Raw genomic sequence first — 53,661 nt, 5'->3', positions numbered from 1 at the left:
TGAAGCGTGCGCGCGCCGGCTGGCGCGGCAGGCTTCGGTCGGACAGGGTCAATGTCGCCCGGTGCCTTCGATGAGTGCGTCGACGCCGTAGGCGCGCGCGAGGCTGGCGAGCTTCGGAGGGAGATTGAGGATGTCGAGGGCTGTGCCGCGCACTTTGGCGGCACGTTGCCATGCGAGCAGCACGGCGAGCGCGGACGAGTCGAACTGCGTCAGCGCCGCGCAATCGACGGCGGTCGCGCCGGCGCCGATGCGCGCAAGACCGTCCGCGAGTGCGGACTTCGCGCTCGCGACGGTCAGCGAGGAGCCGGCTTCGAAGCCGCTCACGACGCCTGCTTGCCCGCGGCAAGTTCCTGGTTGCGCTGCGTCAGGAACTTGATCAGGCCGTCCACGCCGCTTTGCTGGATCTTCTCGTTGAACTGCTGCTGGTACGTCTGGATCAGCCATGCGCCGAGCACGTTCAGGTCATACACCTTCCAGCCGTTCGCCGTCTTGTACAGGCGGTAGTCGATCTGGACCGGCTGACCGTTGTTCAGCGCGACCGTCTTCACGACGACGTCGGTATCGGCCGGATCGGCGCGGAACGGCGGGTACTGGATCTGCTGGTCCGGCTTCAACTGCGCGAGCGCGCCCGAATACGTGCGGATCAGCAGCAGCTTGAACTGCTCCTGAACCTGCTGCTGCTGCTCGGCCGTCGCCGTGCGCCAGTTGCGGCCCATCGCGAGCTGCGTGGTGCGGCGGAAATCGGTGTACGGCAGGATGTCCTTGTTGACGATCGAGATGATGCGGTTGGTGTCGCCCTGCTTGATCGTCTGCTGCTTGACTTCGTCGAGCACCTGCTGGGTCGCCGTCTTGATCAGCGCTTGCGGGTTCGACTGGTCGACTTGCGCGTGAGCTGCGCTGCCGAACGAGAACAGCGCCGCGAAAACGGGGATCAGGAACAGTTTTTTCATCATAGTGGCCTGCATGAATGAGTCGATGCGAAGGTTGGAGCAGGTAGCTTACGCGCAAGTTCGCCTACACTACCGACTGAATCGTTTCCGGCTGTAACGAATGTAAGTCCGTCAGTGCAGCCGGATGCTCGGGAACCGGAACCCGCCCGGCGACGGCGGCGCCACCTGCATCGCCGGCACGTTCGTTTCGCTGGCCGGGTTCGGCGCTTCGGCCGTGCCCGAGGCCGGCGCAGCCACCGCCGCGCCCGATGCGGGCGCCGGCGCCGCGCCGCCCACCGCTGCCGCGCCCGCCGTTCCGGCCGCGCCGGCTGCCGCCGGTGCCGCGCCGTCTTCCGGCAGATCGTACTTCGGCAGCGCGTCGTTGCTCGACGTCGCGGCGGCCTCGCCGCGCGCGTTGCTGATCAGCATCTGGCGACGCTGCAGGTACGCGTTGCGCACGAACGAATACTTGTCGAGCGCCGCGGCATCCAGCACGTCGCCTGCGCCGAGCAGGTTCGCGCGCGTGTTGACCAGGTTCACGCCGAACAGGCCCCAGCTCAGGCCGTCCGGCTTCACGTAGGTGAGCGGGTTGCCGACGTAGTCGACGCCGAGGCCGGCCGTGTCGCGCAGCGTGCTCGGGCCGAGCAGCGGCAGCACGAGATACGGGCCCGACGGCACGCCGTAGCGGCCCATCGTGATCCCGAAGTCGGCCGTATGCTTCGGCAGCTTCGCGATCGTCGCGACGTCGAACAAGCCGCCGACGCCGAACACCGTGTTGATCACGACGCGCATGATGTCGCCGACGCCGTCCGCGATCCGCAGCTGCACGATGTTGTTCGCCGCGATGTAGACGTCGCCGATGTTCGAGAAGAAGTTTGTCACGCTGTCGCGCACCGGCTGCGGCACCACGTACTGGTAACCCTTCGCGACCGGCTTCAGCGCGTACGTATCGACCGTGTCGTTGAACTTGTACATCGACCGGTTGAAGCCTTCGAGCGGATCGCCCTTGGTCGGCGTCTGCACGGTCGCGCAGCCGCTCAACGCGGCGACTGCCGCCATCGCCAGCGCGGCGTGCCTGATGCGGATCGTGTGCATGGTCATTACCCTCTTGTTTTCTCTCGTGTGGTTATTGAGCCGCCGAGCCGGACGCGCCGGACACCGCCGACGCCGGTACCGCCACCGGTGCCGGCGCGGCCGGAACGGCCGACGCCCCCGCTGCCGGCTTCGCGCCGCCCGCATCCGCGGCCTTGCTGTACAGGAACTGGCCGATCAGGTTCTCGAGCACGATCGCCGACTGCGTCATCGTGATCGTATCGCCGGACTTCAGCATTTCGGTGTCGCCGCCCGGATCGAGGCCGATATATTGCTCGCCGAGCAGGCCCGACGTCAGGATCTTCGCCGACGAATCCTTCGGGAACGGGTACTGGCCGTCGACGTCGATCGTGACGACCGCCTGGTACGTGTTCGGGTCGAAGCCGATCGACTTCACGCGGCCGACCACGACGCCCGCGCTCTTCACGGCCGCACGCGGCTTCAGCCCGCCGATATTGTCGAATTTCATTCGCACCGAGTAGGTCGGCTGAAACGACAGCGAGCTCATGTTGCCGACCTTCAGCGCCAGGAACAGCACCGCAAGGAAGCCCACCACCACGAACAGGCCGACCCAGAAGTCGAGAGCAGTCTTTTTCATCGTCATTCCAAAATTTGGCTTGGCTGAGGCTTAGCTGAACATCAGCGCAGTCAGCAGGAAATCGAGGCCGAGTACGGCGAGCGACGCGAACACAACCGTCTTGGTGGTCGCGCGCGACACGCCTTCGGGCGTGGGCTTCGCTTCATACCCCTGGTACAGCGCAATGAAGGTCACGGCGAAGCCGAACACGATGCTCTTGATCACGCCGTTGCCGACGTCGGCCCAGACCTGGACCCCGCCCTGCATCTGCGACCAGAACGCGCCCAGATCGACGCCGATCAGCACGACGCCGACGAAGTAACCGCCGAGCACGCCGACCGCGTTGAAGATCGCGGCCAGGAGCGGCATCGCGATGATGCCCGCCCACATGCGCGGCGCGATCACGTTCTTGATCGGGTCGACCGCCATCATCTCGAGCGCGGTGAGCTGCTCGCCGGCCTTCATCAGGCCGATCTCGGCCGTGAGCGACGTGCCCGCGCGGCCCGCGAACAGCAGCGCGGTGACGACCGGCCCCAGCTCGCGCACGAGCGACAGCGCGACCAGCAGGCCGAGCGCCTGCTCGGAACCATAGCGATTCAGCGTGTAATAGCCCTGCAGGCCGAGCACGAAGCCGACGAACAGCCCCGACACGGCAATGATCACGAACGAATAGTTGCCGAGGAAATGGATCTGCTTCGTGACCAGCCGCGGCCGGCGCAGCAGCGGAAAGAATTCCAGCACGAGGCGCACGAACAGGCGCGTGCCGTAGCCCGCGCGCTCGAGGCCGCCGATGACGTAACGTCCGATCGCGCTGATCATGCGCGCCCTCCGCCGAGCCCGAAATCCGCTGCGAGCGGCGGGCTCGTGTAATGAAATTTGAACGGGCCGTCCGGCGCGCCGTCGATGAACTGCCGCACGCTCGGATCGGTCGACGCGCGCAGCTCGTCGGGCGTGCCCTGCGCGAGCACGCCGCCATTGGCCAGAAAATACACGTAGTCGGCGATCGCGAACGATTCCGGCACGTCGTGCGTGACGAGGATCGACGTCGCGCCGAGCGCCTGGTTCAGCGTGCGGATCAGGTTCGCGGTGATGCCGAGCGAGATCGGATCGAGGCCCGCGAACGGCTCGTCGTACATGATGAGCTGCGGATCGAGCGCGATCGCACGCGCCAGCGCGATGCGGCGCGCCATCCCGCCCGATACTTCGGACGGCATCAGGTCGCGCGCGCCGCGCAGCCCGACCGCGTTGAGCTTCATCAGCACGAGGTCGCGGATCAGGTCTTCGGGCAGGTCGGTATGCTCGCGCAGCGCGAACGCGACGTTCTCGAACACCGACATGTCGGTAAACAGCGCGCCGAACTGGAACAGCATGCCCATCTTGCGGCGCAGCGCGTACAGGCCGTCGCGCGTTTGCGCGCCGACATCGGCGCCATCGAACAGCACCTGGCCGCGGCGCGCACGCACGAGGCCGCCGATCAGGCGCAGCACGGTGGTCTTGCCGCAACCCGAGCCGCCCATGACCGCGACGACCTGCCCGCGCCCGAAGCGCAGGTTCAGGTTGGACAGGACGAGGCGGTCGCCGTAGCCAAAGTCGACGTCGCGAAGTTCCAGCAGGGTCTCGGTAGGAGTGGGGCTCACGGAGCTGACAGTCCTTTTACGCAGAACGCCGAATTATAGGGCCTGCATTGGAATGATGTCGTGACGCCGTTCCGGGCCCTGCGGTCAATGATTGTCAAATTGTCCGGTAAAGCACTGCTGCAGTGCAATAAGCGCCGTCCGATAGTCGGCCGCGCCCGTGACCGCGCTGACCACCGCGACGCTGCCCACGCCCGTCGCCAGCACCGCCGGCAGCGTGTCGAGCCCCACCCCGCCGATCGCGACGAGCGGCGCGCGCGCGCCGGCGAAGCGCGCGTAGCGGGCAATCCGCACGAGCCCCTGTGGCGGCGCGGCAACGGCCTTGGTGGCGGTCGCGTACACGGGGCCGAGCGCGAGGTAGCTCGGCCGCTCGTGCAGCGCCCGCAACATCTCGTAATAGCCGTGACTCGAAAGTCCGAGCCGCAGGCCCGCGCGCGCGATCGCGGCCAGATCGGCCGTTTCGAGGTCCTCCTGACCGAGATGTACGCCGTACGCACCTGCTTCTGCGGCGATCTCCCAGTGATCGTTGATGAACACACGCGCATCGGGATAGCGGCGTCCGGCCGCGACCGCACGCGCGATTTCTTGACGCAGTGTGTCCGGCGGCGCGTCTTTCACGCGCAATTGGACGGTTCGCGCGCCGCCGTCGAGCACGCGCTCGACCCATTCGGCGCTCGGCACGACCGGATAAAGGCCGAGCCGCGCGGGGCACGGCGCGAACGCCGGTTCCGGCGCGGGCGGCAGCCCGGCCACCCGCGGGAATCGCGCGGCATCGACCGGCCATGCGTCGGCGGCGCGCGTCTCGTCGCCGTCGCGCCACGCCAGCGCGAGCACCAGCGCGTCGACCGGCGCGAAGCCGCAATCGAGGAACGCGGCGAGCGCGGCGATCCAGTCGTCCGCGAGCGGATGCGCGGCGTCGAGCGCGTAACGCACGCCCGCCGCATGCAGCACGGCGCCCTGCTCGTCGAATTCGATCGCCACCGCATCGGGCGACGCAGGCCGCGACACGGCCGATGCGCGCGCCTGCGCGGCACGGTCGCCTGCCGACACGATCAGCACGTCGCCGTCGGCCGGCACGTCGGGCGCCGCCACGCAGAGCCGCCACGGCGCCGCGCCGTCGGGCCAGTCGCCGAGCCGCGCGCGAATCCGCTCGGCCGCTTCGGCCAGCTCGTCGGCCGGCGGCCAGAACGCATCGGCGAAGCGCGCCGCGCTCATGCGCCGCCTCCGTCCTGGTGCCAGAACGGCATCCCGACCACCGGCGTACTCGCATGCGCGGTGTCGCGCGCGTCCATCGGACCGGCGAGATACGCGGCGCGGCCGGCCTCGACGCCCTGCGCGAACGCCTTTGCCATGATTTCCGGGTGCGTGGCCTGCGACACCGCCGTATTCAGCAGCACGCCGTCGAAGCCCCACTCCATCACCTGGCACGCATGCGACGGCACGCCGAGCCCCGCGTCGACGATCAGCGGCACGTCCGGCAGCCGTTCGCGCAGCACGCGCAGCCCGTACGGATTCACGACGCCCTTGCCGGTGCCGATCGGCGCGCCCCACGGCATCAGCGCCTCGCAGCCGGCGTCGAGCAGGCGCCGGCCGATCACGAGATCCTCGGTGCAATACGGCAGCACCTTGAAGCCGTCCTTGACCAGCTGCGCGGCGGCTTCGATCAGCCCGACCGGGTCAGGCTGCAGCGTGTAGTCGTCGCCGATCAGTTCGAGCTTGATCCAGTCGGTGTCGAAGACCTCGCGCGCCATGTGCGCGGTCGTCACGGCTTCGGCGACGGTCTGGCAACCGGCCGTATTCGGCAGCAGCGGCACCGCGTGGCGCTTAAGCAGGTCGAAGAAGCCGGCTTCGGCCGTGCCGCCCGTCATCTGCCGGCGCAGCGCGACCGTCACCATCCCGGGGCGCGACGCGGCAATCGAATCGGACAGCGATTGCAGCGACGGATAGCGTGACGTGCCGAGCAGCACGCGGCTTGCGAAGGTTTCGCCGTACAGCGTCAGCGCGTCGGCGGAGGGGTGGGACGTCATGTCGTTTTCCTGGAAGAGCGGGGACGAACCGGCGGCGCTCAGCCGCCCGCGACGGGGTGCACGACGTCGAGCCGGTCGCCCGCCGCGAGCGCGCGCGCCGCATGCTGCGTGCGCGCGACGAAGTTACCGTTCAGCGCCACCGCGTACGGCGGACGCGCGCCATACGCGGCCAGCGCGTCGGCCACGGTCGCGTCATCGGGCAACGTCAGGGTCTGTTGATTGATCTGGATATCCATGAGGCTCGGTCGGATTCGGTCGGCTACGCGCGTCAGGCCGGCTGGCGCGCGTCGTTGCGGTGATGAAGCAGCGTCGGCCAGCGGGCGGCGTCGCGCCATGCGGCGAACGCGTCGGCATCGCCGAATGCGCCGCCGAGCGCGGCCTGCGCGAACACGACGGCCGCCTGCGCGACTTCCGGCGCGATCATGAAGCCGTGCCGGTACAGACCGTTGACCGCGAGCGTCGACGCGCCGTCCCAGATCACCGCCGGACGATGATCGGGCAGCGTCGGCCGGCACTGCGCGTTGAGTTCGAGGATGCGCGCCTCGCCGAACGCCGGATGCACGGAGAACGCCGCGCTCAGCAGTTCGAGCGCGGAGCGCACGCTGACGGGCGACATGTCCTCGCCCTCCACCTCGGTCGCGCCGATCACATAGAGATCGTCCTGTTTCGGCGCGATATACAGCGGGTAGCGCGGATGCAGCAGCCGCACGGGCCGGGTGAGCCCGATACCGGGCGCATGCACGCGCGCGACTTCGCCGCGGATGCCGCGCAGCGCGGGCAGCGCGGATTTCGCGCCGAGCCCGCGGCAATCGATCGTGAAATGCGCGGCCGGCAGATTCGCGTCGTCGACCGCCGCGTGCCAGTGCCGCGCGACGCCTCGTTCGGCCAGGCCCGCCGCGAGCGCGCGCAGCGCCTGGCGGTTGTCGAGCTGCCCTTCGCGCGGCAGCATCAGCCCGCGCGCGAAGCGGCCCGCGAGCACGGGTTCTGCGGCGTCGACCTGCGCACCGGCGAGCGTCACGAAGCCGCCGTCGAGCAGCTCGGCCGGCGCGTTCGCGCGCACGCGCCGCTCGAACAGCGGCGCCTCCGCGCGATCCGCGTGATGCCAGACGACGAGCGTGCCGTGCTGCTGGAAGAAGACGGGTTCGGGCAGTTCCGCGAGCCACTGCGGCCAACGCGCGAGCGACGCGGCGCCCAGCTCGGTGATCAGCAGTTCCGCGCTGGCCGCTTCCGCGAGCGGCGCGAGCATCGCGGCCGCGACCCACGCGGCCGACTGCTCGCCGTCCGGGCCGCCGCGCTCGTAGAGCGCGACGCGATGCCCGTCGCCCGCGAGCCGCCACGCGATCAGGCGGCCGACGAGGCCGCCGCCGAGCACCGCGAAATCGGGTCGTGTATCCCGGACGTTCATCGCGCGCCCTCCGCGCGGTCACGCGCGACGAATGTCGACGCACACGCGCCGCCGCCTGCGAACGCACGCGACGTCGGGGCGGAAGCCCTGCAAAAGACTGAAGATTGTGCGGCCATCATTCCTTCCGTAACGCGCAATGCGCGTACCCAAAAGGACGAAACCGGCAGCAAAGGCCGGCCGGGCGGGACTCGGGCGCTGACCATGTGGGATGGCGGCCAGCGCGGCCCGGCGGGATCAGAAACTTCCCTCGCCGGTATTACCCGGATCGGGTGCGAAGGGTCTTTCTCAGCCTCGCCGCGCTGCCCGGAACATCTGCCGGCCGCGCCACGAAGCACCCCTGTTTCGTCGTCGGCCATTAGACCATAAAAGCGGAAAGCGCCGCAAACTGTCCCCCTAGCGGCAAATTCGCCGGCGTGCCGCGCCGCTCTGGCACAATGCCCGCAGGCCGGCCGCGCAAGCGGCCGGTTGCCGCGTCACCGCCGGTTTTTAAGTGCCGTTTAAGACGCACGGGCGACCATCCGGACGCCCGCCGTCAGTCGGCGCCGCGCCCCGGCATGCCGTATCGCGGCGCGCGCCCGGTTTCGCCCGGCCCGCGCGCCGGCTCATCATCAGGAAGCACATGACCCAATCGATCGATCCCGTCCGCTCCGCCTCCGACGCGCCGCAGGACGAGCGCCCGGTATCCGCATGGAGCCTCATCAAGCCCTACTGGGTATCGTCCGAATGGAAAATCGCGTGGGGCCTGCTGGTCACGATCATCGCGATCAACCTCTGCGTGGTCTGGATCAACGTCCGGCTGAACAAGTGGAACGCGCAGTTCTACAACGCGCTGCAGTCGAAGGATGTCCACGACTTCCCGAACCTGCTGATGCAGTTCTCCGCGCTCGCCTTCGCGTTCATCATCCTCGCCGTGTACGGCCGCTACCTGCGCCAGATGCTCGGCTTTCGCTGGCGCCAGTGGCTCACCGACCGCTTCCTCGGTCAGTGGCTCGGCGATCGCGCGTTCTACCGGATCGAACGTGACCGTCTCGCCGACAACCCCGACCAGCGGATCACCGACGACCTCCAGTCGTTCGCGACCACGACGCTCGCGCTGTCGCTCGACCTGCTGTCGACGGTCGTCACGCTCGTGTCGTTCATCACGATCCTGTGGTCGCTCGCCGGCGCGCTGACGTTCACGCTCGGCGCGACGCCGATCGCGATTCCCGGCTACATGGTGTGGGCGGCCGCGCTGTACGCGGTGGTCGGCTCGCTGATCATCCAGAAGGTCGGCCATCCGCTCGTGTCGATCAACTACCAGCAGCAGCGCGTCGAGGCCGATTTCCGCTTCGGCTTGATCCGCGTGCGCGAGAACGCCGAGCAGATCGCGTTCTACGACGGCGAGAAGACCGAGGCCGGCAACGCGCAGACCCTCTTCACGCGCATCCGCGACAACTGGTGGCGCGTGATGAAGTACACGAAGCGGCTCACGTTCGTGCTGAGCTTCTACGGGCAGATCGCGATCATCTTCCCGCTCGTCGTCGCGGCGCCGCGCTACTTTGCCGGTGCGTTCTCGTTCGGCGTGCTGATGCAGATCTCGTCCGCGTTCGGCACCGTCAGCGACTCGTTCTCGTGGTTCATCAACAGCTACTCGACCCTCGTCGAATGGCGCGCCACCGTCAACCGTCTGCGCGAATTCAAGCGTGTGATGGGCACGTCGCACCTGAAGGAAAGCCTGTCGCCCGCGACCGAGCACGGCGGCATCAACCTGCACTACATCGACGCCGCGAAGCTGTCGACGTCGTCGCTCAAGCTCGCGCTGCCGAACGGCAACGCGCTCGCGAACATCGGCGACGTCACGATCGAGCCCGGCTCGCGCTGGCTCGTGATCGGCAAGTCGGGTTCCGGCAAGAGCACGTTCATGCGCGCGCTCGCGGGCCTCTGGCCGTTCGGCGACGGCGCGATCGACGCGCCGGTCGGCGCGCGGATGATGTTCGTGCCGCAAACCAGCTATTTGCCGATCGGCACGCTGAAGGCCGCGCTCACCTACCCGGCGACGCCCGACACCTTCAGCGACGAAGCGTGCCGCGATGCGCTGCGCGCGTGCCGCCTCGAGGATTACGTCGAGCGCCTCGACGAAACCGCGCACTGGACCCGCGTGCTGTCGCCGGGCGAACAGCAACGCCTGGCCGGCGCGCGCGTGCTGCTGCACAAGCCCGACTTCCTGTTCCTCGACGAAGCCACCAGCGCGCTCGACGCCGACAACGAAGCCCGCCTCTATCACCTGTTCGCCGAACGGCTGCCGAAGGCCGCGATCGTCAGCATCGCGCACCGCGAGTCGCTGGCCGCGTTCCACGTCGGCACGATCAACGTCGAGCGCGTGAGCAGCGACGACAAGGTCGCCGCGTGAACGCACGCGCCGCGCACCTCGAACGCATCGCGCTGATCACCGGCGCAGGCTCGGGGATCGGCGCGGCGCTCGCGCGGCGGCTCGCGGCGCCCGGCGTCGCGCTGGCGCTGCATGCGCGCGGCGCGGACGAGGCGGCACGATCGCGGCTCGCCGACGTCGCCCATGCGTGCACGACGGCCGGCGCCGAGTGCATCACGCTGACCGGCGATCTCGGCGAACCGGGTATCGCCGCCGCACTGGTCGATAGCACCGCGACGCGCTTCGGCGGGCTCGACCAGCTCGTCGCGAACGCCGGCTTCGCCGCGCGGCAATCCTTTTCCGAGCTCTCCGCGAACGCACTCGCGTCCGCCTTCGCGACGATGCCCGGGGCGTTCTCCGCGCTCGCGGGCCGCGCGCGGCCGCTGCTCGAAACGTCGGCCACGCCGCGGATCGTCGCGGTCAGTTCGTTCGTCGCGCACCGCTACCGCGCCGATGCACCGTTCGCGACGACCGCCGCCGCGAAGGCCGCGCTCGAATCGCTGGTGCGTAGCGCGGCCGCCGAATTCGCCGCGCACGGCATCACCGTCAATGCGGTCGCGCCGGGCTTCACGCGCAAGGACCACGGGCCGAGCGCCGGCAACGCCGCCGCGTGGGCGCAGGCCGAACAGGCGACGCCGCTCGGCCGCATCGCGGAACCCGACGACGTCGCCGCGCTGATCGCGTTCCTGCTGTCGGACGCGGCACGGCAGATCACCGGCCAGGTCATCCACGTCGACGGCGGCCTGACGCTCTGACGCGTCCTCCCTCCTGCCTGCTTTTCAGCACGAACCTGCATCCGCCTTTTTGGCATGCCGGAGCGCGCCCGTAAAATAACCGCGACGCGGTAGCGCGGGACGAGACAAGACGAGAGGGGGCGGCAAGCATGCAGGCATTCCAGTGGTTCAACGAATTGTCGACGCGCGAGCGCCGGACGCTGTACGCCGGATTCGGCGGCTATGCGGTCGATGCGTTCGACTTCATGATCTATTCGTTCCTGATCCCGACGCTGATCGCCACCTGGGGCATGACGAAGAGCGAGGCCGGGATGATCGCGACCAGTTCGCTGATCTCGTCGGCGATCGGCGGCTGGGTCGCCGGCATCCTCGCCGACCGCTATGGCCGCGTGCGCGTGTTGCAGTGGACGATCGCGACGTTCGCGCTGTTCACGTGCCTGTCCGGCTTCACGCATTCGTTCTGGCAGCTCCTTGCGACGCGCACGCTGCAGGGTTTCGGCTTCGGCGGCGAATGGTCGGTCGTGACGATCATGATGGCCGAGACGATCCGCTCGCCCGAGCATCGCGCGAAGGCCGTCGGCACCGTGCAGAGCAGCTGGTCGTTCGGCTGGGGCGCGGCCGCGATCCTCTACTGGGCGTTCTTCGCGCTGCTGCCGGAGCAGGTCGCGTGGCGCGCGTGCTTCTGGATCGGCATCGTGCCCGCCCTGTGGATTCTCTATATCCGCCGCAACGTCAGCGATCCGGACATCTATACGGCCACGCGCCGCGCCCGCGACGAAGGCCGCGTGTCGGGCCACTTCCTCGAGATCTTCTCGCCGCCGCACCTGCGCGCGACGCTGTTCGGCAGCGCGCTGTGCACCGGCATGCTCGGCGGCTACTACGCGATCACGACGTGGCTGCCCACCTATCTCAAGACTGTGCGCCACCTGTCGGTGTTCAACACGAGCGGCTATCTGGTCGTGCTGATCGTCGGCTCGTTCGTCGGCTACGTGGTCGGCGCGATCCTGTCCGACCGGCTCGGCCGCCGCGCGTCCTTCATCCTGTTCGCGGTCGGCTCGTTCTCGCTTGGCATGGCGTACACGATGCTGCCTATCACCGATACCGCGATGCTGCTGCTCGGCTTTCCGCTCGGCATCGTCGTGCAGGGCATCTTCGCGGGCGTCGGCGCGTATCTGTCGGAGCTGTATCCGGGCGCGATCCGCGGCTCGGGCCAGGGCTTCTGCTACAACCTCGGCCGCGGGCTCGGTTCGTTCTTTCCGATCCTCGTCGGCGCGCTGTCGCAATCGATGTCGCTCGTGAAGGCGATCGGCCTCGTCGCGGGCGGCGGCTATCTGCTGGTGATCGTCGCGGCGCTCGTGCTGCCGGAAACGCGTGGCAAGTCGCTCGCGGACGATCCGGCCGTCGCGTCGTGAGCCACCGCTTCGTACCAGATACCCCATGCACGTGATCGTTCTCGGCGCCGGCGTGATCGGCGTCACCACCGCCTGGCACCTGCGCGAAGCAGGCTGCGACGTCACCGTGATCGAACGCGAGGCCGATGTCGCGCAGGCGACGAGCCTCGGCAACGCAGGCGTGATCGCGCCGGGCTACGTGACGCCGTGGGCCGCGCCCGGGATGCCCGGCAAGATCCTCAAATACCTGTTCAAGCCCGCGTCGCCGCTGATCTTCCGGCCGACGCTCGACGCCGCGCAGTGGCGCTGGATCGCGCGCTGGCTGCGCGAATGCGAATTCGAGCGGTTTCGCGTGAACAAGCAGCGGATGCAGCGCATCGCGTATTACAGCCGCGCGTGCCTGCATGCGTTTCGCGAGCGTTATTCCTTCGACTACGGCGCGAGCCGCGGCTATCTGCAACTGCTGCGCGGCGCGTTCGACGTCGACATGGTGCAGCCCGCGCTGAAGGTGCTGCGCGATGCCGGCATCGCGTTTCGCGAACTCGACGCGGCCGGCTGCACCGCGATCGAACCGGGCCTGCGCTGGGCGCGGCAGGCGCCCGTCGGCGGCATCTACCTGCCCGACGACGAAGCCGGCGACTGCGCGCGCTTCACCCGCGAACTGCGGGCACTGTGCGAAGCGAACGGCGTGGCATTCCGCTTCAACACCGAACTGCGCGCACTCGATGTCGCGGGCGGAAAAGCGCGCGGCGTCCACGTCGTCGCCGTGGGCGGAAACCACGAAGGCAACGGTAGCGGCGGCGCGCGACACGGCACGACACTCGCCGCCGACGCGATCGTCGTCGCGCTCGGCGTCGACAGCGCCGGCCTGTTGCGACCGTACGGCATCGACGTGCCGCTGTATCCGGTGAAAGGCTACTCGGCCACGCTCGCGGTCGTCGACGACGAAAAGGCGCCCTGCGCCGCGCTGATGGACGAATCGCTGAAGACCGCGATCACGCGCTTCGGCCCGACGCTGCGCGTCGCCGGCACCGCGGAGCTCGGCAATCGCCACGCGGCGTTGCGGCAACAGGCGCTCGACACGCTGATGAAGGTGCTCGACGACTGGTTCCCGCACGCGGCCGATCGCACGTCGGCGCGCTTCTGGGTCGGCCGCCGGCCGATGACGCCAGACGGGCCGCCGCTGCTCGGCGCGAGCGGGATCGACGGCCTCTGGCTCAACGTCGGCCACGGCTCGACGGGCTGGGCGATGTCGATGGGTTCGGGAAAGGTGGTCGCGGATCTCGTCACCGGACGCACGCCGGAGATCGATCTGGCGGGGCTGACGCTCGCGCGGTACGGCAGGTAGGCATGTTCGCGCCAATCACGACGAGCGACGCCGCCATGCGGGCGGGAAGGCACGTTGCACTAGCTGGAAAAATTCATTCGTGGGGCCGCTCCTCAGCGCCGACGCTGTCGTCCGCGCGTGCAATCGGCGCCGATACGATCGGCCGATGCGACACGCCCTCCTGCGACAGCCGGCTTTCGAACAGCGTCAGCGCTTCGACGCGCACCTCGACGGGCCGCCCCGGCGCGCCGCCGTGCGCGGGCTGGCCGATCGCATCGTGCGGCAGCCGCGCGAGCGTCACGTGCGGCCGGAACGGCCGCCGGTCGGCCGGCACGCCGAGTTCGCGCAACAGCGCCGCCAGCCCCGCATTCAGCGCGACGCAAGCGGCATCGGCCGCGAGCTCCGCGACGATCAGCCGCGCACGCGGCAGGCTCGGCCACCACGCGATCCGCTCGACCGGCAACGACGGCAACGCATGCGCGGCCGCGAGCGCGGGCAGGTGCGCGGCCAGCGCGTCGCACCGCTCCCGCTCGATTGCGCCGATGAACGCGAGCGTCATGTGCAGTTGCGCGGGCAGCGTACGCCGCGCCCCGCGGGTAACCGGCAACGCGTGCAGCGCGTCGCGCGATGCCGCATCGGGCATCAGCGCGACGAACGCACGGAGCCGGTCGCCGTTCATGATTCGCTCGCGGCGGCCCGCGGCGCGTTCGATGCGCCAGCGGAAGCAACCGGACGCTGCGGCAGCGGGCCATGCTCGCCCCACACGTCGGCCGGCAGCACGCGTGCGAGTTCGGGGATCGTGTTGCGCGTGAACACCGGATCGGCGACGCCGGCCGCGCGCTGGCGGCGATAATCGGCCCAGGCGGCGTGCGCGTACTTGCCGAGCGCGAGGATCGCGATCAGGTTGATGATCGCCATCAGGCCCATGCTCGTATCGGCCATCGCCCACACGAGCGGCAGTTGCCCGACGCTGCCGAACATCACCATGCCGAGCACGGCGATGCGGAACAGCGGCAGCACGCCGCGCCGCTTCGTGATGAATTCGACGTTGCCTTCCGCATACGCGTAGTTGCCGATCACCGACGAGAACGCGAGGAAGAAGATCGCGACGGCCATGTAGATGCCGCCCCAGTCGCCGACGTGGCTCGAAATCGCGCGCTGCGTGAGCGCCGCGCCCTCCATCCCGGTGCCGAGTTCGTACTGGCCCGACAGCAGGATCACGAACGCGGTCGCACTGCAGATCACGATCGTGTCGACGAACACGCCGAGCATCTGGATCAGCCCCTGCGTGACGGGGTGGCGCGTGCTGGCGGTCGCGGCCGCGTTCGGCGCGCTGCCCATCCCCGCCTCGTTCGAGAACAGCCCGCGCTTCACGCCGATCGCGATCGCCTGGCTGACCGCATAGCCGGTCAGGCCGCCGGCCGCCTGCTCGAGGCCGAACGCGCTCTTCACGATCAACGCGATCACGCCGGGCACCAGCGTGATGTGCGTCGCGACCGCGTAGACCGCGAGCGCGAGGTAGCCGATCGCCATCAGCGGCACGATCACCTGCGCGACCGTCGCGATGCGGCGGATGCCGCCGAAGATGATCGGCGCGGAAAGCAGCACGAGACCGAGGCCGACCGTCTCGCGACGCCAGCCGAACGACGTATGGAACGCATCGGCGATCGCGTTGGCCTGCACCGCGTTGAACACGAAGCCGAACGCGAGGATCAGCGACAGCGAGAACAGCACGCCGAAGCCGCACGAGCGCAGCCCCGTCTGGATGTAGTACGCGGGGCCGCCGCGATAGCTGCCGTCCGGGTGCGACACCTTGAAGATCTGCGCGAGCGTCGCCTCGACGAACGCGGACGACATCCCGACGAGCGCGGTCATCCACATCCAGAAGATCGCGCCCGGGCCGCCGACCGTCAGCGCCACCGCGACGCCGGCGATGTTGCCGGTGCCGACGCGGCTCGCGAGCCCGGTCGCGAACGCCTGGAACGACGAGATGCTGCCCGGCTCGCCCTTGCTGCCGACCAGCTTCATGCTGAGGAACAGCGCCTTCAGCTGGATCATCCGGAACCGCAACGTGAACCACGCGCCGGCGCCCAGCAGCAGCGCGATCAGCACGTAGTTCCACAGCACGCCGTTGACGGCTTCGATCAGCCCTTGCACGAATGCTTCCATCCAGAGTCCTTGTAAATTACGTCAGTCATGTGCGGCGACCGCGAACGCGGCCCGAGGGGCGACATGATATGACAGTTCTCAAGGATTATTACAAAACGAAAGGATTTGAGATGACGAGAAATCGGAGCCGGATGTCATCAGGTTAGACGACGCTTCGCGAAAATGCGGCATGGAGACGCGACGTCCTCCACTCAGGGCTACCGGCTCGCGCGCGTCCGGGGTGAAAATCCGGTGGCCGAAATACCCGCCCGGATTACCCCTCACGTTGCTCATCCCACCTCGAGCGCACCATGATTTCCAGAGTCATACGCGGATCGCTCCAGCTGGTTCTCTGGCTAGTGATCGCAACGATCTGCACTTACGCATTGCTGTTCATCGTCGTCGCGACATCCCGATATGAGCGGACCGAAGGCAGTTGCCCCGACATGTCTGTCGACGCGCTACGAAAAAATGTCCAGGCCCGTCTTCTCGAAGAGCATGGAATACCGCCGGACAGCATCCGGTTCGACGGCGCGCCGCAGTATCACGCATGGAAGCTGGGTGTGTGGGAATTCCCGCTGCGCGTCGACGAAACCCGATACACCGCGATGATTGATTGCAACGGGCAGCTTGCAAGCTACGGGCAAACCATCGATCCGTTGGGCGCCGCAACCGAACAAGCTCGCGCTCGCTCGCAGCCTCAAAAATAAAAAACCGGGCGCCCTTTCGGACGCCCGGCTTCCATCGAAACCCGCTCGCGCGCTTCAGCTCAGCGCGGCAGTTCCGAATGCCCCATCAGGTACGCGTCGACCGAGCGCGCGCACTGGCGGCCTTCGCGGATCGCCCACACCACGAGCGACTGGCCGCGACGCATGTCGCCTGCCGCGAACACCTTGTCGACCGACGTGTAGTACGAACGATCGCCTTCGGTCGCCGCACGCGCATTGCCGCGCGCATCCTTCGCGACGCCGAACGCGTCGAGCACCGGCGCGGCCGGCTGCGTGAAGCCCATCGCGAGCAGCACGAGATCGGCCTTCATCTCGAACTCGGAACCCGGCACTTCCTGCATCTTGCCGTCCTTCCACTCGACGCGCACCGCGATCAGCTTCTCGACCTTGCCGTTCTTGCCTTCGAGACGCTTCGTCGCGACCGCCCAGTCACGCTCGCAACCCTCGTCGTGCGACGACGACGTGCGCAGCTTGATCGGCCAGTACGGCCACACGAGCGGCTTGTTTTCCTCTTCCGGCGGCTGCGGCAGCAGCTCGAACTGCGTGACGTGCTTCGCGCCGTGACGGTTCGACGTGCCGACGCAGTCCGAACCCGTATCGCCGCCACCGATCACGATCACGTGCTTGCCCTTCGCGAGCAGCTGGTCGGTCAGCTTGTCGCCCGCGTTCACGCGGTTCTGCTGCGGCAGGAAGTCCATCGCGAAATGGACGCCCGCGAGTTCGCGGCCCGGCACCGGCAGGTCGCGCGGCGTTTCCGAACCACCGGCGATCACGACCGCGTCGAATTCTTCCTTCAGCGTGTCCGGCGAAATGGTTTCCTTCGCGAGGCTGCCGATCGACTCGGGCAGCGGCTCCTTGCCGATGAACACGCTGGTGCGGAACGTCACGCCTTCCGCTTCCATCTGGCGCATGCGGCGGTCGATCAGCCACTTCTCGAGCTTGAAGTCGGGAATCCCGTAACGCAGCAGGCCGCCGATGCGGTCGTTCTTCTCGAACACCGTCACGTCGTGGCCCGCGCGCGCGAGCTGCTGCGCGGCGGCGAGGCCCGCGGGGCCCGAACCGACGACCGCGACCTTCTTGCCCGTCTTGTGTTCGGCCGGCAGCGGCTTGACCCAGCCTTCGCCCCAAGCCTTGTCGATGATCGCGTGCTCGATCGACTTGATGCCGACCGGATCGTCGTTGATCCCGAGCGTGCACGCCGCTTCGCACGGCGCCGGGCAGATGCGGCCCGTGAATTCCGGGAAGTTGTTGGTCGAGTGCAGGACTTCGATCGCCTGCTGCCAGTCCTGGCGGTAAACGAGATCGTTGAAGTCCGGGATGATGTTGTTGACCGGGCAGCCGTTGTTGCAGAACGGGATGCCGCAATCCATGCAGCGCGCGCCCTGGATCTTCGCGTCCGCGTCGGTCAGTGCCGCGACGAATTCCTTGTAGTGCTTCACGCGCGTGAGCGGTGCTTCGTACGCCTCGTGGCGGCGTTCGAACTCCAGAAAACCGGTTGCCTTGCCCATAAGGTGCTCTTCTGTTCGGTGTATCGGGTGGGGGAGCCGCGCGCGGCCGTCAGGCGCGCGCGGCATTCGCTATGTCGTTCGTCGCTCAGGCGGCCAGCACTTCCTTCGCCGCCTTCTTCGCACCGATCTCGCCCAGCGCGCGCTTGTATTCGTGCGGGAACACCTTCACGAACTGGCGGCGCGCCGCGTCCCAGTTTTCCAGCAGCGACTTCGCGCGCGGCGAACCCGTGAACTGGAAATGACGCTCGACGAGCCCCTTGAGCAGCGCTTCGTCCGTCGTGCCTTCGTGCCAGAGCGCGCGGTCGACCGTGCGTTCCTGCTCGGCCTGCTGCAGCACCGGCTCGAGCGCGACCATCGACTTGTTGCACTTCGCCGCGAACGTGCCTTCCGGATCGTAGATGTACGCGAGGCCGCCCGACATGCCGGCCGCGAAGTTGCGCCCCGTCTCGCCGAGCACGACGACCGTGCCGCCCGTCATGTATTCGCAGCCGTGGTCGCCCGTGCCTTCGACGACCGCCGTCGCGCCCGAGTTGCGCACGCAGAAGCGCTCGCCGGCCACGCCGCGGAAGAACGCTTCGCCTTCGATCGCGCCGTACATCACCGTGTTGCCGCAGATGATGTTTTCCTCGGACTTGCCGCGGAAGTCGTTGGTCGGACGGATAATGATCCGGCCGCCCGACAGGCCCTTGCCGACGTAGTCGTTGCCGTCGCCGACGAGGTCGAGCGTCACGCCCTTCGCGAGGAACGCGCCGAAGCTCTGGCCGGCCGTGCCCTTCAGCTGGATGTGCACCGCGTCGTCGGCCAGGCCGTCGTGGCCGTGCTTCTTCGCGATCACGCCCGACAGCATCGCGCCGACCGTCCGGTTCACGTTGCGCACCGGCTGGATGAACGACACATGCTCGCCGTTCTCGATCGCGGCCTTCGCCTTCTCGATCAGCACGTGGTCGAGCGCGCGCTCGAGGCCGTGATCCTGCACGTCGACGTGGCGCGGCGCGACGTCCTCGCACTCTTCCGGCTGGTAGAACACGCGCGAGAAGTCGAGGCCCTTCGCCTTCCAGTGCTCGATGCCCTTGCGCGTATCGAGCAGGTCGGCGCGGCCGATCAGGTCGTCGAACTTCGCGACGCCGAGCTGCGCCATGATCTCGCGCACTTCCTCGGCGACGAAGAAGAAGTAGTTCACGACGTGCTCGGGCTGGCCCTTGAACTTCGCACGCAGCACCGGGTCCTGCGTCGCGACGCCGACCGGGCACGTGTTCAGGTGGCACTTGCGCATCATGATGCAGCCCTCGACGACGAGCGGCGCCGTCGCGAAGCCGAATTCGTCCGCGCCGAGCAGCGCGCCGATCACGACGTCGCGGCCCGTCTTCATCTGGCCGTCGGCCTGCACGCGAATGCGGCCGCGCAGGCGGTTCAGCACCAGCGTCTGCTGCGTTTCGGCCAGGCCAAGCTCCCACGGCGTGCCGGCATGCTTGACCGACGACAGCGGCGACGCGCCCGTGCCGCCGTCATGGCCGGCGATCACGACGTGATCGGCCTTCGCCTTCGCGACACCGGCCGCAACCGTGCCCACGCCCACTTCCGACACGAGCTTCACGGAGATGCTCGCGCTCGGGTTCACGTTCTTCAGGTCGTGGATCAGCTGCGCCAGATCCTCGATCGAGTAGATGTCGTGGTGCGGCGGCGGCGAGATCAGGCCGACGCCCGGCACCGAGTAACGCAGCTTGCCGATGTATTCCGACACCTTGTGGCCCGGCAGCTGGCCGCCTTCGCCCGGCTTCGCGCCCTGCGCCATCTTGATCTGGATCTGGTCGGCCGACGCCAGGTACTCGGCGGTGACGCCGAAGCGGCCCGATGCGACCTGCTTGATCTTCGAGCGCAGCGAATCGCCGTCCTTCAGCGGAATGTCGCTGACGATCTCGTCGCCGATCACCGACTTCAGCGTCTCGCCCGCCTTGATCGGAATGCCGCGCAGTTCGTTGCGATAGCGCTTCTGGTCCTCGCCGCCTTCGCCGGTGTTCGACTTGCCGCCGATCCGGTTCATCGCGACCGCGAGCGTCGCGTGCGCTTCGGTGCTGATCGAACCGAGCGACATCGCGCCGGTCGCGAAGCGCTTGACGATCTCCTTCGCCGGCTCGACGTCGTCGATCGGGATCGCCTTGGTCGGCTCGACCTTGAACTCGAACAGGCCGCGGAACGTCATGTGACGCTTGGTCTGGTCGTTGATCAGGTGCGCGTATTCCTTGTACGTCTGGTACGAGTTGCTGCGCGTCGCGTGCTGCAGCTTCGCGATCGAATCCGGCGTCCACATGTGGTCTTCGCCGCGCACGCGGTACGCGTACTCGCCGCCCGCGTCGAGCATGTCGCGCAGGACCGGGCTGTCGCCGAACGCATCGCGGTGCAGACGGATCGCCTCTTCCGCGACTTCGAACAGGCCGATGCCGCCGACCTTCGACGCCGTGCCCTTGAAGTACTTCTCGACGAGGTCGCTCGACAGGCCGAGCGCTTCGAAGATCTGCGCGCCCGTGTACGACATGTACGTCGAGATGCCCATCTTCGACATCACCTTCTGCAGGCCCTTGCCGACCGCCTTCGTGAAGTTGTAGACGGCCTTCTCCGGCGACAGGTCGCCCGGCAGGCCTTCGGCCATCTTCGCGAGCGTTTCCATCGCGAGGTACGGGTGCACGGCTTCCGCGCCGTAGCCCGCGAGCAGCGCGAAGTGGTGCGTTTCACGCGCGGAGCCCGTCTCGACGACGAGGCCCGTGCTCGTGCGCAGCCCTTGCTGGACGAGGTGCGTGTGGATCGCCGACGTGGCGAGCAGCGCCGGAATCGCGACGTGCTCGGCGTCGGTCTTGCGGTCCGACACGATCAGCATGTTGTAGCCCGACTTCACCGCGTCGACGGCTTCCGCGCACAGCGACGCGAGGCGCGCCTCGATGCCTTCCTTGCCCCACGCGACCGGGTAGCAGATGTTCAGCTCGTACGCGCTGAACTTGCCGCCCGTGTACTGGTCGATCGCGCGGATCTTCGCGATGTCCTTGAAGTCGAGCACCGGCTGCGACACTTCGAGCCGCATCGGCGGGTTGATGTTGTTCGTGTCGAGCAGGTTCGGCTTCGGGCCGATGAACGACACGAGCGACATCACCATGTTCTCGCGGATCGGGTCGATCGGCGGGTTCGTGACCTGCGCGAACAGCTGCTTGAAGTAGTGATAGAGCGTCTTGTTCTTGTTCGACATCACCGCGAGCGGCGAGTCGTTGCCCATCGAACCGACGGCTTCCTCGCCCTGCTGCGCCATCGGCGCCATCAGGAACTTCAGGTCTTCCTGCGTGTAGCCGAACGCCTGCTGGCGGTCGAGCAGCGCGGCGCCCTGCGTGCGGCCGGCCGCGACTTCCTCGGCCTTCGGCTCGATCTCGTCGAGCTTGATGCGCACCGCGTCGATCCAGCTCTTGTACGGCTTCGCGTTCGCGAGGTTGTCCTTCAGTTCCTTGTCGTCGATGATGCGGCCGTGTTCCATGTCGATCAGGAACATCTTGCCCGGCTGCAGGCGCCACTTCTTGACGATCTTCGATTCGGGGATCGGCAGCGTGCCGGCTTCCGACGCCATGATGACGAGGTCGTCGTCGGTCACGATGTAGCGCGCCGGGCGCAGGCCGTTACGGTCGAGCGTCGCGCCGATCTGGCGACCGTCGGTGAACGCGATCGCGGCCGGGCCGTCCCACGGTTCCATCATCGCGGCGTGGTATTCGTAGAACGCGCGGCGGTTCTCGTCCATCAGCGTGTGCTGTTCCCATGCTTCCGGGATCATCATCATCACCGCATGCACGAGCGGGTAGCCGGCCATCACCAGCAGTTCGAGACAGTTGTCGAACGATGCGGTATCCGACTGGCCCGGATAGATCAGCGGCCACAGCTTCGGCAGGTCGTCGGCGAGCACGTGCGATGCGATCGCGCCGGTACGTGCGTTCAGCCAGTTCACGTTGCCCTTCACGGTGTTGATCTCGCCGTTGTGCGCGATCATCCGGTACGGGTGAGCCAGCTCCCACGCCGGGAACGTGTTGGTCGAGAAGCGCTGGTGCACGAGCGCGAGCGCCGACACGACGCGCGGGTCCTGCAGGTCGCGGTAGTACACGCCGACCTGGCCCGCCAGCAGCAGTCCCTTGTAGACGATCGTGCGCGCCGACATCGACGGCACGAAGTATTCCTTGCCGTGCTTGAGCTTCAGCGCCTGGATGCGGTGGCTCGCCGTCTTGCGGATCACGTACAGCTTCCGCTCGAGCGCGTCCGTCACCATGATGTCCTTGCCGCGGCCGATGAAGATCTGGCGGATCAGCGGCTCGCTCGCCTTGACCGTCGGCGAGATCGGCATCGCATGGTCGACCGGCACGTCGCGCCAGCCCAGCACGACCTGGCCTTCGGCCTTCACCGTACGCTCGAGCTCCTGCTCGCACGCGAGACGCGATGCGTTTTCCTTCGGCAGGAAGATCATCCCCACCCCGTACTCGCCGGCCGGCGGCAGGTCCACGCCCTGCTTCGCCATTTCCTCGCGATAGAACGCGTCCGGAATCTGGATCAGGATGCCCGCGCCGTCGCCCATCAGCGGATCGGCGCCAACCGCGCCGCGGTGATCGAGGTTCTCGAGGATCTTCAGGCCTTGCTGAATGATCTCGTGGCTCTTCTTGCCCTTGATGTGAGCGACGAAGCCGACGCCGCAGGCGTCGTGTTCGTTTTGCGGGTCGTACAGACCTTGTGCGGCGGGCACCGCGGCGAGCGGCTGCTGGTGGTCGTTCATGGGGACACCGTCGTAAAGGGGGCCTGGAGGCCGTTGAACCGTTTTCTTGTTGCCGTCGAGCCCGCTCCCGACGGGAGACGGCACGGCCGACAGTGGTTGGGCAGGCTTCGCCCGGACCACCGGAATTCGGAATATACGCGACGAATCAAGGGAATAGCAACAAAAACCGTTTGATCGAACCCCAATTAACCAGATTCCTTGATCTGGTGCCGTTTTATTGGGGCCTTATCGTTTTGGTGCAAAAAGAAGCGGCGCCCGCAGCGCCGCTTCTGGCCCGCCTTTCCGGCATTACTGCTGGATCGGCGGCGTGTTCTCGCGCACCTTTCTGGGGCGTCCGCGCGGCAGCGGCGAAACGCGCCGGTTCGCGGTGCGCGCCGCCCACTCGCGGTAATTCTCGCCGCCGAGCACCCAGCCCTTCAGCGTCGCCTGCTGCAGCTGGTCGGCCTGCCGCTCGTCGAGCGGCTGCTCGCACAGCTCCTTGTACGCACGCTGGCGGTCAAACGGCGTGTTGCCGAGCGCCCAGTAGAGCGGATGGTCGGTGATCAGGCTGTCGACGGTGAGCCCGACGTGATGCCGGTAGCTCGACCAGCGATAGGCCTCGGGCGTCGCGACGAGCTGCGCACGCACCGGGCTCATCTCGACCACGCGGCTCGCGAGCAGGAAATAGCGCTCGCCTTCGATCACCGTCGCGCGATAGCGGCCTTCCCACAGCGTGCCGCGGCGCGAATAGCGCCGGTTGAAATGCGCGACGTAGCGACGGCCGACGGCCTGCATCGCCTTCGGCAGGCTGGCCTCGTCGCTGGGCGTCACGAGCAGTTGCACCTGGCGCGGCAGCAGCACGTAGGCATGCACCGACAGGTGATGATCGCGTGCGGCGGCCTTCAGGCAATCGATGAAGAGTTCGTAGTCCTGGTCGTCGACGAACGCGGGTTGCTGATCCAGGCCGCGCAGTATCACGTGCTGCGGCTGGTCGGGAACGTAGAGTCGTGCTAACCGTGCCATGCTGAATGTCCGTTTGAACGCGTTAGGAAATACCCGGAGGTCCGAAAGTGCGCACCTGCGTAGAATGCCTGTCCCTGCGGCGCGCGTAAGCGTACGGTCGTGCGAATCCTAGGGAGAAAACTCTAACTTACGAGCTTGTTTGGTTTTAAACGCAGTCGTCATAATGAGCACGCCTTTGATCGGAGGAGACACAATGAAACGAAAACTGGCCATTACGGGGGCCGCAGCGCTCGCATTCACGTTCGCGGGCGGTACGGCACATGCACAATCCGCAGGTGATTTCTACGTCAGCACCGGCTGGCTGCACCTTTCGCCGCAGGACAGCAGTGACCCGCTGTTCGTCTACCGCGTAGGCGGCACGCCCATCAATCAATCGATTCCCAACACCGGCGCCGGCATCAACGACGCCGACACGCTGGGGCTCGCAGCAGGCTACTTCGTCACCGACCATATCTCCACCGAGCTCGTGATGGGGATCCCGCCGAAGTTCGACATCACCGGCAAGGGTCAGTTCGACAGATTCGGCGTACTCGGCCGTGCATACCAGTGGAGCCCTGCCGTCCTGCTTCGCTACCACTTCAACGACGCCAATGCGAAGTTCCGTCCGTATGTCGGCGTCGGTGCGACGTACGTCTGGTTCACCGGCGCCAAGATCACCAACAGCGCGTTCGAGAACGGCGTGCTCGGCGGCCCGACCAGCGCGACGACCAGCAACCAGTGGGCGCCCGTGCTCAACGCCGGCTTCACGTACAACTTCACGAAACACTGGTTCGCAGGCCTGTCACTGTCGTACATCCCGGTCAGCGTGACCGCGACGTTCACGACGGCCCGCCGGACGCCGGTCGGGACGCTGACGGAAACGTCGAAGGCCCACATCTCGCTGAACCCGATCGTCACGTACCTGAACCTCGGCTACCGCTTCTAAGCGTAGTCGAATATTTGGGGAATGGTTAATCCTGCTGCAATTTGTAGCGGATTTTTCCTGGCGTAACGTCTCCACGATGCAAAACGCCCCGGCGCTCAGCGCGCCGGGGCGTCGTTTTTTCGCGTCAGGCACGGTCCGGGCGACGGTTTTTTACCGGACGCGGACGCGGCCATCGCCGCTAGACGACGTCGATGTCGTCCAGCGCGTCGGGTGCGATCAGGTCGATGCGGTCCGTGCAGACGGCATCGACACCCCAGCGCGCGAGTTCGCGTGCCCGTTCGAGGTCGTTCACCGTGTAAACCAGGATGCGCAAGCCGGCCGCCTTGATCGCGCGCACCAGCGATTCGTCGAGCCGAGTGTGGTCTGCATGCAACGATACGCAGTCGAGCGCATCGATGACCTGCGCATGCCAGTCGTCCGGCACGACTTCGTAGAGCATCCCGCGCGGCAACGCCGGCACCGTCGCACGCGCCTGTTGCAGCGCCTCGAACGAGAACGACGACAGCAACGGCGCAACGGCGGCATCGCGCCAGTACGCAGCCGCGTCGGCCGCCACGCGCTGCCCGGTTTCGCGCTCGCGCCCCGGGCACGGCTTGATCTCGACGTTCGCGGCCAGCCCGTGCGCGAGGCAGCGCGCCGCCGCCGCCTCGAGCGTCGGCATCCGTTCGCCCGCGAAGCGCGCATCGCGCCACGCGCCCGCGTCGAGCGCGGCCAGCGCCGCATAACGCATGCCCGCCGCCGCTCCGTGGCCGTTCGAGGTCCGGTCGACCGTATCGTCATGCAGCAGGAACGTCACGTCGTCGGCCGACAGTTTCGCGTCGAATTCGACCATCCGGTGCCCGCGCCGCGCGCCCTCGTCGAGCGCGGCCAGCGTGTTCTCCGGTGCGAGCGTGCCGCCGCCGCGATGGGCGACGACACGCGGATAGGGCCAGTCGATACGGGTGATCATCGTCGGTCTCTCGGCGAATGCAGCGGTTTCAGCCGGCGCGCTTGCCGGATTCGGGATCGAAGAAATGCAGCCGGTGCGCGGGCAGCGCGGCCGCCAGCGCCGTACCGCGCGCGGGGCGGTCCGCGTGCGGCAGGCGCACCGCGATGTCGTGATCGCCCCAGCGGCCGTGCGCGAGATTGTCCGCGCCGAGCAGCTCGCACGAATCGACCGGCAGCGTCGCCTGCGCGACGCCCGGCTGCGGCGTCATGTGTTCGGGACGCACGCCGAGCACCCAGTCGCGCCCGGTGGCGATCTCGCGGCCGATGCCCGGCGCGCCGGCCACCGGCAGCGCGGGGCCGCCGCCGGCGACCGTGAAGCTCGCGCCGTCTTCCGACAGCCGGCCGTGCATCAGGTTCATCGCCGGCGAGCCGATGAAGCCCGCGACGAACACCGTCGCCGGCTTCTCGTACACGTCGACCGGCGCACCGATCTGCTCCGCGTAGCCGCGATTCATCACGATCACCCGTTGCGCGAGCGTCATCGCTTCGATCTGGTCGTGCGTCACGTACACGCTGGTCGTCGCGAGCCGCGCATGCAGCCGCTGGATCTCGAGCCGCATCTGCACGCGCAGCTTCGCGTCGAGGTTCGACAACGGCTCGTCGAACAGGAACACCGACGGCTCGCGCACGATCGCGCGCCCCATCGCGACGCGCTGCCGCTGGCCGCCCGACAGTTCACGCGGGCGCCGCGCGAGCAGCGGCTCGAGCTCGAGGATCTTCGCGGCCGCGGCCACCCTTGAATCGATCGTCGCGCGCTCGATCCCGCGGATCTTCAGCCCGTAACCCATGTTCTGCGCGACCGTCATGTGCGGGTACAGCGCATAGTTCTGGAACACCATCGCGATGTCGCGATCCTTCGGCTCCAGCGTGTTGACGACCCGGTCGCCGATCGCGATCTCGCCGTCCGTCACGCTCTCGAGCCCCGCGATCATCCGTAGCAACGTCGACTTGCCGCAGCCCGACGGGCCGACCAGCACGATGAATTCGCCGTCGGCGATCTCCACGTCGATGCCATGCAGCACGTGCTGCTTGCCGTCGTAGGATTTCCTGACGCCCTTCAAGCTCAGCGCAGCCATACCTGGTCCTTCTCCCGGTTACCGTGGGGGTTATTTTTCGGAATCGACGAGGCCGCGCACGAACCAGCGCTGCATCGCCAGCACGACGACGAGCGGCGGAATCATCGCCAGCAGCAGCGCCGCCATCACGTATTGCCATTCGGTCGCGGCGTCGCCGCTCGCGATCATCGTCTTGATGCCCACCACCGCCGTCGACAGCGACGCTTCCGTCGTGATCAGGATCGGCCACAGATACTGGTTCCAGCCGTAGATGAAGGTGATCACGAACAGCGCGGCGATGCTCGTCTTCGACAGCGGCAGCACGACGTCCCAGAAGAAGCGCAGCGGCCCCGCGCCGTCGATGCGCGCGGCATCCATCAGTTCGTCGGGCAGCGTCATGAAGAACTGGCGGAACAGGAACGTCGCGGTGGCCGACGCGATCAGCGGCAGCGAGAGCCCGGCGTAGGTGTTCGTCAGGTGCAGCGTCGACACGACCTGCACGGTCGGGAAGATCCGCACTTCCACCGGCAGCATCAGCGTGATGAAGATCAGCCAGAACGCCGTGTTGCGAAACGGGAAGCGGAAATAGACGATCGCGTATGCGGACAGGATCGACACCGCGATCTTGCCGACCGCGATGCCGAGCGCCATCGCGAAGCTGTTCACGAGCAAACGGCCGAACGGCGCCGTCGTGCCGCCGCTGCCGTGCCCCCAGATGTACGCGACGTTCTCGAACAGGTGCGTGCTCGGCACGAGCGACAGCGGCACCGTCAACACTTCCTGCGCGTTCATCGTCGCCGCGCAGAACGCGACGTAGACAGGGAACACGATCAGCACCACGCCCGCGATCAGCACCGCGTGGCAGAACAGGTCGAAGCCCTTGCGATTTTCGATCATGCGTATTGCACCCTGCGTTCGACGAAGCGGAACTGGATCACCGTGAGCGCGACGACGATGATCATCAGCACGACCGACTGCGCGCCCGAGCTGCCGATGTCGAGCCCCTGGAAGCCCTCCGCGAAGATCTTGTAGATCAGCGTCCTGGTGCTCTGCGCCGGGCCGCCGCCGGTGGCCGCGTCGATCACCGGGAAGGTGTCGAAGAATGCGTAGACGAGGTTCACGACCAGCAGGAAGAAACTCGTCGGCGACAGCAGCGGCAGCACGATGTTGAAGAAGCGCCGCACCGGCCCCGCACCGTCGATCGCCGCCGCCTCGATCAGCGAGCGCGGAATCGCCTGCAGCCCCGCGTAGAAGAACAGGAAGTTGTAGCTCACCTGCTTCCACACCGACGCCAGCACGACGAGGAACATCGCCTGCTCGCCGTTCAGCGCATGGTTCCACACGATGCCGCCCTTCGCGAGCGCATATGTGATCAGGCCGATGCTCGGGTTGAACAGGAATGCCCACAGCACGGCCGCGATCGTCGGTGCGACCGCGTACGGCCAGATCAGCAGCGTGCGGTACACGCGCGCGCCGCGGATCACGCGGTCGGCGCACGCGGCGAGCAGCAGCGACACGACGAGCCCGCTCACCGTGACCAGCGAACTGAACACGAGCGTCGTGCGCATCGAATCGAGATACAGCGGATCGGCGAACAGGTGCGTGAAGTTCGCGAGGCCGACGAATTCGCTCGACGTGCCGAACGCGTCCTGCGTCTGCGTGGACTGCCACAGCGCGACGCCGGCCGGCCACAGGAAGAACACGGCGGTGATCGCGAGCTGCGGCGCGATCAGCAGGTACGGCACCGGGCTCGTACCGAAACGGGAACGGGATTGCATCGCGGATATCCGGTCAGGCGAAACGGAAAGGAAACCGCGCCGCCGGACGGCATGCGCTGACGCGCGATACCGCCGGCGGCACGAGGCGATGCGTGCTCAGCCGCCCGACTTCTCGAAGCGGCGCAGCAGTTCGTCGCCGCGCGACGCAGCCGAATCGAGCGCGTCCTTCGGCGACTTCTTCTGCGCCCAGACCTGTTCGAACTCCTCGTCGACCACCGTGCGGATCTGCGGCATGTTGCCCAGGCGCAGCCCCTTCGTGTACGGCAGCGGCGGCTTGTTCAGCATCTGCTTGATCGCGGTTTCGGCGCTCGGGTTCTTCGCGTAGAAGCCCTGCTGGCGCGTCAGGTCGTACGCGGCGGTCGTGACCGGCAGGTAGCCGGTGTCCTGGTGCCACTTCGCGGCGACCGCGGGCGAAGCCAGGTAAGAGAGGAATTTCGCGACGCCCTTGTAGGTCGCCGGGTCCTTGCCGGCCAGCACCCACAGGCTCGCGCCGCCGATGATCGCGTTCTGCGGCGCGCCCTTCACGTTCGCGTCGTACGGCAGCATGCCCGTGCCGTAGCTGAACTTCGCGAATTTCTGCACGTTCGCGAGCGCGCCCGACGACGTCGTGAGGATCCCGCAGTCGCCGCTGTAGAACTTCGCCGACGCTTCGTCCTTGCGGCCCGCGTACGTGAACGTGCCGTCCTTCGCCATCTGCTGGAGGAAGGAGATGTGTTCGATCTGCTGCGGCTTGTTGAACTCGAGCACGGCGTCGGTACCGTCGAAGCCGTTGTTGCGGCTCGCGAACGGCAGCCCGTGCCACGCGCTGTAGTTTTCGAGCTGGATCCAGCCTTGCCAGCCGGTCGTGAAGCCGCACGCCATCCCCGACTTGCGCAGCTTCTCGGCATCCGCCTTCACGTCGGCCCACGTCTTCGGCGGCTGGTTCGGATCGAGGCCCGCCTTCTTGAACGCGTCCTTGTTGTAGTACAGCACCGGCGTCGAGCTGTTGAACGGCATCGACACGAGGTGGCCCGTCTTCGCGTCGCTGTAGTAACTCGCAATGGTCGGCACGAACGCCTTTTCGTCGAGCGTCACGCCGGCCTGCTTGAACACGTCGTAGACCGGCACGACCGCCTTCTTCGCCTGCATCATCGTCGCCGTGCCGACTTCATAGACCTGGAGGATCGCCGGCGCGTTGCCGCTGCGATAGGCCGCGATGCCCGCTGCGAGCGCCTGGTCGTAAGTGCCCTTGAAGACCGGCACGATCTTGTAGTCGCTTTGCGACGCGTTGAACTGGTCGGCGATCGCATTGACCCGCTCGCCGAGCGCGGCCTCCATCGCATGCCAGAACTGGATTTCCGTCGCGGCGAGCGCCACGTGCTGTGCCCCGAACATCAGCGCGCCGCCGAGCGCGATCGAACGAACCAGTGTCCCCGCAGGCTTCTTCTTCATCGACCTCTCCTATGAAAACGTTACCAACAGCGTGTGCAACATTCCCGTCGCCATTGAACCGGCGAAGTCTAGTGATCGTTTGTGACAGTCAGTTGTCGTTGATGACGAACAGGCGCTGATATTCCTTCAGCGCGAAGCGGTCGGTCATGCCGGCGATGTAGTGCGCGACGAGACGCGGCTGCTGCGCCGCGTCGTCGGACTGGTACGGCGGCGGCAGCAGGCGCGGATCGTCGATGAACGCGTCGAACAACCCGGTGACGACGCGTTGCGCCTTGCTCGCCATGCGCATCACCTTGTAGTGGCGATACAGGTTCTTGAAGAGGAAGCGCTTGAGGGCCGCCGCCTGCGCGGCGACCTCGGGGCTGTGCGCGACGAGCGGCGGCGCGGCGCGCACGTCGTCGAGCGACGCGGGCGCGACGCGGGCGAGATTGCGCGTCGTCTCGTCGATCAGGTCGACGATCAGCGTGTTGATGATGCGGCGCACCGTCTCGTGCACGAGACGGCGGCCTTCGAGGTGCGGGAATTCGGCGAGCGCCGCTTCGTAGTGGCGCTGCCACAGCTCGACTTCGGCGAGCTGCTCGATCGTGATCAGGCCGGAGCGCAGGCCGTCGTCGACGTCGTGGTTGTTGTAGGCGATTTCATCGGCGATGTTCGCGAGCTGCGCTTCGAGCGACGGCTGGCGACCCTGCAGAAAGCGCTCGCCGAGCGCGCCGAGCTTGCGCGCATTCTCGCGCGAGCAGTGCTTCAGGATGCCTTCGCGCGTCTCGAAACACAGGTTCAGCCCGTTGAACGCGCCGTAGTGCTCCTCGAGCTCGTCGACCACCGCGAGGCTCTGCAGGTTGTGCTCGAAGCCGCCGTGCTCGCGCATGCACGCATTCAGCGCGTCCTGCCCGGCATGGCCGAACGGCGTATGGCCGAGATCGTGCGCGAGCGAGATCGCTTCGACGAGGTCCTCGTTCAGGCGCAGGTTGCGTGCGACCGAGCGCGCGATCTGCGCGACTTCGAGGCTGTGCGTGAGGCGGGTGCGGAACAGGTCGCCTTCGTGATTGACGAAGACCTGCGTCTTGTATTCGAGCCGGCGAAACGCGGTCGAATGGACGATGCGGTCGCGATCGCGCTGGAATTCGGTGCGCGCCGCCGGCGGCGTTTCAGGATGGCGGCGGCCGCGCGACTGCGACGCGTGCGCGGCATACGGAGCGAGATGGGCTTCCAGCGCCGCCAGCGTCGGCGGCTCGGCCACCGGCGCAGCGGATGCGCGGCTGGCTTCGGGCAGTGTGCTGCTGGATGTCTCGCTCACGTCTCCTCCATGTCAGGGGCGCCGGCGAATCCGGGCCGCCGTTAGCGCGTCGTCTTCGCCAGTGTAGCGAATACCGCTTCGTCCGGCGCCTGCGTGATCAGCGTATCGCCGAATCGCTTCAGCAGGATGAACTTGATCGCGCCGGCCTCGGCCTTCTTGTCGACGCGCATCAGGTCCATGTAGCGCGCGTCGCCGAGCGCGGGCCCGCGGGTCGGCAGATGCGCGGCCGCGATCACCGCATCGAGGCGTTGCCGCGACGCTTCATCGAGGAGGCCGAGCCGCACCGACAGGTCGCCCGCCATCACCATCCCGCAGCCGACCGCCTCGCCGTGCAGCCATTCGCCATAGCCGAGCCCGGCCTCGATCGCATGGCCGAACGTGTGGCCGAAGTTCAGGATCGCGCGCAGGCCGCCTTCGCGTTCGTCGGCCGCGACGACGCTCGCCTTGATCTCGCACGAACGCTTCACCGCATGCGCGAGCGCTGCCGGCTCGCGACGGTTCAGCGCCTCGACGTTCGCCTCGATCCAGTCGAAGAACCCGGCATCGGCGATCACGCCCGTCTTGATGACTTCGGCCACGCCCGCCGCCAGCTCGCGATCGGGCAGCGTCGTCAACGCGCCGATGTCCGCGATCACGGCCTGCGGCTGGTAGAACGCGCCGATCATGTTCTTGCCGAGCGGGTGGTTGATGCCCGTCTTGCCGCCGACCGACGAATCGACCTGCGACAGCAGCGTCGTCGGTACCTGGATGAACGGCACGCCGCGCATGTAGCACGCGGCGGCAAAGCCGGTCATGTCGCCGACCACGCCGCCGCCGAGCGCGACGAGCGTCGTCTTGCGATCGGCGTGATCCGTCAGCAGGCCGTCGAAGATCAGGTTCAGCGTTTCCCAGTTCTTGTACGCCTCGCCGTCCGGCAGCACGACCGTCGACACGCGCTTGCCGAGCGGCGCGAGCGCCGCGCGCAGCGCGTCGCCATAGAGCGGATCGACCGTCGTGTTCGTGACGATCGTGACGGACGAACCCTTGATGTGGGGCGCGAACAGCTCGGTGCGGCCGATCAGGCCGGCGCCAATATGAATCGGATAGGCGCGGTCGCCCAGATCGACGTTGACAGTAATCATGCTTGTAGCGGCTTGGCGATGACGCCGGCCAGTTCGAGTTGCATCAGCACCATGTTGACGAGACCGTTGACCGACGGACGGCCGGTCTCGATGACGAAATCCGCGCATTCGCGGTACAGCGGGTCGCGCGCTTCGTACAGCGCTTCGAGACGCCCCTTCGGATCTTCCGTCTGCAACAGCGGGCGGTTCTTGTCCTTGCGCGTGCGCAGCCACAGATCGTGCGGATTGGCGCGCAGGTAGACGACGATGCCGTTGGCTTTCAGGCTGTCGCGATTTTCCGGGCGCAGCACCGCGCCGCCGCCCGTCGCGAGCACGATGTTCTCGCGCTGCGCGAGATCGGCGATCACCTGCGTTTCGCGATCGCGAAACCCGGCCTCGCCCTCCAGCTCGAAGATCACCGGAATGCGCGCGCCCGTGCGGGCCTCGATTTCGTGGTCGGAGTCGAAGAACGTCCTGTCGAGACGACGCGCGACCGCACGGCCCACGGTGGTCTTACCCGCTCCCATAAGGCCGACGAAAAATACGTTTGCATGTGGGTCCCGCGCTTGCAACGGCTTCCTCTGCTTCAATCTTGCTGGTGTGTGGCGCAGCTTACTGGCAAAGCGGCTGCCTTGTCGAGCCTGCGCCGGCGGCTTCCGGCCCCGTTTCCTCGGCATCCGCGTCGCCCGCGCCCGGTGCGCCGCAACGCGCATCGACGACGGTCGGCGTGATGAAAACGACCAGTTCGTTGCGCTGGTCGCGCTGCGCGCGGTGCCGGAAAAGCGCGCCCAGAATCGGTATTTTGCCCAAGAGCGGCACCCGCGTCACATCGTTCCGGTTCAGTTGCTCATAGATGCCGCCGATCGCGACCGTCCCGCCATTCTCGACCTCGACACGCGTTTGCACATGCTTCGTATGGATGGCGGGGCCGGCTCCGGTCGGCTCGCCGACGCTGTCCTTCGTCACGTCGAGATCGAGCACCACGCGCCCGTCCGGCGTGATCTGTGGCTCGACTTCGAGCTTGAGCGTCGCGCGGCGGAACTGCACACCGCTCATGCCGTTGCCGACCTTCGCCTGGTACGGCAGCTCGGAACCCTGTTCGACGATGGCCTTGACGCGATCGGCCGTCACCACCCGCGGACGCGAAACGATCTGGCCCCGTCCCTGCGCCTCGAGCGCGCTCAGTTCGATGTCGAGTACGCGGCTGAGTGGCGCGGCGAACAGCGTGAAACCGGCGGTCGCCGCGTCGAACCCGCCCAGCGGCCGCGCGGCAAGGTCGAGCGCGTTGCGTGCGTTCGCCGTGAAGGACGCGCCTTCGGCCGCTGGCGGCCGCCCCTGCGCACGCAGCGCGACGCGGGCCCCGAGGTTGCGCGAGAAACCCTGCTCGCCTTCGACGATGCGGGCCTCGATCCGGACCTGCCGCGACGGCCGGTCGATCGCATCGATCAGGCCCGCGATCTGCGTGATGCGCGGCGCGAGATCGGTGACGAACAGCAGGTTCGTGCGGGGATCGGCCGCAGCAGCACCGCGCTTCGACAGCAGACGCTGGCCGGTCGCGCCGGCCAGCAGCCGTTGCACGTCCTGCGCGCGCGGATAGTGCAGCACGAACGTACGGCTAGCGAGTGGCTCCAGATCGGCGGCCCGCGCATGCATTTCGAAGCGCTCGCGTTCGCGCGCGGCCAGCTCGGCCGCCGGTGTCACCCAGATCACGTTGCCGCGCCGGGACATCGCGAGCCCGTGCGTGTCGAGCAGCGTGTCGAACGCCTCGCGCCAGCGGACATTATTCAGACGTAACGTCACCGTGCCGCGCACCTGCTCGCCGACGACGATATTGAGCCCCGTGAACCGCGCGATCGCGTCGAATGCGGCCGCGAGCCCGACACCCTGCAGATTCAGCGAGATCCGCCGCGCGTCGTCCGCATCGCCCGGTTGCCGGGCCGCCGCGTCGCTCATCCGGGCCGGCGGCGCCAACGGGATCGGCGGCCCCTCCAGCGTGGGGGTCGTTGCGGCGGTTTCCGTCGGCAGTGCCGTGCGCGCCGCCTGATCGAATGGCGGCGGGCCGGCGTCCTGCGCTACCGCACCGTCCCCGCCGTCGGCCACGCGCAGCGGCTGCGGCAAGTCCGGCACCGACACATCCGTCGCCCCGGCGGGCCAGACCGCGGGCAGCGGCGGCAACGACGCGCCGGCGTCGGCCGCCGTCACGCCGGCCCAGATGGCAAATAGCCAACAGCCGTGTTTCGTCATGGCCGGCCTCCGTCGTCCAGGACGAGCCGCTGCGCTCCGTCCGCCGTCGCAAGCGTCACGGCCGCGCGCTCGACGCGCACCACGCGCGCGGCCCCGAGCAGGTCGCCAGGCGCGACGGCGGTGAACGCGCCATCGCCGTCGTCGAACAACGCGAGACCGGCGCGCGCGTCGCGAATCGTGCCGGCAAGGCGCGCCGTGTGCCCCGCCGCTTCGGCCGGGCCAGCCTCGCCGAACGGATCTGCGTCGGGCGCCGCCGCGCGAACCGGCGTGTTGTCCGGAGCAGCCGTTGTCGCCGGCAGCGCCGGAAACACGTCGACGGACATGTCCACCCGCGCCGCCGCCATGCCACGCTCGATACGCAGCGCCGTCGGTACCGCCAGCACCGGGAAGCGCGCGAGCCCGCCAACCATGTGCAGCAGCGCGCGAAAACCGCCATCCGCGGCGATGTGCACGGTGCGCCGGCCATCCGGTTCCGCGCCATCGGCGCGCTGCGGTTCGATCGATACGCCGCGCAGCCCGCTCGACGCGGCGAGATCGGCCAGTTCCAGCATCAGTGCCGCCCATTCCGGCGCATGCGGCGAATGATCGTCGCGCGTCGACGCACGATGTCCGTCGCGTCGTTGTCCCGCGGCAGCGAGCATACGCTGCGCGTCGGCCGCGCGCGCCTGCGCTGCGGCGAGCAACGCGCGACTATGGGTCAGCCCGCTCCAGTCGGCGGCATTCGCCAGATGAATGCCGCCAGCCAGCACGGCCACGAATGCCAGTACACACCCCGTGGCATGCACGGCCGCCGGCGACACGCGCGGCAGGCCGCCCGACCCGGCGCCTCCGCGCAGCGCCGGCCGATGCACGAGCGCGGTCATGCGCCACCTCCCGATACCGTCCGCGACGACATCGCGTCGTGCCAGCGCAACTGCACCGAGAACCGGAACGGCATCCAGGCCGTGGCAGCCGGCGCGTCCGAGGCAGGCTTCAACGTCTCTATATCGATCCGCCAGTCGCGCTGCTCGCGCGCCATCGCGGCGAGCCACCGCGCAGCTGCCCGGTAACTCGCGGCACGTGCATCGAGCACGGCGCCGGTCGACGTCATGCGCAGCGCGTCGAGCCGGATATGATCGGCACGCACCTGCATGAGGGTCGCGAGCAACCCTGCCACGCGCCGGTAGGGCGCGGCCAGCGCAGCCGCTTGCGCGTCGCGCTGCGCGACGGCGGCAGCGGCATTGGCGGCGCGTGTCGCAGCCGCCACCTGGGGCTGCAACTGCCGCAGCCGCGTCTCCACGCTGGCACGCTCGGCGTCCACCCGCCACCGCGACAACCCGGCAGCGCCCGTCCACAGGCCGGCGCCGAGCACGCCGAGCAGGATCGCGACACCGCACTGCGCGACCCGGCGACGCCGCAACGCCTGCGCCAATCGCTCGCGGTACGGCAGCAGGTTGAAGTCGCCGAGTACCGCCTGCCCGGGCGCAACCGCCGCGGCCCCGCTCGCCGCCACGTGACCGGCCATCATTCCCACACCCCGCGCAACGCCAGCCCGAATGCGACGGCAAACGCCGGGCCGCCCGGCATGCCGGCGCGCGCGCACGGCTGGCCGTCCCACCCCGTGCAGTCGAACGGCACCACCGCCGTGCCGAGCACATCGCCAATCTCGGCGACGGACGTGTCGAAGCGGGCGATACATCGCTCGTCCCCGGCGACGAATACGCAACCCACGGCTCCGAGCACGCGCCGGCGCAATGCATCGGGAAGCGCTTCCGGCAACGTACCGGACAGGGTGAGCACCGAGACAGCCGACCGGCCCTCGATGCGCCAGCCGCGCACGCCCGCGTCACAGAACCACAGCACGGCGTAGGCACCCTGCGCGTCGAGTTCGAACTGCGCGGCATAGTGCAGCGCGCGCAGCACGGCAACCGACTCGCCGTCGATCACCGTCAGGTCGATACCGGCCTGGGCGGCCACGTCGATCCGCCGTTCGAGCAGCGCCAGCGGCGCCACCGCCACCGCGATCTCGCCGGACCGCACGCCGCCGTAATGCCGCCAGTCGAACGCCAGACTATCCGGCGCCAGCCCCGAAATGCGTTCGGCCGCTTGCCGCGCGGCGTCCGGGATGTCGCCGCGCCCGGCCAGATCGAGCGTCGCGGTACGCATCTCGTCATCGTGCAGCGCCATCACGCCGCGCACGTCGCACTGCACATCAGACGCCGATAGCCGTGACACGGCGGCCGCCAGCGACCGCGCGACGGCTGCCCAACGCGCGTCTTCCGGCCCGCCCGCCAACCCGACCGGCTCCCGCTCGAGCCCCTCGACGCGCACGTTCGCGCACTTGCCGCGCCGGCTCACCACGGCCACCCTCACCTCGTGCGCACCGACGTCGATTCCCGTCGACCGGTACCTGCCCTGTGCAAACCGTGCCACCCATCGTCCTGCCATCCCAGCCTCCCGAGATCGTCGCGGCCCACGCCGCGTTTCCGAGACCTGATTCTGCAAAGCGATGCGTGCGGCCGACAGTCGGCCAAACGGCCAGCATCTGCTCGCGGCGGCCGCGCACGGACTTATGCTGACGGCACGCCGACCGCGGCTTTCCGACGGGCGGCCCCCGCGTCAGGACCGGTCTTACCGGGCAGCTATAATCGCGGGACTGTTTTCCGGTATGCCTATGCAATCCACGACTCCTACGTCCCCGCCTCCCGCCCCGGAGCCGAAGAAGCGGCCCTGGTGGCAAAAAGTCCTGCTCGGCTTCGCCGCGATGTGCGTGGCCCTCGTCGTGGCCGGCGGCCTCGTGCTCGGCTACGCGCTCGTCGTGGCCTGGCCGAACATGCCGTCGCTCGACGCGCTGACCGACTACCGCCCGAAGGTGCCGCTGCGCATCTATACGTCCGATCATGTGCTGATCGGCGAATTCGGCGAGGAGCGCCGCGACGTCGTCCATTTCAAGGACGTGCCCGACTCGCTGAAGAAGGCGATCCTCGCGATCGAGGACGCACGCTTCTACGATCACGGCGGCGTCGACCTCACCGGCATCATCCGCGCCGGCTTCGTCGCGCTGACGAACGGCCACGCGTCGCAGGGCGCGAGCACGATCACGATGCAGGTCGCGCGCAACTTCTTCCTGTCGAGCGAGAAGACCTACACGCGCAAGATCTACGAGATGCTGCTCGCGTACCGGATCGAGCGCGCGCTGACGAAGGATCAGATTCTCGAGGTCTACATGAATCAGATCTATCTCGGCCAGCGCGCGTACGGCTTCGCGAGCGCCGCGCGGGTCTATTTCGGCAAGGACCTGAAGGACATCACGCTCGCGGAAGCCGCGATGCTCGCGGGGCTGCCGAAGGCGCCGTCCGCGTATAACCCGGTCGTCAACCCGAAGCGCGCGAAGGTGCGCCAGGAATACATCCTGCAGCGGATGCTCGAGCTGAACTTCATCACGCGCGAGCAGTACGACGAAGCCGCCGCGCAGCCGCTCGTCGTCAAGGGGCCGGGCCGCGATTTCAGCGTGCACGCCGAGTACGTCGCGGAAATGGTCAGACAGATGATGTATGCGCAGTATCGCGAGGAAACCTACACGCGCGGCTTCAACGTCGTCACGACGATCGATTCCGCGGACCAGCAGGTCGCGTACACCGCGCTGCGCAAGGGCATCATGGATTACGAGCGCCGCCACGGCTATCGCGGGCCGGAAGGCTTCATCGAGCTGCCGGCCGGCGCCGACGATCGCGAACAGGCGATCGACGACGCGCTGCTCGAGCATCCCGACAACGGCGAGCTGATCGCCGCGGTCGTGACGGCCGCGAGCCCGCGCCAGATCACGGTGGCGTTCATCGACGGCAGCACGGCGACGATCGAGGGCGACAACCTGCGCTTCGCGTCGGGCGCGCTGTCGACCAACGCGCAGCCGAACCGCCGCATCCGCCCCGGAGCGATCGTCCGCGTCGTGAAGAACGACGCCGGCAAATGGTCGATCACGCAGTTGCCGCAGGTCGAAGGCGCGTTCCTGTCGATCGTCCCGCAGGACGGGGCGATCCGCTCCCTCGTCGGCGGCTTCGACTACAACAAGAACAAGTTCAACCACGTCACGCAGGCGTGGCGGCAACCGGGTTCGTCGTTCAAGCCGTTCATCTACTCGGCGTCGCTCGACAAGGGCCTCGGGCCGGCGACCGTGATCAACGACGGCCCGCTGTATTTCAGCGCCGCGGAAACGGGCGGCCAGCCGTGGGAGCCGAAGAACTACGGCGGCGGCTTCGAGGGCCCGATGTCGATGCGCACCGCGCTGCAGCGCTCGCGCAACCTCGTGTCGATCCGGATTCTCAACAATATCGGCACGAAATACGCGCAGCAATACATCACGCGCTTCGGCTTCGACGCCGATCGCCATCCGGCCTACCTGCCGATGGCGCTCGGCGCCGGCCAGGTCACGCCGCTGCAGATGGCCGGCGCGTACTCGGTCTTCGCGAACGGCGGCTATCGCGTCAATCCGTACCTGATCGCCGAGGTCACCGATCCGAACGGCGCGATCGTCGCGCGCGCGCAGCCGCTCGTCGCGGAGCAGAACGCGCCGCGCGCGATCGACGCACGCAACGCCTACGTGATGAACAGCCTGCTGCAGAGCGTCGCGCAGCGCGGCACGGGCGCACGGACCAACGTGCTCAAGCGCACCGACCTCGCGGGCAAGACCGGCACGACGAACGACTCGCACGACGCGTGGTTCGCCGGCTACCAGCACACGCTCGCCGCAATCGCGTGGATCGGCTACGACAATCCGCGCAGCCTCGGCGATCGCGAAACCGGCGGCGGCCTGTCGCTGCCGGTCTGGATCGAGTACATGGGTGCGGCGCTGAAGGGCGTGCCCGAGTTCAAGCCGACGGTGCCGGACGGTGTCGAATCGCTCGGCGGCGAGCTGTACTTCACCGAGTTCACGCCGGGGCACGGCTTCGTGTCGACGGTCGGCGTGCCGCAGGCGCCGGCCGCGCAGAACGTCGACGAGGCCGTGCCGCACGTCGACGAGCAGGAAAAGCAGGACATCATGAACCTGTTCCGCGGCCACTGACGCCCGGCCCGGCCATGAAAAAAGCGCCCCGCGGGGCGCTTTTTCTTTGGGCACGACGCGCGGAGCGCCGCGCCCCGGCCGTCACGCGCTGAACGTGATCGGCAGGCCAGCCTGCTGGGTCGCGTACTCGGTGAGCGCCGAGAAGAACTCGGTACCAGTGCGCGTATCGCGCCATTCGCCGTCGATGAAACGGTAGTGGAATCCGCCTGCCTTCGCGGCGATCCACACTTCCTTCATCGGCGGCTGCAGGTTGACGATGATCTTCGAGCCGTTCTCGAACGTCAGCGTCAGCACGCTGCCGTTGCGCTCCAGATCGATGTCGTGATCGCCGTCGTTCGCGACGTCCACGGTACGCTCGACGGCCGCCAGCACGGCCTCGGCACGGGCCAGGTATTCAGTATCGGACATGCTAAACTCTATCGGTTAAATTGTTCAGGGACGATCATGCGAGTCGTTTTCCGGATGAGCGCGATTGTAGCGGCTTTGGCGATTCTTGCCGGCTGCGGTCAAAGCGGCGCGCTCTATCTGCCCACCGTGCCTCCGATGCCCAAGCCGATCCAGCCGCAGAACACGCCGCCATCGGATGTGAAACCGACCGACGAAAACGCGTCGTCCGACGAGACGCCCGATACGTCCGGCTCGCCGCTCATGCTGTCGCCCGAGCTGTCGAGCAGCGCCTCGACCCTGCCCGCTCCGGCATCGGGCCCGACCGCCACGAAGTAACGACGCGAGGCCGCCCGCGCGGCGCGCGAAACGAGGCGATGACTTCCCGGTCATCGCCTTTTGTTTTTCCAGGGCGTTTTTCCGGGCCGCGCCGTCACGCGCGCACGCGCCGCCATCCCCACGCAACCAGCCGCCAGCCGAGCAGCACGGCGACGATCGCCGCGTAGAACTTCGGCTGCGCGACGTTGTGCTTGCCGGCGCGCATCCACCAGAAGTGCAGCACGCCGAATAGCGCGATCGCATAGATCGCGCTGTGCAGCGTCGCCCAGTGGCGGCCGAGCCTGCGCACCATCGCGCGCGGCGACGTCGCGGCAAGCGGGATCAGCAGCACGAACGCAGCGAAGCCGACCGTGATGAACGGGCGCTTGCCGACGTCCTTCAGGATCGCGACGACGTCGAACCACTTGTCGAACCACAGATAGGTCGTGAAATGCAGCGTCGCGTAAAAGAACGCGAACAGCCCGATCATCCGGCGAAAGCGCAACAGCGGCGCGAAACCCGTCATGCGCCTGACCGGCGTGACGGCAAGCGTGACGCACAACAGGACGAGCGTCCACAGGCCCGTCGAGCGCGTGATGAACTCGATCGGATTCGCGCCGAGCCGGTCGGTCAGCCCGAACAGCACGAGGCGCGCGAGCGGATAGAGGCCGGCCGCGAACACCAGCGCCTTGGCCGGTACGAGCCAGCGCGGCGCGGCGGGACGGCTCCCACCCGCGCGCGCGCCTCGCGCGGCCGGCCCGGTGCTGGCGGCGCGCGCACGCGTGAGCGTCGAAGGCGGCATGTCGTTTCTCACGGTCGCCCTCAGAAATTCTTCTTCAGGTCCATGCCCTGATACATCGACGCGACCAGATCGCCGTAGCCGTTGAACATCAGCGTCTTGCGCTTCGGCGTGAAGAAGCCGTCCTCGCCGATGCGCCGCTCGGTGGCCTGGCTCCAGCGCGGATGATCGACGTTCGGGTTCACGTTCGAATAAAAACCGTACTCGTTCGCCGCATACGTGTTCCAGCTCGTCTTCGGCTGCTTGTCGACGAAGCGGATCTTCACGAGCGACTTCGCACTCTTGAAGCCGTACTTCCACGGCACGACGATCCGCACCGGCGCGCCATTCTGGTTCGGCAGCACCTGCCCGTAGACGCCCATCGTCAGCAGCGTCAGCGGATTCATCGCCTCGTCCATCCGCAGCCCTTCCGAATACGGCCAGTCGAGCACCGGCGTCGACAGGCCGGGCATCTGCGACGGATCGGCCAGCGTGATGAACTGCACGTATTTCGCGTTGCCGGTCGGCTGCACGCGCTTGATCAGCTCGGACAGCGGCACGCCGATCCACGGGATCACCATCGACCAGCCCTCGACGCAGCGCAGCCGGTACACGCGCTCCTCGAGCGGCGCGAGCTTCAGCAGCTCGTCGAGATCGAACACCTTCGGGTGCTGCACCTCGCCCTCGACGCTCACCCGCCACGGGCGCGACCGCAGCGTGCCGGCGTTCTGCGCCGGGTCGCTCTTGTCGGTGCCGAATTCGTAGAAGTTGTTGTAGGACGTGATGTCCTTGAACGGCGTCACCTTGTCGATGGCGACGAATTTCGGATTGGTTTTTGCCGCGAGCTTCGCCGCCCGCGGGTCGGGTGACGCATACGCGGCGAGCGCCGCGCCGCTGGTGCCGAACAGGCCACCCGCGGCCGCGAGGCCGGCTGCCTGCAACACGCGCCGCCGGTTCTCGAATACCGCGCGCGGCGTGATCTCGCTCGACGCGATATCCGCGCCGGTCAGTACGTTACGCAAAGGGCGTTTGATCCACATCGTGCAGCTCCTCCCGCATGCGCGGCGCGCATGCTTCATCAGCGTTCGACCCGGCCCGTCACGCGCCGTTCGACGCCCGGTTCGCCCGCCCGTTACAAAACAAAACCGCCGGGCATGCAGTGCACCGGCGGTCTGATAGTCGGACGAGCAACGGAAATCTTACAGCTTGCCGTAGCTGTGCAGCCCGGACAGGAACATGTTGACACCGAGGAACGCGAACGTCGTGACCAGCAGGCCGGTGAGCGCCCACCATGCGGCCACCGCGCCGCGCAGGCCCTTCATCAACCGCATGTGCAGCCACGCCGCGTAGTTCAGCCACACGATCAGCGCCCAGGTTTCCTTCGGGTCCCAGCTCCAGTAGCCGCCCCACGCTTCGGCCGCCCACAGCGCGCCGAGGATCGTCGCGATCGTGAAGAACGCGAAACCGACCGCGATCGACTTGTACATCACGTCGTCGAGCACTTCCAGCGTCGGCAGGCGATCGGCGAGGATGCCCCGTTCCTTCATCAGGTACGCGACCGACACCATCGCCGACAGCGCGAAGCTGCCGTAGCCGATGAAGTTCGCCGGCACGTGGATCTTCATCCACCAGCTTTGCAGCGCCGGCACGAGCGGCTGGATCTGCTGCGCATCGCGCGCGACCGAGTACCACATCAGGAAGCCGACCGCCGCGCTGATGACCAGCAACACGAACGCGCCGAGCGAACGCGTGCCGTAGTGGCCTTCGTAATACAGATAAAGCAGCGCGGTGATCAGGCTGAACAGGACGAACACTTCATAGAGGTTCGACACGGGGATATGCCCGACGTCCGCACCGATCAGGTAGGACTCGTACCAGCGCACCATCAGCCCCGTGAAGCCCATCAGCACGGCAACCCACGTGAGCTTCTGGCCGATCGCGGCGCCCGTTTCGGAGCGCGCGAGCAGGCCGATCCAGTAGAAGATCGTCGCGAGCACGAACAACGCGCTCATCCACAGGATCGCCGACTGGCTCGACAGGAAGTACTTGAGGAAGAACGCCGAATCGGCGCGGGCGAGATCGCCCTGGTAGATCTGGATCGACAGCAGCGACAGCACGGCGATCGACGCCATCATCAGCCGCGCCGGCTTCCAGCGCCAGCCGAGCGCGACGAGCGCAGGCACGGTGCCGATCATCACCGCCTTGTCGTAGTAATCCATGTGCGCGTTGTAGTGCACGAGCGCATAGCCCGCGCCCGCCACCAGCGCCAGTGCGAACAGCCAGTCGAACAGCGACAGGCGCGCGAGGAACGGCCGCTCGTCGAACAACGGCGACGATGACGGCGCCGGAGCCGACGCCGTACGGGAAGAGGAAACTTGCGTGAGATCCATGATGTTACCGGGTGGAATTCTCGGAATCGGAACCGCCGCCGGCAGGCGGGCGGGCCGTCGAAGCCGCACCGGCGGGCGCGGCGTCGCGAGGTGCGGCGCGCAAGGCGGCGCCGGCCGCGTCGCGCGTCTGCACGAATTCTTTCTCGAAATCGAAGGTCTTGCGGGCCGTGGACATTGCCATCACCACATCGACGCCCGAACCGGCGTCCTTCAGCCAGAACCAGAGTCGCCGCTCGCGCACGTAGAACATCGAGAAGATGCCGGCGACCAGCAGCAGGCTGCCAAGATACACCAGATTCTTGCCGGGTGCGCGCGTCAACTGAAATACCGAAGCTTGCACCTGCTTGAATGAGTCAAGCTGCAAATAGACCGGCGATCCATACAAGAAGCTGTCGGATAGCGCGTTGATCGCGTTCTGCACGAAGCGGATCGTGTCGGTGCCCTGCTGCGCGGCCGGCTCGCCGGCACGCTCGCGCGCGATCTGCCAGACCTCCCACATCGAGCCCTCGAGCATCCGCAGCAGCAGGCTCGCGGCCTTCTCCTGCTCGCCCTTCGGCACCGAGCGGTCGATGAAGGTCGCCACCGCCTGGAAACCACCGACCGGCTGCCCGTCCGCCCCGCGGCCGACGCTGTCGTCGCTCGCCGCAAAGAGGGTCAGCACCTTCGACGCGCTGTCCTGCAAACGGCCGCGCAGCGACGCGTCGCCCGGCAGCGAGCGCTGCGCGAAGCGCGCGGCGGCTTCGGTACGCACCGCCGGGTCCTCGAGCGCGGCGCGCAGGCGCATCCATTCGCCGATCGAATCCTGGCTGTCGGCCGGAATCCGCATGTAGCGGAACGGATCGTTCGGGCTCGCGCGCACGCCGGCGAGGAACACGCGCTCGCCATTCATGTCGACGGGCAGCATGTAGTTGTTGAATTCGCGTGCCTGGCCGTCCTTGCCGCGAATCTTGTACTGCACCGACGGGCCAATGTTGTGGAGCTGCGTCGGCTTCGACGTCTTCGCGCCCGAGCCGAGCCGCTCGTCGAACACTTCCTTCAGCGAACTGGTCGTCGCGACGCCGCGTACGTCCGGCTTGCCTTTCGCGTCGGCCATGTTCTCGACGTTGATCGCACGGAAGTCGGAGAACTCGATCGTGTCACCGTCGGCGCCCGGAACCTGCAGCGGTGCCGAGCTGCCGATCGTGCCCTTCACCGGGACGGTCGCCGCCTGGCTGCCGGTCATCGGATAGGCCGTCATCTGCATCTGCGAGCCGCCGTCCTGGAAGCTCGACTGGTAAATCGACACGCCCTTGTACGTGAACGGCTTGTTGACCTCGACCCGTGCCGGGATCTTCCGGCCGGTCTCGCGATCGATCACGACGATGTCGCTCGCGAACAGCTTCGGCATGCCCGTCGTGTAGTAATCGACGATGAACTTGTCGAGCTGGATCGAGAACGGCAGATCCTGGATCAGCGAGCCGCTCGGCTGGTTCAGGATCGCGGTCGACACGAACTGGCCCTCCGGCACCCACGCATAGCCGCGGAACGTCGGGTTCGACGCGGACAGGCGATGGTCGGGCGAAATCTCGCTGATCGTCGCGCTCGTGTTGACCGGGCTCTTGCCGAATATCCACATCTGGAATTTGATCGGCAGGTTGCTGTCGAGCAGGCCGCCGATACAGATCACGACGATCGCGAGGTGTGCCGAGATATAGCCCCACTTGGTCATCGCGCCGCGCTTCGCGGAAATCAGCGTCGCGCCGTTGGTTTCACGCACGACGTGCTTGTAGCCGGCCTTCGTGACGAAGCTGGCGAGCGTCGCCGCGACGCTCGCGCGCGTGCCGGATGCCGTGTACTCGGCCTTGTGGTGGAATGCGCGCAGGCTGCCTTCGCGGACCTTGTCCTTCCAGCTCTTCGCATCGGCGAGCATCTTCGGCGCGTTGCGGATCACGCACAGCGAGATCGACACGACGAGGAAGATCAGGATCAGCATGAACCACCACGCGCTGTACACGGTGTACAGGCTGAGCGAGCGGAAGATGTCCGCCCAGAACGGCCCGAACTGGTTCACGTAGTTCGGATACGGATCGTCCTGGGTCAGGACCGTGCCGATGATGCTCGCGATCGACAACACCACCAGCAACGCGATCGCGAAACGCATCGAGCTCAGCAGCTCGACCGCACGTTTCGACGCACCCTGACCCGACTTCGACTGCAACCCCGACGTGGTAACGCTCATTCAAACTCCGACTAAGGGGAAACAGCCCCCACGCTCACTATGTTCGGCTCGGGAGGCGCAGCCCCCCCCAATCGCCCGCAAGCCGCGCCATCCCGGCTCGGCTCGGCGCGTGCCGACAAAAAAGAAGGGCGAGGCAACCGCAACGACGCGGCGCCCCACCCTTTTCTTGTTCTGACTCCGGCCGCCCTTCGGGCGCCCGGTCATTCCATTCGCGGCTGACCGCTCAACGCAGGCCCGCGATGTAATCCGCGACGGCCTTGATCTCGGTATCCGACAGCCGCGACGCGATCTGATGCATCGCCTCGTTGTTGTTGCGCGCGCCGGCACCCTGCTGGAACGCGGTCAACTGCGCGACCGTGTAATCGGCCCATTGCCCCGACAAACGCGGATACTGGACCGGGATCCCCTGCCCCGTCGGCCCGTGGCAGCTCGCGCAGGCGGGTACGCCCTTCTCCGCGATGCCGCCGCGATAGATCTTCTGGCCGACCGGCACGGTCGCCGCATCGCGAGCGGTACCGAGCTTCGTCGTCTGCGACCCGTAGTACGCGGCGACGTTGCGCATGTCGTCCGCGCTCAACGCGCTCGCGAATCCGACCATCACCGCGTTGTTACGCACCGGCCCCTTCGCGCCCGGCTGCGTCTTGAAGTCGTTCAACTGCTTGACCAGATATTCGGGATGCTGGCCGGCGAGCTTCGGGAAACTGCCCGACGCGCTGTTGCCGTCGGCGCCGTGACACGACGCGCAGACCTGCCCGGCAATCGCCTTGCCGCGGTCCAGATCCGGCTTGGCCGCATCTGCCGCATTTGCCTCCGCTACGAAACCTACGAACCCTGCTGCAACCTGAAGCACCATCAGAGACTTGCACAGTCGATTCATTCGCACACCCTGTTTCGTCTTGTGGGAATTTGAGGTTCTGCAAAAAACGACGGCGTTCAGTCTACCGCAGAAGCCACATAAAAGTGCGAGGCAGGCGCCCGGTGGACTTCGGTAAAACCGCCGTATTGTACAATATCGTGCTGAAAGCCCCCGCGCCTATCGGGGCTACCCCGCCTCCACCAAGCGGCTCGCGCCGCCCGTCCTTCCGGTTCCCATGGCCTTTCTGCTCCATCAAGCCCGCTTCTACACGACCGTCAACCATCTGCGCGACCTGCCGCCGACGGTTCAGCCGGAAATCGCGTTCGCGGGCCGCTCGAATGCCGGCAAGTCGACGGCGATCAACGTGCTGTGCAACCAGAAGCGGCTGGCCTTCGCGTCGAAGACGCCCGGCCGCACGCAGCATATCAACTACTTCTCCGTCGGCCCGGCCGCCGAGCCCGTCGCGAACCTCGTCGACCTGCCCGGCTACGGCTACGCGGAAGTGCCCGGTGCCGCCAAGGCGCACTGGGAAATGCTGCTGTCGTCCTATCTCGCCACGCGCTCGCAGCTCTGCGGCCTGATCCTGATGATGGATTCGCGCCGTCCGCTGACCGATCTCGATCGACGGATGATCGAGTGGTTCGCGCCGACCGGCAAGCCGATCCACACGCTGCTGACGAAGTGCGACAAATTGACGCGCCAGGAAAGCATCAATGCGCTGCGCAACACGCAGAAGGGGCTCGACGCGTATCGCGACCAGGGCGTGAAGGGCAAGCTGACGGTCCAGCTGTTCTCGGCGCTGAAGCGTACGGGGCTCGACGAGGCCCATGAACTGATCGAGAGCTGGCTGCGGCCGTCCGTCGCCGACGAAAAAAGCGAGCCTGTAGCACAATGAGCGGGCAACGCGCGGCTGGGATCGGCTGTGCGCACCTGACGGCACCTGCGGATTCGGCCGGCTCATAAAAAAACCCGCCGTTGAACGGCGGGTCAAACAGCCTAATCGAAAAACGACAGGCACCCGCTCAGGGAGGAGAAGCGGGGAGCTGCACGCAACGCGTGCCGCTCGATCGCTATCATATACCAACGATCTCGAAAATGACCTAAGGGTTCCGTAAGGTCTTCTTGCCCTGATTTCTGCCAAATCGCCATGAGCTTCCATCCGCTTCATCGTCCGCGCCGGATGCGCCGCGACGACTTCTCCCGCCGCCTGATGCGCGAAAACCGCCTGACCACCGACGACCTGATCTACCCGGTGTTCGTCGTCGAAGGCACCCAGCAACGCCAGCCCATCCCGTCGATGCCCGGCGTCGAGCGCGTGTCGGTCGACCTGCTGATGCACGTCGCCGAGCAGTGCGTCGAACTGGGCGTGCCCGTGCTGTCGCTGTTCCCGGCCATCGATCCGTCGGTGAAAACGCCCGACGGCCGCGAGGCGGCCAATCCGGAAGGCCTGATTCCGCGCGCCGTGCGTGAGCTGAAAAAGCGCTTCCCCGAGCTCGGCGTGCTGACCGACGTCGCGCTCGATCCGTACACGAGCCACGGCCAGGACGGCGTGCTCGACGAGCACGGCTACGTGATCAACGACGATACGATCGAAATCCTGATCGAACAGGCGCGTGCGCAGGCCGAAGCCGGCGTCGACATCGTCGCGCCGTCGGACATGATGGACGGGCGCATCGGCGCGATCCGCGAGATGCTGGAAAGCGACGGTCATATCCATACGCGGATCATGGCCTATTCGGCGAAGTTCGCGTCGGCGTTCTACGGCCCGTTCCGCGATGCGGTCGGTTCGGCATCCAACCTGGGCAAGGGCAACAAGATGACCTACCAGATGGATCCGGCGAACAGCGACGAAGCGCTGCGTGAAGTGCGCCTCGACATCGACGAAGGCGCCGACATGGTGATGGTCAAGCCCGGCATGCCGTATCTCGACATCGTGCGCCGCGTGAAGGACGAGTTCCGCTTCCCGACCTACGTGTACCAGGTGAGCGGCGAATACGCGATGCTGAAGGCGGCCGCGATGAACGGCTGGCTCGACCACGACAAGGTCGTGCTCGAATCGCTGCTCGCGTTCAAGCGGGCAGGCGCCGACGGCGTGCTCACGTACTTCGCGCTCGATGCCGCGCGTCTGCTGAAAGCGCAGCGCTGATCGCGCGTCGGCACGCACCTGCAAAAACGGCGGAGCACCTCGGTGTTCCGCCGTTTTTTTGTTTACCGTCGATCGAGACTGTCAGCCGGCCCGAATCGTCCGTCGCCGGTTCGCCCTGGCGGCCACCGTCATACCGTCGGCACGGCTGCCCGATCGAGGCTGCGCAGGAACGTATCGGCCGCCTGATAGCCGACCACGCGGCCGATCTCGTTGCCGTTGCGATCGAAGAAGATGATGCCCGGCGGCCCGAACAGGTTGAAGCGTTTGAGCAGCGCCTGATCGTCCGGGTTGTTCGCGGTGACGTCCGCGCGCACCAGGTGAAGCTTCGCGAGCCGCGCCTGCACGCGCGCGTCGGTGAACGTCAGATGCTCCATCTCCTTGCAGCTCACGCACCAATCGGCGTAGAAGTCGAGCATCACGGGCTGGCCCGACGTCTTCAGCAGCGCGTCGAGTTCGCCGCTCGAGCGCACCGATGCGAACGCGGGACCGTCTTGCGCGGCCGTTGCGCCGCCCGTCGCCGCGCCGCCGGACGCTACCGTACGCGCCGCCAGCACGGCCAGCGGCTTGACGGGATCGGTCGAGCCCGCAGCCAGGCCGACGAGCAGCGTCGCGGCCCAGATCGCGAGCGCGGCGCCCACGCCGCGGCCCAGGCGGCGCCAGATCGACGCGGCACCGGCATTCGGCGTGAACAGCCCGAGCGCCGCGGCCGCGATCAGCAGCCACAACGCCGCGAGCACCATCTTCAGCGCGCCCGCCAGCACCGGCCAGACGATCCACAACGCGGCCGCGAGCAGCACGATGCCGAAGAACACCTTGACGCCGTCCATCCATGCACCCGCGCGCGGCAGCACCGTCCCGGCTCCGACGCCGACGACCAGCAGCGGCACGCCGAGCCCCAGCCCCATCGCGAACAGCGCCGCGCCGCCGAGCAACGCATTGCCGGTGTGCGCGATGAAAGCGAGCACGGCGAACAGCGGCGCCGTCATGCACGCGCCGACGACCAGCGCCGACAACGCGCCCATCGCCGCGACCGCGACGAAGTGGCCGCCCTGGCGCGCACTCGATGCCTCGGCCGCGCCGTTCTGCCAGCGCTCCGGCAATGCGATGTCCTTGCCCGAGATCAGCGATATCGCGAACGCGGTCAGCAGCACGGCGAACGCGCCGAGCACCCACGGGTTCTGCAACCATGCGCCGAGGCTCTGGCCGACCAGCGCGGCGGCGATCCCGAGTACCGTGTAGACCAGCGCCATGCCGACCACGTAGGTCAGCGACAGCGCGAAGCCGCGTGCATGCGTCACGCGCGTGCCCTGGCCGATGATGATCGCGGACACGATCGGAATCATCGGGTATGAACACGGCAGCAGGCTCAGCACGACACCCGCGACGAAATAGAGCGCGACGATCGTGAAGAAGCCGTGGCCTTCGAGCAGCGACTGCGCGAAATCGGCGCTCGTGACCTTGTCGAACCAGCTACCCGCGGCAGCCGTGTCACCAGACGACGCGGCGGCGCCGAGCGCTGCGCCATCGACCTTCATCACGTGCTCGGCCGGTGGATAGCAGATCCCTTCGTCCGCACACCCTTGCGACGTCACCGCGAGCTCGAACGGCCCGGCCGCCTGCTTTACCGGCACGCGAACGACGACTTCATCGCGATAGGTCTCGACGTTCTTCTGGAACGTCTGGTCGAACTTCACGTGGCCGGCCGGGTATTGCGGCTCGCCGAGCGTGGCCTGACCGCTCTTCACCGCGAACGCGAACCGCTCTCGATACATGTAATAGCCGTTGGCGATCTTGAAGCGGACATCCACCTGTCCCGGCGATTCGCTCGCGCTGAACTTGAATGCAACCGACGGATCGAGGAAATCGTCGGCCGCGCGCGCGGCGGACAATCCGCCCAGCACGAGCACGAACGACAACAGGACCGCAAGAAACCGCAGCGCGCGCACGCGCACCGAAAGCGCCATACCGTTAAACATGAAATAGACGTTGAGTTTCGCTGGTCACCCACTGGCCATACGCGGCGGATGCCGTCGTCTGCCACGAGACGATTTCGGGCGTCTCGTAAGGATGATGCGCGAGAATGAACCGCTCCAGTTCGAGTGCCCGGACCGGGCTCGTCTTGAACAGCAACTGGATCTCGTCGGTCGTTTCGACCTTGCCCTGCCAGTGATAGCGCGACTTGATCGTGCCGAGCTCGGACACGCACGCGGCCAGCCGCCCACCGAGCGCGCCGTCGGCGAGCGCCGCAGCCGTCGCCGCATCGGGTACCGTCGTCAGCATCAGCACCACTATCATCCGCGCCCTCCTAACGAGTCTGCCGGCGCCGGTTACACGTTCAAGGACCGCACCGGTTGCCCCGTATCGTAGCGCAGCCCGCGCAACGCTGCCGGTACCGGCCTGCGACAATCGATCGCAGCCGGCATCTCAAAAACAAAAAGGGCCAAGCAATTGCTCGGCCCCTTTCAGATACTGCTGCGTACCGGAAGCTTACTCAGCTTCTTGCACGTTTTCCGTTTCGTCGACTTCCGGACGATCGAGCAGTTCGACCAGTGCCATCGGTGCGTTGTCGCCCACGCGGAAGCCGAACTTCAGCACGCGCAGGTAGCCGCCCGGACGGTTCGCGAAACGCGGACCGAGCACGTCGAACAGCTTCGCCACCGAGTCACGATCGCGCAGGCGGTTGAACGCCAGGCGACGGTTTGCCAGCGACGGCTTCTTGCCGAGCGTGATCAGCGGCTCGACGACCTTACGGAGTTCCTTCGCCTTCGGCAGCGTCGTCTTGATGACTTCGTGCTCGATCAGCGAGTTGGACATGTTACGGAGCATAGCCAGACGGTGGCTGCTCGTGCGGTTCAGTTTCCGCAGACCATGACGATGGCGCATTTCAGTTTCCTTGATTCAAAGTTTTGGTCCAGCTCTTCTATCGCACCTCGGAGGGTGCACGGGCCGGTAACGAGAAAAAGCAAGATGCGGATTTTAAAGGAAAATCCGCATCTTTGCCAACTACAGCTATAGCCAGACTACAACCGGGCTTACTTGTCGAGACCAGCCGGCGGCCAGTTCTCGAGCTTCATGCCCAGCGTGAGACCGCGCGAAGCGAGCACTTCCTTGATCTCGTTGAGCGACTTGCGACCGAGGTTCGGCGTCTTCAGCAGCTCGTTTTCCGTGCGCTGGATCAGATCGCCGATGTAGTAGATGTTCTCGGCCTTCAGGCAGTTCGCCGAACGAACCGTCAGCTCGAGATCGTCCACCGGACGCAGCAGGATCGGATCGATCTGCGGTGCACGCGACGGCGCTTCGGCTGCCGTTTCCGTGCCTTCCAGCGCCGCGAACACGGACAGCTGGTCGACCAGGATGCGCGCCGACTGGCGGATCGCTTCTTCCGGCGTGATCACGCCGCTCGTCTCGATGTTCATCACGAGCTTGTCGAGGTCGGTACGCTGCTCGACACGTGCGCTTTCAACCGCATAGCTCACGCGGCGAACCGGCGAGAACGATGCGTCGAGGACGATGCGGCCGATGATCTTGGCCGTGTCTTCGCCATAGCGACGGACGTTGCCGGGCACATAGCCGCGACCCTTTTCGATCTTGATCTGAACGTCGAGCTTGCCGCCCTTCGACAGGTGCGCAATCACGTGATTCGGATTGATGACTTCGCAATCGTGAGCCAGCTCGATATCGCCGGCGGTCACGACGCCTTCGCCTTCCTTGCGCAGCGTAACCGTCACTTCGTCACGGTTATGCAGCTTGAACACCACGCCCTTCAGGTTCAGCAGCAGGTTGACGACGTCTTCCTGCACGCCATCCAGCGTCGAGTACTCGTGCACCACGCCTGCGATCGTGACTTCGGTCGGCGCGTAGCCCACCATCGACGACAGCAGCACGCGGCGAAGCGCATTGCCCAAGGTGTGGCCGTAACCGCGTTCGAACGGTTCCATGACCACCCTCGCGTGGTTCTCGCCCAGCGATTCCACGGCGATGATCTTGGGTTTCAGCAAACTGGTTTGCATGGGCTTTCCTTTTCAATACCCTCGGCTCGTTACACCGATAAGGCTGACCGGTAACAACCAGAAAATAAACAGCCGAGGCCCCTCCTTGCGCAACGCAATCGGGGTACCTCGGCCGTCAATCGGATTAACGCGAATACAATTCGACGATCAGGCTTTCGTTGATGTCGCCTGCGATTTCAGCGCGTTCCGGCATTTGCTTGAACGTGCCTTCGAACTTCTTCGCATCGACTGCAACCCAGCTCGGCATGCCGCCTTGCTCGGCCAGCGACAGCGCTTCGACGATACGCGCCTGCTTCTTCGCCTTTTCGCGGATCGCGACGACGTCACCCGCCTTCACTTGCTGCGACGGGACGTTTGCGACGACGCCGTTCACGGTGATCGACTTGTGGCTCACCAGCTGACGCGCTTCAGCGCGGGTCGAGCCGAAGCCCATGCGATACACGACGTTGTCGAGGCGCGACTCGAGCAGTTGCAGCAGGTTTTCACCCGTGTTGCCCTTGCGACGATCGGCTTCAGCGAAGTAGCGACGGAACTGACGCTCCAGCACGCCGTAGATACGCTTGACCTTCTGCTTTTCGCGCAGCTGCGTACCGTAGTCGGACGTACGTGCGCCCGAGGTACGGCCGTGCTGACCCGGCTTGCTGTCGAGCTTGCACTTGTCGGCGAGCGAACGGCGTGCGCTCTTCAGGAACAGGTCGGTGCCTTCACGGCGGGACAGCTTGGCTTTGGGGCCGATATAACGTGCCACTTTGCATTCCTTTATCAATCAGTCACGCGGATCGAAATCCGCGCTAGTCCGCTCCCTTTGGGGCGAACGGTGGGCTTAGTCAATCAAAAAAGCAACGCCCGTCGACGCTGAGCGGCGACAGGCAATGCGCTAGCACGAACGTGCCAGCACATCCTTAGATACGACGACGCTTCGGCGGGCGGCAGCCGTTGTGCGGAATCGGGGTGACGTCCGAAATCGCGGTGATCTTGATGCCGAGGCCGTGCAGTGCGCGCACT

The 53,661-nt window shown here is 67.0% G+C and carries 49 protein-coding genes and 1 riboswitch; of the genes, 10 read left to right on the top strand and 39 right to left on the bottom strand.

Annotation, left to right across the window (positions count from 1 at the left end; genetic code table 11):
* Nucleotides 1-48: 48 nt before the first annotated feature.
* The 10 genes from AP428_RS15225 to AP428_RS15180 form a co-directional block, all read right to left on the bottom strand.
* A complete protein-coding gene (locus tag AP428_RS15225) occupies nt 49-324 on the bottom strand; it encodes a lipid asymmetry maintenance protein MlaB (protein ID WP_054928296.1) in 276 nt (91 codons plus the stop codon).
* Nucleotides 321-950 (bottom strand): phospholipid-binding protein MlaC, encoded by a 630-nt coding sequence (locus AP428_RS15220; protein ID WP_027809257.1) that lies wholly within the window; start codon nt 948-950, stop codon nt 321-323. Before AP428_RS15220 ends, AP428_RS15225 begins: the two co-directional genes overlap by 4 nt.
* 111 nt (nt 951-1,061) lie before the next feature.
* Nucleotides 1,062-2,024: a VacJ family lipoprotein gene (locus AP428_RS15215; protein WP_011546612.1), complete on the bottom strand. Its 963-nt coding sequence runs from the start codon at nt 2,022-2,024 to the stop codon at nt 1,062-1,064.
* A gap of 31 nt (nt 2,025-2,055) precedes the next feature.
* Entirely contained in the window at nt 2,056-2,625 is a 570-nt protein-coding gene (gene mlaD, locus AP428_RS15210; protein WP_006477136.1) for an outer membrane lipid asymmetry maintenance protein MlaD, read from the bottom strand.
* A 24-nt stretch (nt 2,626-2,649) separates the two neighbouring features.
* Nucleotides 2,650-3,417, bottom strand: a complete 768-nt coding sequence (mlaE, locus tag AP428_RS15205) for a lipid asymmetry maintenance ABC transporter permease subunit MlaE (protein ID WP_054928295.1) — start codon at nt 3,415-3,417, stop codon at nt 2,650-2,652.
* Entirely contained in the window at nt 3,414-4,235 is an 822-nt protein-coding gene (locus AP428_RS15200) for an ABC transporter ATP-binding protein (RefSeq protein WP_006477138.1), read from the bottom strand. Before AP428_RS15200 ends, mlaE begins: the two co-directional genes overlap by 4 nt.
* Nucleotides 4,236-4,319: 84 nt before the next feature.
* Nucleotides 4,320-5,447 carry a thiamine phosphate synthase gene (thiE, locus tag AP428_RS34355; protein WP_063934016.1) on the bottom strand — a complete coding sequence of 376 codons (1,128 nt, stop codon included), beginning with the start codon at nt 5,445-5,447 and terminating at the stop codon, nt 4,320-4,322.
* Nucleotides 5,444-6,259, bottom strand: coding sequence for a thiazole synthase (locus AP428_RS15190; protein ID WP_054928294.1), 816 nt, complete (start codon nt 6,257-6,259; stop codon nt 5,444-5,446). The genes thiE and AP428_RS15190 overlap by 4 nt, the downstream gene beginning before the upstream one ends.
* A 38-nt stretch (nt 6,260-6,297) precedes the next feature.
* Nucleotides 6,298-6,495, bottom strand: a complete 198-nt coding sequence (gene thiS / locus AP428_RS15185; RefSeq protein ID WP_027809254.1) for a sulfur carrier protein ThiS — start codon at nt 6,493-6,495, stop codon at nt 6,298-6,300.
* 32 nt (nt 6,496-6,527) lie between these two features.
* On the bottom strand, nt 6,528-7,664 hold the full coding sequence (locus tag AP428_RS15180; RefSeq protein ID WP_054928293.1) for an FAD-dependent oxidoreductase: 1,137 nt from the start codon (nt 7,662-7,664) through the stop codon (nt 6,528-6,530).
* A gap of 225 nt (nt 7,665-7,889) precedes the next feature.
* A riboswitch (TPP riboswitch) is annotated at nt 7,890-8,013 on the bottom strand.
* 270 nt (nt 8,014-8,283) lie between these two features.
* Between AP428_RS15180 and AP428_RS15175 the strand changes: the two genes are divergently transcribed.
* The 4 genes from AP428_RS15175 (at nt 8,284) to AP428_RS15160 (ending at nt 13,544) form a co-directional block, all read left to right on the top strand.
* Complete coding sequence (locus AP428_RS15175; protein ID WP_027809252.1) at nt 8,284-10,053, top strand: ABC transporter ATP-binding protein/permease; 1,770 nt, start codon at nt 8,284-8,286, stop codon at nt 10,051-10,053.
* On the top strand, nt 10,050-10,826 hold the full coding sequence (locus AP428_RS15170) for an SDR family NAD(P)-dependent oxidoreductase (RefSeq protein WP_054928292.1): 777 nt from the start codon (nt 10,050-10,052) through the stop codon (nt 10,824-10,826). The genes AP428_RS15175 and AP428_RS15170 overlap by 4 nt, the downstream gene beginning before the upstream one ends.
* 128 nt (nt 10,827-10,954) lie before the next feature.
* Nucleotides 10,955-12,217 carry an MFS transporter gene (locus tag AP428_RS15165; protein ID WP_054928291.1) on the top strand — a complete coding sequence of 421 codons (1,263 nt, stop codon included), beginning with the start codon at nt 10,955-10,957 and terminating at the stop codon, nt 12,215-12,217.
* Between the two features lie 25 nt (nt 12,218-12,242).
* Complete coding sequence (locus AP428_RS15160) at nt 12,243-13,544, top strand: D-amino acid dehydrogenase (protein WP_011546619.1); 1,302 nt, start codon at nt 12,243-12,245, stop codon at nt 13,542-13,544.
* A gap of 73 nt (nt 13,545-13,617) precedes the next feature.
* Here the strand turns inward: AP428_RS15160 and thpR are convergent, their stop codons facing one another.
* The gene (gene thpR, locus AP428_RS15155; RefSeq protein ID WP_011546620.1) at nt 13,618-14,202 is read right to left on the bottom strand and encodes an RNA 2',3'-cyclic phosphodiesterase; all 585 of its coding nucleotides are present in this window, start codon (nt 14,200-14,202) and stop codon (nt 13,618-13,620) included.
* Complete coding sequence (locus AP428_RS15150) at nt 14,199-15,692, bottom strand: sodium:alanine symporter family protein (RefSeq protein WP_011546621.1); 1,494 nt, start codon at nt 15,690-15,692, stop codon at nt 14,199-14,201. Before AP428_RS15150 ends, thpR begins: the two co-directional genes overlap by 4 nt.
* 290 nt (nt 15,693-15,982) lie before the next feature.
* Here AP428_RS15150 and AP428_RS15145 point away from each other — a divergent pair, with 290 nt between their 5' ends.
* Complete coding sequence (locus AP428_RS15145) at nt 15,983-16,381, top strand: hypothetical protein (RefSeq protein ID WP_054928290.1); 399 nt, start codon at nt 15,983-15,985, stop codon at nt 16,379-16,381.
* Nucleotides 16,382-16,440: 59 nt separating this feature from the next.
* Here AP428_RS15145 and AP428_RS15140 read toward each other — a convergent pair whose 3' ends face one another.
* The 3 genes from AP428_RS15140 to AP428_RS15130 form a co-directional block, all read right to left on the bottom strand.
* Entirely contained in the window at nt 16,441-17,907 is a 1,467-nt protein-coding gene (locus AP428_RS15140) for a glutamate synthase subunit beta (protein WP_054928289.1), read from the bottom strand.
* An 85-nt stretch (nt 17,908-17,992) separates the two neighbouring features.
* A complete protein-coding gene (locus AP428_RS15135) occupies nt 17,993-22,696 on the bottom strand; it encodes a glutamate synthase-related protein (RefSeq protein ID WP_012327769.1) in 4,704 nt (1,567 codons plus the stop codon).
* A 288-nt stretch (nt 22,697-22,984) separates the two neighbouring features.
* Nucleotides 22,985-23,698, bottom strand: a complete 714-nt coding sequence (locus AP428_RS15130; RefSeq protein WP_006477151.1) for a transposase — start codon at nt 23,696-23,698, stop codon at nt 22,985-22,987.
* Between the two features lie 193 nt (nt 23,699-23,891).
* Here AP428_RS15130 and AP428_RS15125 point away from each other — a divergent pair, with 193 nt between their 5' ends.
* Complete coding sequence (locus AP428_RS15125; RefSeq protein ID WP_011546624.1) at nt 23,892-24,623, top strand: OmpW family protein; 732 nt, start codon at nt 23,892-23,894, stop codon at nt 24,621-24,623.
* 178 nt (nt 24,624-24,801) lie between these two features.
* Here AP428_RS15125 and ugpQ read toward each other — a convergent pair whose 3' ends face one another.
* The 12 genes from ugpQ to AP428_RS15065 all read right to left on the bottom strand — a co-directional run bounded on the left by ugpQ (nt 24,802) and on the right by AP428_RS15065 (nt 36,942).
* Nucleotides 24,802-25,572 carry a glycerophosphodiester phosphodiesterase gene (gene ugpQ, locus AP428_RS15120; protein ID WP_006477153.1) on the bottom strand — a complete coding sequence of 257 codons (771 nt, stop codon included), beginning with the start codon at nt 25,570-25,572 and terminating at the stop codon, nt 24,802-24,804.
* A 28-nt stretch (nt 25,573-25,600) separates the two neighbouring features.
* Entirely contained in the window at nt 25,601-26,686 is a 1,086-nt protein-coding gene (locus AP428_RS15115) for a sn-glycerol-3-phosphate import ATP-binding protein UgpC (RefSeq protein WP_011546625.1), read from the bottom strand.
* Between the two features lie 30 nt (nt 26,687-26,716).
* Complete coding sequence (gene ugpE, locus AP428_RS15110) at nt 26,717-27,562, bottom strand: sn-glycerol-3-phosphate ABC transporter permease UgpE (protein ID WP_006477155.1); 846 nt, start codon at nt 27,560-27,562, stop codon at nt 26,717-26,719.
* Nucleotides 27,559-28,443, bottom strand: coding sequence for a sn-glycerol-3-phosphate ABC transporter permease UgpA (ugpA, locus tag AP428_RS15105; RefSeq protein ID WP_011546626.1), 885 nt, complete (start codon nt 28,441-28,443; stop codon nt 27,559-27,561). Before ugpA ends, ugpE begins: the two co-directional genes overlap by 4 nt.
* Before the next feature lie 96 nt (nt 28,444-28,539).
* Nucleotides 28,540-29,874 carry a sn-glycerol-3-phosphate ABC transporter substrate-binding protein UgpB gene (gene ugpB / locus AP428_RS15100; protein WP_054928288.1) on the bottom strand — a complete coding sequence of 445 codons (1,335 nt, stop codon included), beginning with the start codon at nt 29,872-29,874 and terminating at the stop codon, nt 28,540-28,542.
* An 88-nt stretch (nt 29,875-29,962) separates the two neighbouring features.
* The gene (locus tag AP428_RS15095; RefSeq protein WP_011546628.1) at nt 29,963-31,171 is read right to left on the bottom strand and encodes a deoxyguanosinetriphosphate triphosphohydrolase; all 1,209 of its coding nucleotides are present in this window, start codon (nt 31,169-31,171) and stop codon (nt 29,963-29,965) included.
* Between the two features lie 41 nt (nt 31,172-31,212).
* Entirely contained in the window at nt 31,213-32,292 is a 1,080-nt protein-coding gene (gene aroB, locus AP428_RS15090; RefSeq protein WP_054928287.1) for a 3-dehydroquinate synthase, read from the bottom strand.
* Nucleotides 32,289-32,843: a shikimate kinase AroK gene (gene aroK, locus AP428_RS15085; protein ID WP_054928286.1), complete on the bottom strand. Its 555-nt coding sequence runs from the start codon at nt 32,841-32,843 to the stop codon at nt 32,289-32,291. The genes aroB and aroK overlap by 4 nt, the downstream gene beginning before the upstream one ends.
* A 40-nt stretch (nt 32,844-32,883) precedes the next feature.
* Nucleotides 32,884-34,515: a type IV pilus secretin PilQ gene (locus tag AP428_RS15080; protein WP_054928285.1), complete on the bottom strand. Its 1,632-nt coding sequence runs from the start codon at nt 34,513-34,515 to the stop codon at nt 32,884-32,886.
* Nucleotides 34,512-35,378: a hypothetical protein gene (locus AP428_RS15075; protein WP_054928284.1), complete on the bottom strand. Its 867-nt coding sequence runs from the start codon at nt 35,376-35,378 to the stop codon at nt 34,512-34,514. The genes AP428_RS15080 and AP428_RS15075 overlap by 4 nt, the downstream gene beginning before the upstream one ends.
* Nucleotides 35,375-36,019, bottom strand: a complete 645-nt coding sequence (locus tag AP428_RS15070; RefSeq protein WP_011546631.1) for a hypothetical protein — start codon at nt 36,017-36,019, stop codon at nt 35,375-35,377. Before AP428_RS15070 ends, AP428_RS15075 begins: the two co-directional genes overlap by 4 nt.
* On the bottom strand, nt 36,019-36,942 hold the full coding sequence (locus AP428_RS15065) for a competence protein ComA (protein ID WP_011546632.1): 924 nt from the start codon (nt 36,940-36,942) through the stop codon (nt 36,019-36,021). The genes AP428_RS15070 and AP428_RS15065 overlap by 1 nt, the downstream gene beginning before the upstream one ends.
* Nucleotides 36,943-37,168: 226 nt before the next feature.
* Between AP428_RS15065 and AP428_RS15060 the strand changes: the two genes are divergently transcribed.
* Nucleotides 37,169-39,556: a penicillin-binding protein 1A gene (locus tag AP428_RS15060; RefSeq protein WP_085962274.1), complete on the top strand. Its 2,388-nt coding sequence runs from the start codon at nt 37,169-37,171 to the stop codon at nt 39,554-39,556.
* 81 nt (nt 39,557-39,637) lie between these two features.
* Here AP428_RS15060 and cyaY read toward each other — a convergent pair whose 3' ends face one another.
* Nucleotides 39,638-39,964 (bottom strand): iron donor protein CyaY, encoded by a 327-nt coding sequence (gene cyaY / locus AP428_RS15055; protein WP_011546634.1) that lies wholly within the window; start codon nt 39,962-39,964, stop codon nt 39,638-39,640.
* Between the two features lie 36 nt (nt 39,965-40,000).
* On the opposite strand from cyaY, the gene AP428_RS15050 reads away from it, so the two are divergent.
* Nucleotides 40,001-40,279 carry a lipoprotein gene (locus AP428_RS15050; RefSeq protein ID WP_054928283.1) on the top strand — a complete coding sequence of 93 codons (279 nt, stop codon included), beginning with the start codon at nt 40,001-40,003 and terminating at the stop codon, nt 40,277-40,279.
* A gap of 94 nt (nt 40,280-40,373) precedes the next feature.
* Here the strand turns inward: AP428_RS15050 and msrQ are convergent, their stop codons facing one another.
* The 5 genes from msrQ to AP428_RS15025 all read right to left on the bottom strand — a co-directional run bounded on the left by msrQ (nt 40,374) and on the right by AP428_RS15025 (nt 46,521).
* Nucleotides 40,374-41,060, bottom strand: coding sequence for a protein-methionine-sulfoxide reductase heme-binding subunit MsrQ (gene msrQ / locus AP428_RS15045; protein WP_054928282.1), 687 nt, complete (start codon nt 41,058-41,060; stop codon nt 40,374-40,376).
* 20 nt (nt 41,061-41,080) lie between these two features.
* Entirely contained in the window at nt 41,081-42,076 is a 996-nt protein-coding gene (msrP, locus tag AP428_RS15040; RefSeq protein WP_054928297.1) for a protein-methionine-sulfoxide reductase catalytic subunit MsrP, read from the bottom strand.
* A gap of 159 nt (nt 42,077-42,235) precedes the next feature.
* Nucleotides 42,236-43,426, bottom strand: a complete 1,191-nt coding sequence (gene ccsB / locus AP428_RS15035) for a c-type cytochrome biogenesis protein CcsB (protein ID WP_027809234.1) — start codon at nt 43,424-43,426, stop codon at nt 42,236-42,238.
* Between the two features lie 4 nt (nt 43,427-43,430).
* Nucleotides 43,431-45,644 carry a cytochrome c biogenesis protein ResB gene (locus AP428_RS15030; protein WP_054928281.1) on the bottom strand — a complete coding sequence of 738 codons (2,214 nt, stop codon included), beginning with the start codon at nt 45,642-45,644 and terminating at the stop codon, nt 43,431-43,433.
* Between the two features lie 223 nt (nt 45,645-45,867).
* Nucleotides 45,868-46,521: a cytochrome c gene (locus tag AP428_RS15025; RefSeq protein WP_011546640.1), complete on the bottom strand. Its 654-nt coding sequence runs from the start codon at nt 46,519-46,521 to the stop codon at nt 45,868-45,870.
* Between the two features lie 214 nt (nt 46,522-46,735).
* Between AP428_RS15025 and yihA the strand changes: the two genes are divergently transcribed.
* Both yihA and hemB read left to right on the top strand, forming a co-directional pair.
* On the top strand, nt 46,736-47,395 hold the full coding sequence (gene yihA, locus AP428_RS15020; RefSeq protein ID WP_006477171.1) for a ribosome biogenesis GTP-binding protein YihA/YsxC: 660 nt from the start codon (nt 46,736-46,738) through the stop codon (nt 47,393-47,395).
* A 252-nt stretch (nt 47,396-47,647) separates the two neighbouring features.
* Complete coding sequence (gene hemB, locus AP428_RS15015; protein WP_054928280.1) at nt 47,648-48,646, top strand: porphobilinogen synthase; 999 nt, start codon at nt 47,648-47,650, stop codon at nt 48,644-48,646.
* 128 nt (nt 48,647-48,774) lie between these two features.
* Here hemB and dsbD read toward each other — a convergent pair whose 3' ends face one another.
* From dsbD to rpsK, 6 genes are all read right to left on the bottom strand, one after another.
* Nucleotides 48,775-50,622: a protein-disulfide reductase DsbD gene (gene dsbD / locus AP428_RS15010; RefSeq protein ID WP_054928279.1), complete on the bottom strand. Its 1,848-nt coding sequence runs from the start codon at nt 50,620-50,622 to the stop codon at nt 48,775-48,777.
* Nucleotides 50,615-50,941 (bottom strand): divalent-cation tolerance protein CutA, encoded by a 327-nt coding sequence (gene cutA, locus AP428_RS15005; protein ID WP_054928278.1) that lies wholly within the window; start codon nt 50,939-50,941, stop codon nt 50,615-50,617. The genes dsbD and cutA overlap by 8 nt, the downstream gene beginning before the upstream one ends.
* Nucleotides 50,942-51,133: 192 nt before the next feature.
* Nucleotides 51,134-51,529, bottom strand: a complete 396-nt coding sequence (gene rplQ / locus AP428_RS15000) for a 50S ribosomal protein L17 (protein ID WP_006477175.1) — start codon at nt 51,527-51,529, stop codon at nt 51,134-51,136.
* A gap of 149 nt (nt 51,530-51,678) precedes the next feature.
* Entirely contained in the window at nt 51,679-52,656 is a 978-nt protein-coding gene (locus AP428_RS14995; RefSeq protein ID WP_006477176.1) for a DNA-directed RNA polymerase subunit alpha, read from the bottom strand.
* A 124-nt stretch (nt 52,657-52,780) separates the two neighbouring features.
* Nucleotides 52,781-53,404 (bottom strand): 30S ribosomal protein S4, encoded by a 624-nt coding sequence (rpsD, locus tag AP428_RS14990; RefSeq protein WP_006477177.1) that lies wholly within the window; start codon nt 53,402-53,404, stop codon nt 52,781-52,783.
* Nucleotides 53,405-53,558: 154 nt separating this feature from the next.
* On the bottom strand, nt 53,559-53,661 hold a 103-nt coding region (rpsK, locus tag AP428_RS35185), incomplete at its 5' end, for a 30S ribosomal protein S11 (RefSeq protein WP_156349322.1).

It is taken from the genome of Burkholderia sp. E168m22 (assembly GCF_001319805.1).
In the GTDB taxonomy this organism is placed as follows: domain Bacteria; phylum Pseudomonadota; class Gammaproteobacteria; order Burkholderiales; family Burkholderiaceae; genus Burkholderia; species Burkholderia orbicola.
This window is presented reverse-complemented; position numbering and strand designations above follow the sequence as displayed.

Excerpts from the sequence above, each read along its gene's own strand:
- yihA (WP_006477171.1), top strand. The coding sequence starts at position 46,736 with ATGGCCTTTCTGCTCCATCAAGCCCGCTTCTACACGACCGTCAACCAT.
- ugpA (WP_011546626.1), bottom strand. The coding sequence starts at position 28,443 with ATGCAATCCCGTTCCCGTTTCGGTACGAGCCCGGTGCCGTACCTGCTG.
- AP428_RS15060 (WP_085962274.1), top strand. The coding sequence starts at position 37,169 with ATGCAATCCACGACTCCTACGTCCCCGCCTCCCGCCCCGGAGCCGAAG.
- ugpB (WP_054928288.1), bottom strand. The coding sequence starts at position 29,874 with ATGAAGAAGAAGCCTGCGGGGACACTGGTTCGTTCGATCGCGCTCGGC.
- aroB (WP_054928287.1), bottom strand. The coding sequence starts at position 32,292 with ATGATTACTGTCAACGTCGATCTGGGCGACCGCGCCTATCCGATTCAT.
- AP428_RS15050 (WP_054928283.1), top strand. The coding sequence starts at position 40,001 with ATGCGAGTCGTTTTCCGGATGAGCGCGATTGTAGCGGCTTTGGCGATT.
- AP428_RS15130 (WP_006477151.1), bottom strand. The coding sequence starts at position 23,698 with ATGGCACGGTTAGCACGACTCTACGTTCCCGACCAGCCGCAGCACGTG.
- AP428_RS15030 (WP_054928281.1), bottom strand. The coding sequence starts at position 45,644 with ATGAGCGTTACCACGTCGGGGTTGCAGTCGAAGTCGGGTCAGGGTGCG.
- AP428_RS15075 (WP_054928284.1), bottom strand. The coding sequence starts at position 35,378 with ATGACCGCGCTCGTGCATCGGCCGGCGCTGCGCGGAGGCGCCGGGTCG.
- dsbD (WP_054928279.1), bottom strand. The coding sequence starts at position 50,622 with ATGTTTAACGGTATGGCGCTTTCGGTGCGCGTGCGCGCGCTGCGGTTT.
- AP428_RS15065 (WP_011546632.1), bottom strand. The coding sequence starts at position 36,942 with ATGGCAGGACGATGGGTGGCACGGTTTGCACAGGGCAGGTACCGGTCG.
- AP428_RS15175 (WP_027809252.1), top strand. The coding sequence starts at position 8,284 with ATGACCCAATCGATCGATCCCGTCCGCTCCGCCTCCGACGCGCCGCAG.
- mlaD (WP_006477136.1), bottom strand. The coding sequence starts at position 2,625 with ATGACGATGAAAAAGACTGCTCTCGACTTCTGGGTCGGCCTGTTCGTG.
- AP428_RS15160 (WP_011546619.1), top strand. The coding sequence starts at position 12,243 with ATGCACGTGATCGTTCTCGGCGCCGGCGTGATCGGCGTCACCACCGCC.
- rplQ (WP_006477175.1), bottom strand. The coding sequence starts at position 51,529 with ATGCGCCATCGTCATGGTCTGCGGAAACTGAACCGCACGAGCAGCCAC.
- AP428_RS15180 (WP_054928293.1), bottom strand. The coding sequence starts at position 7,664 with ATGAACGTCCGGGATACACGACCCGATTTCGCGGTGCTCGGCGGCGGC.
- cutA (WP_054928278.1), bottom strand. The coding sequence starts at position 50,941 with ATGATAGTGGTGCTGATGCTGACGACGGTACCCGATGCGGCGACGGCT.
- cyaY (WP_011546634.1), bottom strand. The coding sequence starts at position 39,964 with ATGTCCGATACTGAATACCTGGCCCGTGCCGAGGCCGTGCTGGCGGCC.
- thiE (WP_063934016.1), bottom strand. The coding sequence starts at position 5,447 with ATGAGCGCGGCGCGCTTCGCCGATGCGTTCTGGCCGCCGGCCGACGAG.
- thpR (WP_011546620.1), bottom strand. The coding sequence starts at position 14,202 with ATGAACGGCGACCGGCTCCGTGCGTTCGTCGCGCTGATGCCCGATGCG.
- AP428_RS15145 (WP_054928290.1), top strand. The coding sequence starts at position 15,983 with ATGATTTCCAGAGTCATACGCGGATCGCTCCAGCTGGTTCTCTGGCTA.
- AP428_RS14995 (WP_006477176.1), bottom strand. The coding sequence starts at position 52,656 with ATGCAAACCAGTTTGCTGAAACCCAAGATCATCGCCGTGGAATCGCTG.
- AP428_RS15125 (WP_011546624.1), top strand. The coding sequence starts at position 23,892 with ATGAAACGAAAACTGGCCATTACGGGGGCCGCAGCGCTCGCATTCACG.
- AP428_RS15165 (WP_054928291.1), top strand. The coding sequence starts at position 10,955 with ATGCAGGCATTCCAGTGGTTCAACGAATTGTCGACGCGCGAGCGCCGG.
- ugpQ (WP_006477153.1), bottom strand. The coding sequence starts at position 25,572 with ATGATCACCCGTATCGACTGGCCCTATCCGCGTGTCGTCGCCCATCGC.
- AP428_RS15190 (WP_054928294.1), bottom strand. The coding sequence starts at position 6,259 with ATGACGTCCCACCCCTCCGCCGACGCGCTGACGCTGTACGGCGAAACC.
- AP428_RS15025 (WP_011546640.1), bottom strand. The coding sequence starts at position 46,521 with ATGAATCGACTGTGCAAGTCTCTGATGGTGCTTCAGGTTGCAGCAGGG.
- AP428_RS15135 (WP_012327769.1), bottom strand. The coding sequence starts at position 22,696 with ATGAACGACCACCAGCAGCCGCTCGCCGCGGTGCCCGCCGCACAAGGT.
- AP428_RS15150 (WP_011546621.1), bottom strand. The coding sequence starts at position 15,692 with ATGGAAGCATTCGTGCAAGGGCTGATCGAAGCCGTCAACGGCGTGCTG.
- thiS (WP_027809254.1), bottom strand. The coding sequence starts at position 6,495 with ATGGATATCCAGATCAATCAACAGACCCTGACGTTGCCCGATGACGCG.
- ccsB (WP_027809234.1), bottom strand. The coding sequence starts at position 43,426 with ATGGATCTCACGCAAGTTTCCTCTTCCCGTACGGCGTCGGCTCCGGCG.
- AP428_RS15140 (WP_054928289.1), bottom strand. The coding sequence starts at position 17,907 with ATGGGCAAGGCAACCGGTTTTCTGGAGTTCGAACGCCGCCACGAGGCG.
- ugpE (WP_006477155.1), bottom strand. The coding sequence starts at position 27,562 with ATGATCGAAAATCGCAAGGGCTTCGACCTGTTCTGCCACGCGGTGCTG.
- AP428_RS15080 (WP_054928285.1), bottom strand. The coding sequence starts at position 34,515 with ATGACGAAACACGGCTGTTGGCTATTTGCCATCTGGGCCGGCGTGACG.
- msrQ (WP_054928282.1), bottom strand. The coding sequence starts at position 41,060 with ATGCCGCCTTCGACGCTCACGCGTGCGCGCGCCGCCAGCACCGGGCCG.
- AP428_RS15070 (WP_011546631.1), bottom strand. The coding sequence starts at position 36,019 with ATGGCCGGTCACGTGGCGGCGAGCGGGGCCGCGGCGGTTGCGCCCGGG.
- AP428_RS15115 (WP_011546625.1), bottom strand. The coding sequence starts at position 26,686 with ATGGCTGCGCTGAGCTTGAAGGGCGTCAGGAAATCCTACGACGGCAAG.
- AP428_RS15220 (WP_027809257.1), bottom strand. The coding sequence starts at position 950 with ATGAAAAAACTGTTCCTGATCCCCGTTTTCGCGGCGCTGTTCTCGTTC.
- AP428_RS15215 (WP_011546612.1), bottom strand. The coding sequence starts at position 2,024 with ATGCACACGATCCGCATCAGGCACGCCGCGCTGGCGATGGCGGCAGTC.
- msrP (WP_054928297.1), bottom strand. The coding sequence starts at position 42,076 with ATGTGGATCAAACGCCCTTTGCGTAACGTACTGACCGGCGCGGATATC.
- hemB (WP_054928280.1), top strand. The coding sequence starts at position 47,648 with ATGAGCTTCCATCCGCTTCATCGTCCGCGCCGGATGCGCCGCGACGAC.
- mlaE (WP_054928295.1), bottom strand. The coding sequence starts at position 3,417 with ATGATCAGCGCGATCGGACGTTACGTCATCGGCGGCCTCGAGCGCGCG.